A 56,348-nucleotide genomic window follows, 5' to 3' on the forward strand; every position below is an offset into this window, starting at 1 on the left:
GCGAGATCGAAGTGGCGCCGCTTGCCTTTATGCGTGGCCGGACGCTCGCTAATTCTTACATCATTCTGGACGAGGCGCAGAACACCACGCCGACCCAGATGAAGATGTTTCTGACCCGGCTCGGTGAAAACTCGCGGATGGCGATCACTGGCGATCCGTCGCAGGTCGACCTGCCTTTTGGGGCAAAATCGGGCCTGACGGATGCGATGCATGTGCTTCGCAGGATTCCCGATGTCAGCCTCATCGAGTTCACAGCCAGAGATGTTGTGCGCCATCCGCTGGTAACGAAAATCGTGAATGCGTACAGTGAACGTGAATCAGCCCGTCTCGATGACGGGTCCAAATAGAGAAAACAATGGAGTGTCCGCGCGTGCCCGACGAACCGGAGCCGAGTAGTAGTAGCCGCAACGAGTTTGCGGCGCAGGATCCGCAGGAAGAGCCGGAGCAACCGGACTCTACTATCGACATTGCTGTCGCCATCTCCGACCCTGCCTGGAAGTCGGTGGTGCCTGACGCGGAGCGACTCTGTGTCGAGAGCGCCAATGCCGTGCTCGGGGCGGTGGTTAAGCCAACCGAGCTCAGCATAGTTTTGAGCTCCGACGCCGAAGTCCGCGTTCTGAACCGCGATTACCGCGGTAAGGACAAAGCGACCAATGTGCTGTCCTTCCCGTCGGGTCTTTCATCGGATCTGTCGGGAACTGATATGCTCGGCGATGTGATCCTCGCCTTCGAAACCGTTTCCATGGAAGCGGACCGAGACGGAAAATTTTTGCAGTCCCATCTCAGGCACTTGGTGGTGCACGGCATCCTTCATCTGCTCGGATACGATCACGAGACGGAAGAAGAAGCTTCTGAAATGGAACAGCGGGAAATCGAAATTCTCGCCGGGTTTGGTATTTCAGATCCCTACAGTCCCGTGTTGGAGCCGCTCCAATGAATTCAGGTCCGGAGAGCAGGCCGGCAACTGTCGATATCGCTGGTGTGACGGATGGTGACGGCTTTGAGTCCGAAGGTCGGCGTGAGCCGTCGTGGAAACGCTTACGGCAATTTTTTAAGGCGCTGAAGCTCAAGCGCAATGGCGGGGCATCCGCCCGCGATGCGTTGGAGGAGTTGATTGAGGACGATGGCAACGGGACGACCGACGAGGATCTTGCCATCGACCCTCATGAGCGGGCGCTGATCCGTAATATCCTTGGCTTGCGCGATATCACAGCGGAAGACGTGATGGTGCCGAGGGCGGATATCACCGGTGTTGCGGTCGATACCAGCCTCGATGCGCTGGTAATGGACATGGTGAAGGATGCCCACAGCCGAGTGCCCGTCTACCGGGAGACGCTCGACGATGTGGTTGGCATGATCCACATGAAGGATGTGCTGGCGCATGTTCATGCCGGCAAGGATGTGCCACTCAGTTCTCTGTTGCGGGAAGTGTTGTTCGTTTCGCCATCGATACGAGCAATGGATCTGTTGCAGGAGATGCGCCTGACACGCCGCCATCTCGCGCTTGTCGTGGATGAATTTGGTGGGGTTGATGGGCTGATCACCATTGAGGATCTGGTCGAGGAAATCGTCGGCGACATCGTTGATGAGCATGATGTCGAGGAAGGTCCGAAGATCGCGATGGTTGGGCCGGATATGGGCATAGCTGATGCCCGCGCCGAGATCGAGGAATTCGAGACTCTGTTCGGGACTGTGCTCAATGACGAAGAGCGTGAGGAAATCGATACGCTCGGCGGTCTCGTCTTCTCGCTTGCGGGCCGTGTTGCGGCTCGGGGGGAGCTTTTGACCCACCCGGCCGGCGTCGAATTTGAAGTGCTTGAAAGCGACTCACGCAGGATCAAGAGGATCCGTATCCGGCGTGTGTCGACGGACGAGCCTGAGCCGGAGGCCAGTCTGTGAGTGCATGGGCGTCTGTCGCCCGGTGGGGTGAGGGCGTCCGTACTGGCATCAACCGGCTTGCAGGGCTGACCGGTTTCCGCAGTGTGGCCATGATGGCACTGGTCGGCGCGCTTACCGCATTGGCTCTGCCGCCGCTTGACGTCCTGCCGGCTCTGTTTGCCTTCACCCTTATGCTGCTGACGCTTGATCGCCGCCGGACCTTCATCGGGGCGTTCGCGACCGGTTGGGCTTTTGCCTTCGGCTATCACGTCGCAGGCCTTTACTGGATTTCCAACGCGCTTTTGGTCGATGGCGACCGGTTTGCCTGGCTGGTGCCGTTTGCCGCAGCGGGCCTGCCGGCCGTTCTCGGAGTGTTTGGCGGTCTGGCGACCCTGCTCTATGGCTGGCTCCGGCCGCGCGGATGGGTAAGGGCACCTGCGTTGGCGGGCGTCTGGACTCTCTCGGAAATGCTGCGGGGGCATGTCGCCACGGGGTTTCCCTGGAACTTGCTGGCCTCTGCCTGGTCTTTTTCCGACGCGCTGCTACAGCCCTTGTCCTTGATCGGTGCCTATGGGTACGGCTTCTTCGTGGTTCTCTTTGCGCTGTCGCCGCTCATGCTGTTACGGCGCACCGGGCGCTGGGAGCGTGGTTTCGGTGCTGTCTGTTTGCTTTTGCCGGTGATTTTTGCCGGATATGGCGCAGTACGGCTTGCCAGCGCCGCGGATCCCGACATCAGTCGTCCCACAGTCCGTATCGTCCAGGGGAACGTGGCCCAGACGGAAAAGTGGAAGCCGCAGCTCTTGCAGGGGCATTTGGCTAAATACGCCACGCTGACGCGGGCAGCACGCGCCACTGTCACGCCCGCCGGGATCGGTGATCTCGCCCTGCCCAGTCTTGTGGTCTGGCCGGAAACTGCTGTTCCCTATGCGCTCAATCGCGAGCCGCGGCTGGCGGCTTATCTGGGCTCCCTGCTCCAGCCGGGGGGGCTGCTGATGACCGGAGTGCCGCTGCGCGATCAGGTTTCCGATGATCCGGCGGAATCTCTGAGTTTCAATGCCGTTGTCGCTCTCAATGAGCGTGGCGAAATGATCGCCAGGCTGCACAAGTTTCACCTGGTCCCGTTCGGTGAATATGTGCCTCTCAGGCAATGGTTGCCTGTCGAGACGATCGCGAAGACCGGTCGTGGATTTACGGCAGGGCCCGGGCCCAGCAGTTTCGCTCATGCCGGGTTGCCGCGCATCGGCGCATTGATCTGCTACGAGATCATTTTCCCCGGCGCTGTGACGGAAGTCGGCGGACCGCGGCCCGGGCTGCTGGTAAATGTAACCAATGATGCGTGGTTTGGAGTGAGTTCCGGGCCTTATCAGCATCTGGTTGCGGCGAGGATGCGGGCTATCGAGGAAGGCTTGCCGGTTTTACGGGCCGCGAATACCGGAATTTCAGCACTGATCGATTCCTATGGGCGTGTCTTGGCGTCCCTGCCGCTGGAGCGCACAGGGACAATCGACAGTCCTCTTCCAACGTCTCTGGAAAATAAAACACTTTATGCGCGTGGCGGAGAGCTTTGGGCAATCTTGCTCGTGATCGCATCCTCTGGTGCTGCATTCTTTCTGCGCCGGAAATAAGCGGCCTTTTTCTTTTTTTTGCTACGGCTTTTATATTGACTGCATACGTTTGTATGGGTAACTGAATTTAGCGCAATTTGAGACTATTGGTTTGTAATATGGAGCAGCCCTCAAGCAAACGCCGCCCGGGAGGCCGGATGGCGAGCCTTGGAAAGCCAAATCCGGTTGATGTCCACGTCGGATCGCGTGTGCGAATGCGACGGACGTTGCTTGGGATTAGCCAGGAAAAGCTTGGTCAGGCGCTTGGACTTACATTCCAGCAAGTTCAGAAATATGAGCGCGGTGCAAACCGTATTGGCGCAAGCAGGCTATTTGATCTCAGCCGCATTCTCGAGGTGCCGGTTAACTTCTTTTTCGAGGACATGGCGGAGGAAGTTCAGGAGCAATCGCCCGGCCGGCTTTTCGAAAAAGAACAGGAGCCGGAAGCCTATCAGATCCCCGATGATCCGATGAACCGGCGTGAGACTCTTGAGCTTGTCAGGGCTTATTACAGGATCGCTGATCCGGAATCGCGCCGGCGCCTTTTTGATCTCATGCGCTCCATCGCCAACGCCTTCGATGGCGAGGATCCAGAATAATCTGCGCACGCTTTCCTCTTGACCATGAATCTCAAAACCGGCAGGAAGTCCTACCTCTCGGTGCCTTCATTAGATTCACCGGATAGAGATTCATGTCGAGCTGCTTCGTAATGAAGCGGGGCGTTCACGGGTACGTCTTCGAGCAGACATGAGTGCAACTCATATTCTAGGAGAGCCCCCGTTGACTCAATCCGACTACGAATTCACCAGCGAATCCGTCTCCGAAGGTCATCCGGACAAGGTCTGTGACCGGATTTCCGATACGGTCGTTGATATGTTCCTCGCCGCCGATCCGATGAGCCGGGTCGCTTGCGAGACTCTGGCGACGACCGACAAAGTCGTTCTAGCCGGCGAAGTACGCGGACCTGCATCCGTGACCAAGGATGCGATCATCGAGTCCGCCCGCGAAGCGATCAAGGATATCGGGTACGATCAGGAAGGCTTTAGTTGGAAGACGGCCGATATCGATGTTCTTCTGCATGAGCAGTCGACCGATATTGCTGTCGGGGTCGACGCAGCCGGCAATAAGGACGAAGGTGCGGGCGACCAGGGCATCATGTTCGGTTTTGCCTGTCGTGAGACCGAGCCGCTTATGCCGGCGCCGATCCATTACTCGCACCAGATTCTGAAATCCATGGCCGATGCACGGAAGTCCGGCGCGGACAAGGGTTTCGGCCCTGACTCCAAGAGCCAGGTGACCTTGCAATATGCAAACGGCAAGCCGGTTCGGGCGACCTCGGTTGTGGTTTCGACGCAGCATGATGAAGACCTTGAGCAGGACGAAATCCGCGAGATGGTACGCCGTCATGTCGAGCAGGTTCTGCCCGAAGGTTGGATGTGCCCGGAAGATCATTTCTATGTTAACCCGACCGGTCGGTTTGTGATCGGTGGTCCGGTCGGTGACGCTGGGCTTACCGGCCGGAAGATCATTGTCGATACCTATGGCGGCGCGGCTCCTCATGGGGGTGGCGCTTTCTCCGGCAAGGATCCGACGAAGGTCGACCGTTCGGCTGCCTATGCAGCCCGCTGGGTGGCGAAGAATGTGGTAGCCGCTGGTCTCGCCGATCGCTGCACCATTCAGGTTTCCTACGCTATCGGCGTCTCGCATCCGCTGTCGGTGTATTTCAACACTTACGGTACCGGTCAGGTCGATGAAGCGAAGCTGGCCTCCGTTGTCCGGGAGATGGTCGATCTGTCTCCCCGCGGCATCCGTGAGCGTCTTGCGCTGAGCAACCCGATCTATAGTCCGACGTCTGCCTATGGCCATTTTGGCCGCGAGGACGGTGGCAAGGGTTACTTCACCTGGGAACAGCTTGATCTGGCGGATGAGCTCAAGGGCGCGTTCGCCTGAGGCCTTAGAAAACGGGACTGAGCCGTGCCCACGGGCAAGGAAGATCTAAAAAACATCGTACAGCGTGACCGCGTCTTCTATGGCAGAAGGCGCGGTCGCCGCTTGCGCGCAGGGATGGAAACGCTGCTCGAGGAGCGGCTTCCAGAACTTATTGTCACCCTTCCGACGGAACCGGGTGCAAGGCTGGACCCGGCTTCGCTGTTTCCGGATACAATCAAAGAAATCTGGCTGGAAATCGGCTTCGGCGGCGGTGAGCATCTGGCAGCCCAGGCCGCTGCAAGGCCGGATGTAGGGTTTATCGGCTCCGAACCCTTCATGAACGGCGTGGCCAGCCTGATCCGGCATTGTGAGGATCTGGAGCTTTCGAATGTACGGATCTATCCGGACGATGTGCGTGATTTGCTGCCATTGCTGCCGGATACCTCACTTGCACGGATTGCCGTGCTCTTCGCTGACCCTTGGCCGAAGAAGCGCCATCACTCTCGCCGCATCATCCAGCATGAAAGCATTGCCGAGTTTCATCGGCTGATTGCGCCTGGCGGAGAGCTGCGGCTGGCGACGGATGATATGGGGTATTTGCAGTGGATGCTGGCGCGGGCGACTGCGCACCGGGGTTTCCGCTGGCTGGCTCGTAGCCCCTCGGATTGGCGGGTGCGGCCGGAGGATTGGCCCGGGACCAGATATGAGGCCAAGGCGCGCGATCAGGGCCGCCGCCCGGCGTTCCTTCGCTTCGAGCGTCTCAAAACGTCTGATTGAGCGAATCTTCTTGAAGCAGGCGTGCGTTCCGCTATAGTGCCGTTTCAATTAAAAGACCCAATCGGTAACGCTGATAGGGTGGGCCAACGGCCCACTTTTTTTTTGTGCTTTGCCAGGGTGGTTTCCGGTTCATTCCGGGACGAGACTTAGAGGATACGGGTGACGCAGCAACTGAACGAGAAGATCGCCGCGATGATCGGCCCGTCAATTGAATCGATGGGCTACGATCTCGTGAGGGTGATGTTCACCGGCGGGAAAAAAGCGGTTCTCCAGATTATGGCGGAACGCACCGATCGGGCTCAGATGACCGTTGAGGATTGCGCAAGCATTAGCCGAGCGGTCTCTCTCATTGTTGATGTCGAGGATCCGATTTCCGGAGAGTATAATCTGGAAGTCAGCTCTCCAGGCATCGACCGACCGCTGGTTCGCCCAGATGACTATGATCGGTTCGCTGGCTTTGAAGCGAAGATTGAGCTTGAGGTTGCGGTGAACGGACAAAAGCGGTTCCGGGGCGAAGTGCGCGGGGCCGAAAACGGTGATACCGTTGTGATCGATAAGGAGGGGGAGCGCTTGAGCTTTCCTTTTGCGTCGATCCGGACGGCAAAATTGGTTTTGACCGATGATTTGATCGCCGCTGCCGAACGCGGCGAGATCTGACTCCGGTTTCAGTAAAAACAGACCTTAACGGCAAGAAGACGCGATCCATGGAAACGGCAACCCAACCCAAGCTTGAACTGATTCAAGTCGCTGACGTTGTTGCGCGCGAAAAAGGTATCGAGCGCGACGAGGTGCTTGAGGCGATGGAGCAGGCAATCCAAAAGGCCGGTCGCTCCAAATACGGCCATGATCACGATATTCGGGCGAATATTGATCGGCAGACCGGCGCCATCGAGCTGATGCGTGTCACGGAAGTTGTCGACGAGGTTGAGGATGAGATGACGCAGATCCCGGTCGGCGTCGCTCAGAAGCGGGACCCGGAACTCAAGGTCGGTGATCTGATCGTTGATCCGCTGCCGCCGATCGATTTCGGCCGCATTGCCGCGCAAACCGCCAAGCAGGTGATTGTGCAGAAGGTCCGTGAGGCCGAGCGCACCCGTCAGTTTGCCGAGTTCAAGGATCGGGTCGGCGAAGTCGTCAACGGGATCGTCAAACGGGTCGAGTTCGGGAATGTCACAATCGACCTCGGCCGGGCCGAGGCGGTGTTGCGCCGCGACGAGCTGTTGCCGCGCGAGAGCTTCCGCAACGGTGACCGGGTTCGTGCCTATATCTACGATGTCCGCGAAGAGCAGCGTGGCCCGCAGATCTTCCTGTCCCGTACTCATCCGCAGTTCATGGCCAACCTGTTCAAGCAGGAAGTGCCTGAAATCTACGACGGTATCATCGAGATCAAGTCGGTCGCCCGTGATCCGGGCAGCCGTGCGAAGATTGCGGTCATCTCCTATGATGGCAGCATCGATCCGGTTGGCGCCTGCGTCGGCATGCGCGGCTCGCGCGTGCAGGCCGTGGTCGGCGAATTGCAGGGCGAGAAGATCGATATCATTCCGTGGTCCGAGGATCCGGCGACCTTCGTCGTCAACGGTCTGGCCCCGGCTGAAGTCAGCAAGGTTGTTTTGGACGAAGAACAGCGCCGCATCGAAGTCGTGGTGCCGGACGATCAGCTCAGCCTGGCCATCGGCCGTCGCGGACAGAATGTGCGTCTCGCTTCGATCCTGACCGGCTGGGATATCGATATCCTGACCGAGGCCGAGGAATCCGAGCGTCGCCAGGAAGAGTTCAAGACCCGGTCGCGGACATTCATCGACTCCCTCGATATCGATGACGTGATCGCGCACCTGCTGGTCGCCGAAGGCTTCAGCACGGTTGACGAGATTGCCTACTCGCCGCTTGAAGATTTGGTCGGTATTGAAGGTTTCGACGCGGATATCGCAGAAGAGCTGCAGAACCGGGCACTTGTGTTTGCCGAGGCGGAGCGTACCCGCCTGCAGGACCAGACCAAGGAGCTCGGCGTTGCCGAGGATCTGCTCGCTTTTGAAGGCCTGACACTGGCGCATGTCGCCAAGCTGGCCGAGCAGGGTGTGAAGACGCTGGACGATCTGGCCGATCTGGCAGGCGACGAGTTGATAGAAATGTTGCCCGATGCCGGTTTTGACCAGGATGCCGCAAATGGCGTCATCATGGCGGCCAGGGCCCATTGGTTTGAAGACGAAGAGGACGAAGCGTCCGACGCTGGCGCCGAAGACGCTGCTGGGGAGGCTCATGACGAGACCCCAGCAACATGAGCGCCTCGCATTAGCTGAGGGCGATGATCTAGGCCGTAATCTGCGGCGCTGCATCGCCACCGGCGAAAGCGGCGAAACGGAGCGGATGATCAGGTTCGTTATTGCGCCTGATGATACGGTCGTCCCGGATCTTTCCGAAAAACTCCCGGGTCGTGGCCTGTGGGTAACGGCGAACCGTGATGCGCTCACCGAAGCCAGCAAGAAGCGGGCGTTTTCGCGGGCGGCGAAGCAGAAAGTCGCGGTTCGTGAAGATCTTGTCGAGGCGGTGGAAGCAATGCTTGTCGCCTCGACCCAGTCTCTTATCGGTCTGGCCCGCCGGGCCGGTGCGGCCATTGCAGGTCACGCCAAGGTGGAAGACGCCTTGCGCCATAGAAAGGCTTCGCTTCTTATTGAAGCGTCTGATGGCGCCGTCGATGCTCGGGAGCGCATGACGCGCCTCGGAGACGGGGTCCCGGCTGAAGCCCTTCTGACGCGCTCCGAGCTTGGAGCGGCGTTCGATCGGGAGCAAACCGTTCACGCAGCCATCCTGGCGGCGGGAGACCATTCGAAGGGCCTTACGGTCCGATTGACACGAGAATTTGCAAGACTCTCAGGATTCCGGGGCGATATTTCGCGACTCGGGTTGGAAAACATCGGCTAGGGGTGTATTGAGGCCCCAGCCCGGTATTACGGAAAAGACGCGCGACCTAGAATGACAACAAGCAACGAGACTGATCGCAAGAAATTGAGCCTGTCCGGTAAGAAGCTTTCCCTCGGAAAGTCTGCCGACACGGATCAAGTTAAGCAGAGCTTTTCCCACGGGCGCTCCAAGACTGTTCAGGTCGAGCGGCGTAAGAAGCGTACCGGTGGTCCCGGTGGTTTCGGAGGCGACGCGGGTGGCTTGAGCGCTGAGGAGCGGGAACGCCGGACGCGGGCGCTGAAAGAGGGCTTGCGTCAGCAGGAGGAGGCCGCGACGGCCGCCGCCGCTGCGGCTCCGGCAGTAACTGAGGCTGCTGTTGAAGCTGCCGCTGAGCCGGCACCGGCACCCGAGCCTATTGACCGGCGTCAGGCTGAACTTGAAGAAATGCGCAAGATCGCGGATGCCGAAGGTAAGGTCCGCGACGAGGAAGCCGCGCGGCTCGCCGAAGAGGCTGCAGCACGCGAGGCCAAGCTCAAGGCTGAACAGGCCGCGGCACGGCCTGCGGAATCCCGGAATGCTCCAGCAGCACGCGCGGTGGATCCGGCGCAACCTGCACCGGCTGCCGATGATGATGATGGCCGGCGCGTCAAGCGCCGCACCTCCGGTGCTCCTGGCCGCCCGTCCGGTGCCCCGGCTACTCCGGATCGGCGCCCGGCGCCGACCCCGAACCGGCGTGGCGAACAGCGTCGCCGGTCCGGTAAACTTACCGTTTCCCAGGCGCTGGATGATCGTGGTGGCGAACGCTCCCGTAGTCTTGCGTCCGTGCGCCGTGCCCGCGAACGCGAAAAGCAGCGGCTGCGGGAAGAGGGTGGCGAGCAGGCCAAGCAGATCCGTGATGTGGTCATTCCGGACGCAATTACCGTCCAGGAACTCGCGAACCGTATGGCCGAACGTGCTGGCGACGTGATCAAATCGCTCATGAAAATGGGCATGATGGCGACCATCACGCAGTCTATCGACAGCGACACGGCCGAACTGGTTGTTGCCGAGTTCGGGCACCGTTCCAAGCGCGTGTCCGAGTCCGACGTTGAACTTCAGCTCCAGGGCAAGGACGATGCTCCTGAGGACATGCAGCCCCGTGCGCCGATTGTCACGGTCATGGGCCATGTCGACCACGGCAAGACCTCGCTGCTCGACGCTCTCCGGCGCTCCGATGTGGCTGGTGGTGAAGCTGGCGGCATCACCCAGCATATCGGCGCCTATCAGGTGACCGTGCCGTCCGGCGCGAAGATCACTTTCCTCGACACGCCGGGCCATGAAGCTTTCACTGAGATGCGGGCCCGTGGTGCCAATGTCACGGACATCGTTGTCCTGGTTGTAGCGGCCGATGACGGCATTATGGCGCAGACTGTTGAAGCCATCCGGCATGCGAAAGCGGCTGGTTGTCCGATCATCGTCGCTGTCAACAAGTGCGACCTTCCGGACTCCGACCCGAGCCGCGTGCGTCAGGAACTCCTGCAGCACGAGATCGTGGTCGAAGAAATGGGTGGCGATGTTCTGGCCGTGGATGTTTCCGCGAAGACCAAGGCTGGTCTCGATAAGCTTGAGGAAGCCATCCTTCTGCAGTCCGAGGTTCTTGAAGTCAAAGCCAACCCGGATCGCCGCGCCGAGGGTGCCGTGATCGAGGCTAAGATGGAAAAGGGGCGCGGCAGCGTCGCGACCGTCCTCGTTACCAAGGGTACGCTCAATGTTGGCGATATCTTCGTTGCCGGTGCCGAATGGGGTCGGGTGCGAGCGCTCCTGGACGATCGCGGCCAGCGTACGGACAATGCCGGTCCGAGTATTCCGGTTGAGGTTCTTGGCCTGCAGGGTACGCCGGTCGCCGGCGATGAATTTGCGGTGGTCGAGACTGAAGCCCAGGCACGCGAGATTGCCGAATACCGGCAGCGTGTGATGCGCGAGAAGTCGGCTGTTGCCGGCGCGCGTGGCTCCGTCGAGCAGATGCTTTCGGCCATCGCGGCCGGTCAGGCCGAGGAATTGCCGGTGGTCATCAAGACCGACGTGCATGGCTCCCTCGAGGCAATCCGGTCGACGCTTGAGAATATCTCCAACGATCATGTTGCCGTGCGCATTCTGCATGGCGCTGTTGGTGGCATCAGCGAGTCCGATGTGGCTCTGGCGAAAGCCTCCGGTGCACTGATCATTGGCTTCAATGTCCGGGCCAACCCGCAGGCGCGGGACATGGCGCAGCAGGAAAATCTCGAGATCCGTTACTATTCGATCATCTATGAGCTGATCGACGACATCAAAGCGGCACTCACGGGCATGCTGTCTCCGGATCTCAAGGAAGAGTTCCTTGGAAATGCGGAAATCCGCGAGGTCTTCAACATCACGAAGGTCGGCAAGGTCGGCGGCTGTATGGTCACCGAGGGCATGCTCCGGCGTGCGGCCAAGGTCCGTCTGCTGCGCGACAGCGTGGTGATCCACGAGGGCACACTGAAAACTCTCAAGCGCTTCAAGGACGAGGTCAAGGAAGTCCGCGAGGGTTACGAGTGCGGTACCGCCTTCGAGAATTACAACGATATTCAGGCTGGCGATCTCATCGAGTGTTTCGAGGTGAAGGAAGTCGCACGGAGCCTGGAATCAGTCCAGCGGGCCAGCACCTCGTCCTAAATGGCGGGGTTTGACTGTCATTCAGTCTGACGGGAGCTAAAAATGGTTGGATCGCACCCTGATAAGGCGGCGCGGCGTGGACGAGCGCCGTCGCAACGTCAATTGCGCATCGGCGAAGAAGTACGCCATGTGTTGGCTGGCGTATTTCAACGCGGTGATTTACACGACCCTGAACTCGAAGGCACGTCGATCACGGTGAGCGAGGTTTCGGTAAGCCCGGACCTGCGCAACGCCAATGTGTTCGTCATGCCTCTCGGCGGCAGCAACGTGGACGATGTGCTTGGCGGGCTAAAGCGCGCGGCACCGTTCTTACGGACCATGCTGGCAAAACAAATGTCGCTGCGTACCGTGCCGCGCCTCCGCTTTATCATCGATAACGCGTTTGATACTGCCAATCGGATCAACGAGGTTTTTCAGAACCCGGTGGTCCGCGCAGATCTTGAGAAGAATGACGACGAGACGGACGAGGGTGGCAATGGCGCGTAGGAAACGCGGCAACCTGGTCAATGGCTGGGTCATCCTGGATAAGCCGTCTGGTGTGACTTCGACTCAAGCGGTGGCCGCTGTTCGGCGCGTTTTCGACGCCCAGAAGGCGGGACACGCCGGAACCCTCGATCCGCTGGCGACCGGGATTCTGCCAATCGCTCTTGGCGAAGCGACGAAAACCGTGCCTTTTGTGATGGATGCCTCGAAGGAATATACCTTCGAAGTGACCTGGGGCGAAGAACGGACCACGGATGACCTTGAAGGCACCGTGTGCGGTAGCTCGGATGTTCGTCCGGGTGTCGACGAGATCAATGCCGTGTTGCCCCAGTTCCAGGGTGTCATTACTCAGGTTCCGCCGATATTTTCCGCCGTCAAGATACAGGGCCAGCGGGCTTATGATCTGGCGCGTAAGGAAGTGCCGGTCGAAATCTCACCACGTGAAGTGCGGATTGATTTCTTTGATCTGGTCGAGGCGCTTGACGCAGACCATGCGTTGTTCCGTGTCGGCTCTGGCAAAGGCGCTTATATGCGAAGCCTTGCGCGGGATGTTGCCCGTGCTGCTGGGACTGTCGGGCACATTTCGATGCTGCGTCGGCACCGTGTCGGCCCGTTCCTCGAAGCGGATGCGATTTCGCTGGATTCCTTGAAGGCTTTGGAGCATAGTCCCGCCGCTTTCGAGCACCTATTACCGGTAGAAACAGCGCTAGACGGCATCCCGGCGCTGACTCTTGCCGGTGCAGAGGCAAATAAACTCAGATGCGGTCAGTCCGTCCCGGTCTTCCGGGCCATGGATCTTGATCGTTTCGGAGATCTTCGGGAAGGCGACATAATGTACGCTGTTTCCGGGGGCAGTCCCGTTGCGATCGGACGGATCGACGGCGGCTGTATTTGTCCGATGCGCGTACTCAACCTTTGACCTAGGAGTATTCGATGTCGATTACGCAAGAGCGCAAAACTGCGCTGATCGAACAGTATGGCCGCAAAGAAGGTGATACCGGTTCCCCCGAAGTTCAGGTTTCGATCCTGACCGAACGGATTGTGAACCTTACCGAACACCTGAAGACCCACAAGAAGGACTTCCATTCCCGTCGTGGGCTCCTGATTATGGTTGGCCAGCGCCGCCGTCTGCTCGATTATCTGAAGAGCAAAAATGTCGAGCGCTATCAGGTCATCATCAAGGAACTGGGCCTGCGCCGCTAATCCATGCAGCACTGCCAAAAACAGTAACGCGTCCGCCCTGCGATTTCCGTGGGGCGGTTTGCGTTTCTGAAGGGCTTTCTGGATCGCCATATTGGGTTTGACGCCCTTGGCGATCCATGCGATTGAAGGCCCGCTCAATAGAGGAAAAAACCGAAGAACCGTACCGATGAGACACCGATAAATATGAGCCGTGTGTCACCTCGTTCGACCCTATGTTCGGTAACCATGGGCCCTTGGCCATTTCTCCCGCGCTCCGTTGAGGCGACGCGTTCGAAGAACTGGACCGGATTGCTCCATTCCGCACCAAACACAGGACAGAATGAGGATCGGATCCGAGCGGTTCGGCTTTGAAGGAAAGCTGAATGTTTCAGATACATAAAAAAGAGATCGACTGGGGCGGGCGCAAGCTGACGCTCGAGACCGGTAAAGTTGCGCGTCAGGCCGACGGCGCCGTCATGGCGACGATGGGCGAGACGACTGTTCTATGTACCGCTGTGTACGCGCGGCAGCCGAAGCCGGGGATCGATTTCTTCCCGCTGACCGTGAACTACCAGGAAAAGACCTTTGCCGCTGGCAAGATCCCAGGCGGCTTCTTCAAGCGCGAAGGTCGTCCGACTGAGAAAGAGGTACTGACCTCCCGCCTCATCGACCGTCCGATCCGCCCGCTGTTCGTCAAGGGTTTCAAGAACGAAACGCAGGTTGTCTGCACCGTTCTGTCCCATGACCTTGAAAATGATCCGGACGTTGTCGCCATGATCGGCGCCTCCGCCGCGCTGACGATTTCCGGTGTGCCGTTCCTCGGCCCGATTGCGGCTTGCCGCGTCGGTTATAAGGATGGCGAATACATCCTGAACCCGCGCCAGAGCGATCTGCCGGATTCCGATCTCGACCTGATGCTCGCCGGTACCCAGGAAGGCGTGCTCATGGTTGAGTCCATGGCTTCCGAGCTGTCCGAAGAGATCATGCTCGGCGCCGTCAGTTTCGGACACAAGGCGTTCCAGCCTGTCATCGATGCGATCATCGATCTGGCTGAAGAGTGTGCCAAGGAGCCGATGGATCTGCCGGCCGAAAGCGAAGATCTCGGCCGCGTGCGCGATGCACTGAAAGCCGGTATCTCGGCTGACATGACCAAGGCCTATGCAGAGCCGAACAAGACCCAGCGCCAGCAGAACGTTTCTGTGGTTCGGGAAAAGGGCCTGGCCCTGTTCGAGGACGCCGCAGACAAGGATCTGGCCAAGGGCCTGATGAAGGGCATTGAAGCCGATGTCGTCCGTGGTGCGATCCTGAAGACCGGACAGCGGATCGACGGTCGCGACACCAAGACGGTGCGCCCAATTGTCTCCGAAGTTGGTATTCTGCCGCGTGCCCATGGTTCTGCTCTGTTCACCCGTGGTGAAACCCAGGCTCTGGCAGTCGCCACCCTCGGCACCGGTCAGGACGAGCAGATCATCGATGCGCTCGAAGGCGAATATCGCGAGAACTTCATGCTGCATTACAACTTCCCGCCCTATTCGGTCGGTGAAGCGGGCCGCATGGGGTCCCCGGGGCGCCGTGAAATCGGTCACGGCAAGCTAGCGTGGCGCGCGGTGCGTCCGCTGCTTCCCTCCAAGGAAGCATTCCCCTACACCATCCGCGTGGTCTCCGAGGTTACGGAATCGAACGGTTCCTCCTCGATGGCGACGGTCTGTGGCACCTCCCTCTCTCTGATGGATGCGGGTGTTCCGCTGTCTTCGCCGGTTGCCGGTATTGCCATGGGCCTGATCAAGGAAGGCGATGACTACGCCGTCCTGTCAGACATCCTCGGTGACGAAGACCATCTCGGCGACATGGACTTCAAGGTCGCAGGTACCGAGAACGGCATCACGTCTCTGCAGATGGATATCAAGATCACCTCGATTACCGAGGAAATCATGAAGATCGCACTGGATCAGGCGAAAGACGGCCGGGTCCACATCCTGGGTGAAATGTCCAAGGCTCTGACATCTTCCCGTGAAGGTGTTTCCGAGAATGCGCCGCGGATCACCACGATCAGCGTCCCGACCGACAAGATCCGTGAAATTATCGGCCCAGGCGGGAAGATGATCCGTGAAATCTGCGAGACCACGGGCGCCAAGATCGACATCGATGACGACGGTACAGTGAAGGTTGCGGCGGTCGATACCGCTTCCACCGAAGCTGCTCTGGAGCGGATCCGTTACATCGTCGCGGAGCCGGAAGTCGGTGTGATCTATAAAGGTAAGGTCGTGAAGACCGTCGATTTCGGCGCCTTCGTGAACTTCCTCGGTGCCAAGGACGGCCTTGTTCATATCAGCGAGCTGAAGAGTGAGCGGGTTGGCAAGACCACAGACGTGGTCAATGTCGGCGATGAGGTGAAGGTGAAGGTTCTCGGCTTCGACGATCGTGGCAAGGTCAAGCTGTCCATGAAGGTCGTGGATCAGGAAACCGGTGCCGACCTTTCCGAAGCAGAAGCGTAAGAGCTTTTACTGATGAGCCTCCGGCTGTCCCGCTTTGTCGGACATCGCGGGATTGCCGCGGAGGCTCCTGAAAACACATTGACCGGCTTCCGCCTTGCGGCGGAGGCCGGTTTTTCGTGGGTTGAGTTCGATGTGATGTTGAGTGCGGACGACGTGCCCGTACTGCACCATGACGAGGAGCTTGGCCGCACGAATGACGGCGCAGGGCCAGTAACGGCTCAACCGCTGACAGGGCTTAGGGCCCTCGATGCTGGCGCCTGGTTCGACCTTGGCTTTGCGGGTGAGCGTATCCCGACTTTCGAGGAGGCGATCTCCTGCTGCCGAGCTCTGGAGCTGTCCATGAATGTGGAAATCAAGCCGACTAAGGGTCGCGAAGTGCGTACTGCCGAGCTGGTCTCGGAAATGCTCAACGATCTTTGTCCGGACCTGACAGACCGGATCATCGTTTCCAGTTTTGTGCCGGATTGTTTGCGGATCGCACAAGAAAAAGCCCCGGACTTTCTCCGAGGCTATCTGTCAGATAATATGGCAAAGGGTTGGCAAGAAGAAGCTAAGGGTCTTGGGTGTTACTCTGTCCACCCGAACCATGCCTGCCTGGATGCTGCGCTAGTTACGGCTATCCATGACGCGGGCTTCCGCATTCTCACCTACACGGTGAACGACCCGGAGCGGGCTGCGACCCTCATTGGCTGGGGTGTGGATGCGGTCATTACCGATGAACCCTTGGATGCCGCTGTGCTGGCTTGAGTTGCTCGGCCAGCATTCATCCGCGCCAGATCCCGCCAATATCCCAGCATGAATACCCGCATGGCTGAAGGAACGGAACTGGAGCCACGCGTCCGGTCAATTTCGTTGATCAGCGCCTTGGCATTATAGCCCAGTCTTTTCGAGACAAGATCGAACATCGACCATTCCTCAGGATGGAGGCAGATGCTGGTACGTCTGCTTTCCAGACGGAAGTGTCGGCGCACCATACGGCTGGCGTCGCGATCACCTTCTTCAACCGTCTTCAGGGCGGATCCGAGTATGTCTTTACCCTGTTCAGACGATTTCAAGCTATCTGCCATGAGGTGTCTCCAAGTAGTAGGGTCTTTACAATTGTCACTATTCCCAGAAAATTGGGAAAGCGCAAGCGTAAATTGTTCGATATGCTCGCCTAGCGTGTCCATATTGCATACAATCATGCACGATAATCATTTAATATACTGAAAAAAAACAATAAATTTTTTTCGTAAAATTTGATTAAGACTAAATAAGTGAAAATGGATTCCCAGAAATTTGGAAATTGCTTTCCCAGTGAAATGGGAATAAGGTTTTAGGTATGGGCCGATTCAAACAAGCGATATCGAAGCTCGAGGCGGAATTGCGGTACCGCTGTCACCGCTATTACGTCGAGACAGGAATCCGGAAATACAAACTCGCCTCTGCAGCGGGTATATCCGACACTTTGCTCAAAGGCATTGATCGCCCCGATTTCGAGGCGTCGATGAAAACCTTGCAGCGCCTTGACGAGGTTATCCCGGAAGATTGGGAGCCAGCGGGTGCCGGCAGTAGCGGGAAAATCCTGGTACCAGGGCAGGTCGATCCGGTTATCGGATATAAGGTGTGGGAGAGCGATCTCAGCCGCAGCCGCAAGATTTATGTGCGCGACGAACTCCTGCACGGGCTCGATCCGGACCAGATGGAACGCTGTGCTTTCTATATAGAGAAGGCGCGGGACCAGGAAGGGCGCCTGATCGAAGGAAAATTCAAGATTGAGGTTCTGCGGGCTATTGCCCCACAATGCGCAATCCACGTTTTTGACGTGGGCGAGGAAGATCCCGATAAATATTTATTGAGCACTGGGACGCCGGCACCGGCTTCTGGAAGGGTGCGGATATGACCGGGATGAAGTTCGCGGAGCTTGATGACGAGGCGTTGCGGCGCTGTCAGCTTGAAGACTACCTAGTGTGCCGCGAAACCAAGTGGCCGAATCTTTCGATTGTGCACCGTAACTATGCGCATGGAGAAGAGCGGAACTTCCTTCGGCTGCTATTCCCGTTCGAAGCCAGTGACGGATCGCCGAAAATCCTCAGCATCACGCGTCCGCAATCCTCTGGCCTGGCCGTTGACCTGCTGAAGAAAAAGCTTCCGGGATACGACCTTAAAAGCGGCGACGGTGTTGTCGACTTGCGCAGCCGGCGTACCTGAGGCTCTGTAAAAACCCGTCTCTTCGCGGATCAGTCCGCGTCGCGTTCCGGCTTCGGGATTGCGACGGTATGGAATCCGCCATCCACATAGTGAATTTCCCCGGTCACGCCTGCCGACAGGTCACTCAGTAGATAGAGGCCTGCCTGCCCGACTTCGGTGAGGCTTGCGTTGCGCTTGAGCGGTGCGTTGGCCTCGGCGAAGCGGAATGTATGGCGGGCATCGGCGATGGCCGAGCCGGCGAGGGTCTTCATCGGGCCGGCTGAGATCGCGTTCACGCGTATTCCGTGCTCGCCGAGGTCGGCGGCCAGATAGCGGACGCTCGCTTCCAGGGCAGCCTTGGCCACTCCCATGACGTTGTAGTTCGGCGTCGTGCGGTTGGCACCGAGATAGGACAAGGTCAGCATGCTGCCGCCGTCCTTCATCAGAGGCCAGGCGCGTCGGGCGATATTCGTGAAGGAGAAGCAGGAGATATCCAGCGTGTTGAGGAAATTATCCCGCGAGGTATCTGCGTAGCGACCCTTCAGCTCACCCTTGTCTGAATAGGCGATGGCGTGCAGCACGAAGTCCAGGCCGCCCCAGGCGGTACCGATTTCATCGAATGCTCGGTCAAGCGCGTCGTCATCGGAGACGTCGCACATCACTGCCAGCGGTGAGCCGACGCTCTCCGCCAGAGGATGAACCCGCTTTTTAAGGGACTCGTTCTGGTATGTGAACGCCAGTTGAGCGCCTTGCGAGGCTGCGGCTGCGGCGATGCCCCAGGCGATCGAGCGGTCGTTGGCGACCCCCATGATCAGGCCACGCTTGCCTGCCATCAGGCCTTTGTAAGGTGCCGATTCCGCGTCACGCTGATCGGCTGTATCGTCAATCAGGTCGGTCATCCCGGTCGCTCCGCTATCAGGCGTCGTATTTCTGGAAAGCTAGGACTGCGTTGGTGCCGCCGAATCCGAAGCTGTTCGACATGGCAACACGTAGACCGGCATTGTCCACGCGTTCCCGCACGATCGGCATATCCTCAACCTCGGGGTCGACGGTTTCGATATTGGCCGAGGCTGCGATGAAATCGTTCTTCATCATCAGAAGTGTGTAAATTGCCTCGTGAACGCCAGTCGCGCCTTGTGAGTGACCGCTCAGGGATTTTGTTGAGCTGATCGGCGGGATTTCATTCCGATTCTTGAAGACCTCGCGGATGCCTTCCAGCTCGATCGTGTCGCCGACCGGCGTACTGGTGCCGTGGGCGTTGATGTAATCGACCGGTCCCTCGACGTTTTTCAGGGCCATCTGCATGCAACGCACGCCACCTTCGCCGGAGGGCGCAACCATGTCTGCACCGTCGGATGTGGCGCCGTAACCAACGATCTCGCCATAAATCTTGGCCCCGCGTGCTTTCGCATGCTCAAGCTCTTCAAGAATGAGGACTCCGCCACCGCCGGAGATAACGAATCCGTCGCGGTTGGCATCGTATGCGCGCGATGCTTTGTCGGGGGTATCGTTGTACTTCGAGGAAAGAGCGCCCATTGCGTCAAACAGGACGGAGAGCGTCCAGTGCAGCTCTTCGCCGCCGCCGGCCAGCATCACGTCCTGCTTGCCCATCTGGACCATTTCAAACGCGTTGCCGACGCAGTGCGAGCTGGTCGAGCAGGCGGAAGAAATGGAATAGCTCAGACCCTTGATCTTGAAGGCCGTCGAGAGCGTAGCGGAGTTGGTGCTGCACATGACCCGAGGCACCATGTAGGGGCCAACCCGTTTCGGACCTTTTTCGCGTGCGGTATCGAATGCCTGCATCATGTTGGAGGTCGACGGGCCGCCGGAGCCCATGACCATGCCGGTCATCGGGTTGCTGACGTCGCCAGGCTCCAGGCCCGCATCTTCTATCGCCTGCTGGGCTGCGATGTAATTGTAGGCGGCGCCGTTGCCCATGAAGCGCATCAGCTTCCGGTCGATATGCTCCGACGGGTCCAGCTTGATCGAGCCATGGACGTGGGAGCGGAAACCGAGATCGGCATAGTCCGGCGCGAATTCTATGCCGGATTTGCCGGCACGCAGAGAGGCGGTGACTTCATCAGCATTGTTGCCAATGCTTGAGACGATTCCGAGACCGGTGACGACGACGCGACGCATATCAATTTGCCCCTTCGGTTGCCGTGTTCTGGAATAGCCCGACGCGGATGTCTTTGGCTTCGAAGACTGTGACGCCATCGCAATCCACGCGACCGTCGGCGATCCCCATATAAAGCTTGCGCATGATCACGCGCTTGAGATCCAGCGTGTAGGTCAGCTTTTTTGCGGACGGCAGCACCTGGCCGGAGAATTTAACTTCGCCGACGGAGATCGCACGGCCAGAACCGGGCCCGCCCATCCAACCGAGCGTGAAGCCGAGCAGCTGCCAGAGAGCATCCATGCCGAGGCAACCCGGCATCACCGGGTCGCCGACGAAATGGCAATCGAAGAACCAGAGGTTCGGCTTGATGTCATATTCGGCCGTGACTGAGCCCTTGTCATAGGCGCCGCCGCTGGTCGAGAGGTTGGTGATACGGTCGAACATCAGCATCGGCGGCATCGGAAGCTGCGCGTTCCCGGGGCCGAAAAGCTCTCCCTTGGCGCATTTGATCAGGTCTTCGTAACCGAAGCTGTTCTTTTCCTTGAAGTCCAACAATGCCATTCCTTCCCGTACGCCAGCGCTTATTGTCAGGCGGGACCTTGTTCGGCCCCATAATAGACTGCAACCGCGCGACCGCGCCATCTCTCACATTTCATGCACCGCCTACCCTAAATATGGTAGTGAGCGCAAGCAATCACGTGGCGTAAGATGCCCGATGACTTGACATATGGGATGGATTAACGCTCTGTCTTAAGATTGTGGTGCCTGAGTGGTGAGACCCCGAGAGACCGAATGGGATACCGGGAATGAGTAGTGCTGAAACCCATAGCGAAACGCAGAGCCTGTCCGGGCGCCTGACCAAGGCCGGATTGCGCCCGACGCGTCAGCGTCTTGCACTTGCGGATCTGCTCTATGCGGCAGGCGACCGACACGTGACGGCGGAGCAGCTTCATAAGGAAGCCGGCGAAGCCGGGATCACGGTTTCGCTCGCCACGGTTTACAACACTTTGCATCAGTTCACCGGATCCGGCCTGCTTCGGGAAGTCGTGGTCGAGTCAGGTCGTTCCTATTTCGATACGAACACCACCGACCATCACCATTTCTTCGTTGAGGACGAGTTGCGCCTGACGGATATTCCTGCGGAGAGAGTTGGCTTCGTCAATCTTCCCGATGCGCCGGAAGGCACCGAAATCGAGCGGGTCGATTTGATCATTCGTCTGAAGGCGAAAGAACTTTAGGCTGGGGCAGGTCAGGCGCGCCTAGCGCAGTGACTCGTCTACCCGAATTCCCCAGATCGCCGATCTGTGCACCCAGCCGCTGAGGCCGGATACTTCGATCTCGCACCATTCCCGTGCGCAACTTTCCAGCCAGGCGATGACGCCGGGTTCCAGATGGGCCACTGCCGGTGCGCTGTTCGCGGATTCGCGCCGGAGAGTCCGGTTGCGGCCAATCACCAGAACAGAGCGTCGTCCAGACAGCATGCTCTGATGCACCCAACCCTCGGTGCCTTCAAAATCCCGTACCTTCCGCCAGTTTTCGAACTCGGAAACAATCTCGACCGGCATATTCTCCCGGACGAATACCCAGTCCACCGGATACCGTACCCCGGGCCCGGTCCTGACATTGACCTCTTCGGCCTGGAGCGTGACATAGCGGGGGATCGGCAGGCCTGTGACGCTGCCAACGGTCTCCGCCCGAACGGCACTGTTCTGGCCGGCCAGCAGCAAGGTAGGCACGATCAACAGGCCGATGATCAGCGATAGTGGTTTCAGAAACATAGTGCGTACCCCGGATTGACGGCTCATCTTATCACTACAACTGGAGTGGTAGTAAGAGGGGCGAGGCTAAATAGCCTAGATACTTGCCGCTTTGTGGACAATTCACCGGACGCCTGATATTTCCCGGAAGAACAGGGTATCGGGGCGAAGGATAAATCCCATGACAACCAGCAAGCCGCTTGTCATCGTCACGCGGAAGCTACCGGATCCGGTGGAGACCCGGATGATGGAGCTATTCGATACGCGGCTGAACATGTCGGATGAGCCATTCTCGCGCGAACAGCTGAAAGCGGCCATGGCGGAAGCGGACATCCTTGTCCCGACCGTGACCGACAAACTTGATGCGAAACTGATCGAGGCGGCGGGTCCAAGCCTGAAGCTGATCGCCTCCTTCGGCACCGGGGTCGACCATATCGATGTGCCAGCTGCCAAGAAGAAGGGCATCATCGTCACCAACACCCCCGGCGTGCTGACCGAGGATACGGCGGACATGACCATGGCGTTGATCCTTTCGGTGCCGCGCCGCCTCGTTGAGGGCGAAAAACTCGTGCGTTCCGGGAAATGGGAAGGCTGGGGGCCGACGGTTATGCTTGGCCACCGGATTCACGGCAAGCGCCTCGGCATTATCGGAATGGGTCGGATCGGTCAGGCGGTGGCGAAACGGGCCCGCGGGTTCGGATTGTCGATCCATTATCACAACAGACGTCGCCTGCACCCGGAGGCGGAGCAGGAGCTGGAAGCGACCTATTGGGACAATCTGGACCAGATGCTGTCCCGGATGGATATCATTTCGGTGAATTGTCCGCGCACGCCGGCCACCTATCACATGCTGAATGCGCGGCGGCTCTCGCTGCTGCAGCCGCACGCCTATCTGGTCAACACCTCGCGTGGCGAAGTGGTGGACGAGGAGGCGTTGGTGCAGGCGTTATCGAACCGGGATTTCGCGGGCGCGGGTCTGGATGTTTTCGAGCACGAGCCGCAGGTCGACCCGAAGCTGCTGCAGCTCTCCAACGTGGTGCTGCTGCCGCATATGGGCTCGGCGACGATCGAGGGGCGGATCGATATGGGTGAAAAGGTGATTGTGAACGTGAAGACGTTCGTCGACGGTCATCGGCCGCCGGACAGGGTGTTAGAGCTCGAGTTCTAAGCGCCTCGGCTTACTGTTAACCTACTGGCCGAAAAACGCGCTGGCGTCGCCGGAGCCGACCATTACGCCAATCAGAACCAGACTCAGAACCAGTGTGATTCCGAGAAGGGGCGGCCCCCAAGACCCGCTGGCCTGGAGATCGGCTTCGCTCGGCACAACGCCGTTGCTGCCGGTTCTGTTTTCTGTTTGATGCCCGTTCATGACTTTCTTCTCCTAGCCGACCCGCATTCCGCCCTATTGCGGAATCAGTCGTGTCCTGATCATTCTCAATTGGTAAGATAAAGATATGGTAACCGACCGGATTATTTCCAATCCGTTATCGATCATCGACGTGGCATATAACACATGCTGAACAGGACCGAATTAAGGCGGTGATCAGGCGATTTCGCGGATTGTCGGGTCAGTACCGCAGAGTGCGCAGTCCGGATTGCGGGTGGCTTTCATCTTGCGGAAAGTCGGACCGAGCGCGTCATAGATCAGCAGGTGGCCGGACAGGCTGCTTCCGAGATCGAGCAGTTCTTTCAGAACTTCGGTGGCCTGCAGTGTGCCGATAACACCGGCGACCGCGCCGAGAATGCCAGCCTCCTCGCAGCGGGGGATCATCCCGGCCGGCGGTTCGGTCGGGAACAGGCAGCGATAGCAGGGCTCGCCCGCATGACCCGGCACGCCTCCCCGGAAGGTCGCCAGTTGACCCTCGAAGCGCAGCAGGGAGCCCGAGACCAGCGGCTTACCGGCAAAATAGGCGGCATCGTTGACGAGATAACGGGTGGCGAAATTGTCACTGCCGTCGGCGATCAGATCGTAATCGGCGAAAAGCGTGGCAGCATTCTCGGCGGTCAGTCGCTCCTCGTGCCGGTTTACCTGAATACCGGGATTGATCCGGGCGACCGACTCCGCCGCTGACGCGACCTTGGAGATACCGACCGAGGCGGTGCCGTGAGCGATCTGGCGTTGCAGGTTGGTCAGGTCGACTTCATCGTCATCGACCACGCCGAGGGTGCCGACCCCGGCTGCGGCGAGATAGAGCAGCAACGGCGAGCCGAGTCCGCCCGCGCCGATCACCAGGACGCGGGAGGTGAGAAGGCGCTCCTGCCCCTCCTCGCCGACCTCGTCCAGGATCAGATGGCGGGCATAGCGATGGAACTGTTCGTCGTTCAGTTCCATATCGCTTATTCCCCGAGGCCCTCGAACAGGGCGGTCGAGAGGTAGCGTTCGGCAAAGCTCGGGATAATAACGACGATCCGCTTGCCTTCCATTTCCGGGCGCTTGCCGACTTCGAAGGCGGCGGCAAGGGCGGCTCCGGAGGAAATGCCAGCCGGGAGACCCTCAATGCGAGCCGCCTCGCGGCTCGTCTCGATCGCGGCCTCGTTGCTGACCTTGATGATCTCGTCATAGATCTTTGTGTCGAGGATTTCCGGCACGAAACCGGCACCGATCCCCTGGATTTTGTGCGGCGCCGGGCTGCCACCGGACAGCACCGGGCTGGCTTCCGGCTCGACCGCGACGACCTGGAGCTTCGGATTCCGCTGCTTCAGGACGCCGCCGGCGCCCGTGATGGTACCGCCGGTGCCAATACCTGAGACGAAAGCGTCGATGTCGCCATCGGTATCCGTCCAGATTTCCTCCGCTGTGGTGCGGACGTGGATATCCGGGTTAGCCGGGTTCGCAAACTGCTGCGGCATGTAGGAATTCGGAGTCTGCGCCGCCAGTTCTTCTGCCTTCGCGATGGCTCCTTTCATGCCGAGAGGCGCTTCTGTCAGCACGATTTCGGCGCCGAGGAACGCCAGCATCTTGCGGCGCTCGATCGACATGGATTCCGGCATGGTCAGGATGAGCTTGTAGCCCTTGGCAGCCGCCACGAAGGCAAGACCGATGCCTGTATTGCCGCTTGTCGGCTCGATAATGGTGGCGCCGGGTTTCAGCTCTCCGGAGGCTTCGGCCGCCTCGATCATCGCCTTGCCGATCCGGTCCTTTACCGAGGCCAGCGGATTGAAGAATTCGAGCTTGGCAAGGATGTCCGCCTTGACGCCCTTGGCCGCTGCCAGCTTGGACACGCGGACGAGAGGTGTGCCGCCAATCGTATCGAGAATGCTGTCGTAGATTTTTCCGCGGAATTCGGTTGCGCTCATCTGATGGTCCTCCCTCGGGGATGTCCTGTCCTGCTCAAGCTGGTCAATCCCGCCCGGCTCTTAAACGGTCGGTAAGGAACAAGTGTGTGCGTGTTCGCGCGCCAGCGCCCGTTTAGTCGCGCCTAACCGGTACCGGTGGAGCCGAAGCCGCCGCTTCCGCGCGCCGTCTCGTCCAGCTCTTCGACTTCCTGCCAGCGCGCCTGGATCACCGGGGCGACCAGCATCTGGGCGATGCGCATGCCACGGGTCACGGTGAAAGGTACCTGGCCGTGATTGATCAGGATAACGCCGATCTCACCACGATAATCCGCATCGATCGTGCCGGGTGTGTTCACCTGGGTCACGCCGTTGCGCAGGGCGAGGCCGGAGCGTGGCCGCACCTGAGCCTCGAAACCCGGCGGCAGGGCAATGGACAGGCCGGTCGGAATCAGTGCGCGCTCGCCCGGCGCAAGAATGACATCCTCGGAAATCGCGGCCATCAGATCCATGCCGGCGCTGTCGGGCGTCTGGTATTCCGGCAGCGGAAGATCGGCGCCGTGCGGCAGGTGGCGGACGCGGACGTCAACAGTGGCGGTAGTCATGCCGTGAAATGCTCCGTGATGCGGGCGGCGAGCTTTGTCGCCACCTCTTTCTTGGTCAGGGTGGGCCAATCCTCGGCGCCGTCCCCGGTGATCAGGTGAATGGTGTTGGCATCCCCGCCGAAGGTGCCCGTCGCCGGGCTGACATCGTTGGCCAGGATCCAGTCGCAGCCCTTGCGGGCACGTTTCTCGGTGGCGTGCGGGATGACGTTTTCCGTTTCGGCAGCGAAACCAATGACCAGCGCGGGCCGTTTGCCGTCGAGCCCAGAAACCGTCTTCAGGATGTCTGGGTTTTCCGTCATGGAGAGCGCCGGTATATCCCCGCTGCCATTCTTCTTCAGCTTCTGTGTCGCTTCCTCGGCCATCCGCCAGTCGGCGACGGCGGCGGCGAAGACGGCAATATCGGCGGGCAGGGCGGCTTCAACCCCGGCCAGCATCTGCCGCGCTGTCTCGATATGCCGGACGGTGACGCCTGCCGGATCGGGCTCGCGCGTCGGGCCCGTCACCAGCGTCACCTCTGCACCTGCCGCTGCAAGCGCTGCCGCAATGGCATGGCCCTGCTTGCCGGAAGACCGGTTGGCGATATAGCGCACCGGGTCGATCGGCTCATATGTCGGCCCGCTGGTGACAACGGCGCGTTTGCCCGCCAGAGGTTTTGCCGCCGGGTCGAGCTGCGCCGCGACGGCCTCGGCAATTGCCGCCGGTTCGGCCATGCGCCCCGGCCCGAATTCACCGCAGGCCATGTCGCCCTCGTCAGGCCCGATGAAGGAAATGCCTCGCTCGGCCAATACGTCTACGTTCTCCTGCGTCGCCGCATGGGTCCACATCCGGACATTCATCGCCGGGGCGGCCAGCACGGGCGTGTCGGTCGCCAGCAGCAGGGTGGAGGCCAGATCGCCCGCCAGCCCGGCCCGCATCTTAGCCAGCAGGTCGGCCGTGGCAGGTGCAACGACGATCAGGTCGGCGGAACGGGAAAGCTGGATATGCCCCATCTCCGCCTCGTCTGTGAGGGAGAAGAGATCTTTATAGACCTTGTCTTCGGTCAGCGCCGACAGGCTGAGCGGCGTGACGAATTCCTCGCCCGCCTTGGTCAGCACCGCGCGCACGGCAATACCGCGCTTGCGCAGCAACCGCACCAGCTCCAGCGCCTTATAGGCGGCAATGCCGCCGCCGACGATCAGCAGAACCCGTTTGCCGGAGGCCATAAGCCTATCCTCTTGAAATCAGTTGTCGCGGCGGACTCTAGGTCCGGTCTGGGGCGGTGGCAAGATGTCGGCACGCTAATGCCTTGCTCTCATCCTGACTTAATCAGCCGAAGAGCAGTGCCGCGACAGCGATTGCGAGCGCCAGCCAGACCGGCCAGAAGGAGCGGCGGCGCTTCGCGCTCTCCTCGGCGAAGCGGGCAACGGTATCGGGGTGGAGCTTAACCCCGCCCTCGGTCAGCGAGCCCATGACCTTGTCGGCGGTCTCGACCATCTGCGGCAACCGTTCGGCAAGGGCGATGGCGTGGGAGGCGGCTTCCCTGATCCGAGCCTGGGGACCGCGATGCTCCAGCATCCAGTCCTGGATCATCGGCCGGGGTAGCTCCCACATATTAACCTCGGGATTAAGCGTCCGGCCGACGCCTTCCGCCACAACCATGGTCTTCTGCAACAGCAGAAGCTGGGGTTGGGTTTCCATCTCGAACTGCTCGGTGATCCGGAACAGCTGGGCCAGCAGGCGGGCGACGGAAATCTCGTGCAGTGGCCGGCCGAGCAGTGGCTCGCCGATGGAGCGGCAGGCCTGGGTGAAGGCGTCGATACTCTTGTGTGCGGGCACGTAACCGGCCCGGAAATGCACCTCGGCGACCTTGCGGTAATCGCCGGTAATAAAGCCGGTCAGCATATCGGCGAGGAAATAGCGGGTCTTCTGGTCCAGCCGTCCCATGATGCCGAAATCGACGGGCACGACGCGGCCCTCGGCGTCCACGAAAGCGTTGCCCGGATGCATGTCGGCATGGAAGAAGCCGTCGCGGAACACCTGATTGAAGAAGGCGGTGGCGGCTCGGCGCAGGATCTCGGTCGGCTCCAGACCCTGTTCTATCAGTGTCTCCAGATCGTCGATCCGCGTGCCGTGCACCCGTTCTATGGTCATCACCCTAGCGGTGGTCCGGCTCCAGTTGACCAGAGGTACCCGGAAGCCCGGATCATCGGCGAAATTCTCGGCGAGCTCGGACGCGGCGGCGGCCTCCATGCGGAGATCCATCTCCATCTCGACGGATTCGGCGAAAAGTTCGATGACCTCGACCGGCTTCAGGCGGCGGATCCAGGGCCAGTGCTCTTCCAGCAGCTCTGCGATCCAGTGAAACAGATCAAGGTCGCGGGCGAACCGTTTCTCGATATCGGGCCGGAGGATCTTGACCGCGACTTCCTCGCCGTCGGTGGTGACAGCGAAATGCACCTGGGCGATGGACGCGGCGGCGACCGGTTTCTCGTCGAAGCTGCTGAACACCTCGTCGATGGGACGGCCGAGCTCTTCCTCAAGTGTCTGTTTGGCGACGGCGACCGGGAAGGGCTTCAGGCGGTCCTGCAGGCGGGAAAGGTCGTGCGCCTGCTCCTCGCCGATCAGATCGGACCGTGTGGCAAGGGACTGACCGAATTTGATAAAGCTGGGGCCGAGGGCGCTGAGGGCTGCCGCCAGTCGCTCCCCTGGGCGCAGCCGGTCATAGCGCCGGTCCCGAAACAGCAGCACGAAGCGCGCGGCAAAGGCGAGCGCTGGTGCTTGCGGAATGTTGGCGAGCGGCTCCAGGGCCCCGTACCGGGAGAGAATCCAGGCCGAACGGCAAAGACGGACGAGGTTACGAAGAGCGCGCCACATATCTAATCAGATCTTCCAGGCGGAGTGGATGGCTGCGATACCGCCGGAGAGGTTGCGGTACCGGATGCGTCCGAAGCCGGCGGCCTCGATCCGGTCAACGAAGCGCTCCTGATCGGGGAATTTCCGGATGCTCTCGGCGAGATATAGATAGGCGTCGCGGTCGTCAGCGACACGGGCGCCGATTTCTGGGAGCACCTTGAAGGAATAGAAATCATAAACCGGGTCGAGCGCCGGCAGGGCGAGGCGGCTGAATTCGAGACACAGGAAGCGCCCGCCCGGCTTCAGCACGCGCCGCGCGTCGCGCAGGGCGGCGTCGATATCGGTGACGTTCCGAAGGCCGAAGGCGATGGTATAAAGATCGACCGAATTGCTTTCGATCGGCAGCATCTCGGCATTGCCGACGGCCCAAGTCAGATCCTCGATGCCGTTTTCCGCCGCCCGCTCGCGGCCGACGGTGAGCATCGCTTCATTGATATCGCAGACAATGACCGGTCCGCCGCCGCGCTTCCGGTAGCGGAAGGCGATATCGCCGGTGCCGCCGGCGACGTCCAGCAGGGTGAGATCCGGGCGCGGTGCCACCCAGTCCATCAGCGCGGCCTTCCAGAGCCGGTGGATGCCGAGGCTCATCAGGTCGTTCATCAGGTCGTAGCGTCCGGCGACCGAGTCGAAAACCTCGCGGACAAGCCCGGCTTTCTCGCCGACAGGCACATCCTTGAAGCCGAAATGAGTGGTGGCGTTCTCAGTCATCGCGCAAATCCCGCTGCCGGTCAGGGGCGATCCCAAGAAACGCCCCACCCGTGATCTAGCCCAGAGTGAGCGGCAATCCAACAGGAGAAGCAATGGTCGTCCGGTGTCATCCGGTCGCGCTTGCCGATACCTGCCCGCTCCCGTACAGAGAAACAAGATACGGAAACGAAGGAGTATGGCGTGCCGGAACTGCCCGAGGTGGAAACCGTGATGCGCGGCCTGCAGCCCTTCATGGAGGGTAAGCGGCTGGCGCGTGTGGAGCAGCGTCGGCCGGATCTGCGCTGGCCGTTTCCAGAGGATTTCGTTGCCCGGCTCGAAGGTCGGCGGGTCGCAAGCATGTCGCGGCGGGCAAAATACATGCTCGTCCATATGGAAGACGGCACGGTGCTGATCTGGCATCTCGGCATGTCGGGCCGGGTCACGATCGAAGAGACCCGCCCTGCTGAGTTTGACCGGCACGACCATGTCGTTTTTACCACAGAGGACGGCACCGTGATCCGGTTCAACGATCAGCGCCGGTTCGGCTCGATGGATCTCGCAGCGGAGGCCGAACTTCCGGCTCATAAGCACTTCGCCGGGATGGGGCCGGAGCCGCTTTCGAATGCCTTTAACGGCCCGTCGCTGGCCGCCGCCCTGAAAGGCAAGCAGACGCCGATCAAGGCAGCTTTGCTGGATCAGAAGGTCGTCGCGGGGCTCGGCAATATCTATGTTTCCGAAGCGCTTTTTCGTTCCGGGATCTCCCCCTTGCGCAAGGCCACCAACGTGCAGGGTGCGCGGGCCGAACGGCTGGCGGGGGATATCCGGGAAGTGTTGCTGGCTGCGATCCGTGCTGGTGGCTCCACGCTTCGGGATCATGCCCGGCCGGACGGGGAGCTTGGCTATTTCCAGCATGAATTCGCCGTCTATGACCGCGAGGGGGCGACATGCCCGGTGGAGCCCGGTCACGGGCCGATCCGCCGTATTGTCCAGTCCGGCCGATCCACTTTCTATTGTCCACGCTGCCAGCGGTGAGGTAGAAGCTGCCATTATGTCTATCCGGCAAAACAACAAGCGCGGGTCCGTACTCCGGGCGCTTCGGCTCCTAGTCAGAGTGTTTGTCTTGGTTCTGCTGCTGGCATCTGGACGGGCAGGATTGGCGGCGGACGGCTTTGTGGAGGGCTTTGCCGACCTGCCCCTGATGCCCGGACTTGAGCAGATACCAGACGCCTCGCTGGCATTCGATGCCGCCAGCGGACGGATCGTGGTTGCCTTCGCTCGCGGTCCTGTGCCCGTTGCCGGGATTCAGTCTTTTTATGCGGAGACCCTCGGCCAGCTCGGCTGGACCAGGGCGGACGAGAATACCTACCAGCGCGAGGGGGAGAGCCTGACGCTGGACTTCACACCGGACGGCGAGGATACGCTGGTCCGGTATTCCTTATTGCCTAGATGACCGGCGGGCTTGTCCCGCCGGCGCGCAACGGATGAATAGGAGCGATCCGATGGCATATGAAAACATTCTGGTTGAGAAGAAGGGGGCCGTCGGCCTCATTACCCTGAACCGGCCTAAGGCGCTGAATGCCCTGTCCAGTCCGCTGATGGCGGAGCTGAGCAAGGCGCTCGCCGATTTCGAGGCGGATGACGAGGTCGGCTGCATGGTGCTGACTGGCAGCGAGAAGGCTTTCGCCGCTGGCGCCGACATCAAGGAGATGCAGAGCAAGAGCTTCACCGATGTGTTCAGCCAGGATTTCATCACCAGCGGCTGGGAAGACCTGACCGATTGCCGCAAGCCGGTGATCGCCGCGGTTTCCGGTTACGCGCTTGGAGGTGGCTGCGAGGTGGCGATGATGTGCGATTTCATCCTCGCAGCCGACACGGCGAAGTTCGGCCAGCCGGAAATCACCATCGGAACGATCCCGGGTGCCGGCGGCACGCAACGTCTGACCCGTTTCGTCGGCAAGTCCAAGGCCATGGAAATGTGCCTGACCGGTCGCATGATGGACGCAGAGGAAGCGGAGCGTGCGGGACTTGTGAGCCGCGTCGTTCCGGCTGCTGATCTGCTGGACGAAGCCCTCAAGGTGGCGGGCAAGATTGCCTCTCTCTCGCGTCCGTCGGTGTTTATGGCGAAAGAGGCGGTCAACCGATCCTACGAGACCACACTGGCCGAAGGTATCAACTTCGAACGGCGGCTGTTCCATGCCACCTTCGCGACCGAAGACCAGAAAGAAGGGATGTCGGCATTTGCGGAAAAGCGGCAGCCTAGTTTCAAGAACCGCTGATTCTCAAATCAGTCGGATTTACGCGGTTGACGCGACGAGGGACTCTCGTCTATAAGCCGCCCTCTTGAATTTCCGCGCATCGAGCTGGGATTAGAAGCAAATGGCGCAACATCAGTCTGCCAAAAAACGTATTCGCCGTAATGACCGGCGTCGGGTTATGAACCACGCCCGGATCAGCCGTATTCGTACCTTCGTCAAGAAGGTCGAGCTGGCGATCGACAGTGGGGACAAGGAAGTCGCTCAGGCCGCGTTCAAAGCAGCGCAGCCGGAAATGCAGCGTGGGGTGACCAAGGGTGTACTTCATCGGAACACCGTGTCGCGCAAGCTGTCGCGTCTCTCTGCCCGGATCAAGGCGATCTCCGCCTAACAACGGACGTCCTGACGAATATTTTAAGTGGAAGCCGCACCTTCTGGGTTGCGGCTTTTGCTTGTTTCGGCCTTCGGTACGGCGTTGGTACGCGTGAAACCCTCGTCATTCTTTGGTTACATTTTTATTGAAATTTTGCAGCAAAAAGACCGTCTAAATTTTGTGGTGAGAGCGATCTGAGCGACTGGGATTTATGAAAATTACAATAAATTCAGTAGATTAGGGGTGTCTTTCCGATAGGTGGAATGCAAAGGCAATGTCATCTTTGAAGGACGGAATTCAAGGCGTTGATTCAAAGTAGAGATTGATTCTGTCAAGGAAAAGATCAGCGGTTTAGGCGAAAAAAAATCGTCATTTTGGATAGAGTCACGGTTGCGCACCGAAATGCACTTGGGTAGTTTGACTTCCTACTGCCGAGCCGGAGTTTAAGAAAAAATGAAAACGATTATTGAAAACTTCAGGCTTGGTATTCGATTAACGCTGCGGTTCGACAGGGCTTTCGGAAAGAGAGCCAAGTAAAACCTTAAGCGTTTCTAAAGATTTATTTCGCACAGCCCGAAGAGTGCAAGAAATCGCGGGGCGATTTCCTCTGGGGAAGCTGTGTCCGGAACGTGAATTTTCCGGCCGGCTGGTCGTTACATCGGATGGGGCTCTGAGATGACCAGAATCGTGCAGGAGAAGGGGTCGAGAAGAGGTTTGAATGTGTGGGGTGAATCCGGGCCGCAACGAACGGTCGCCGGGGGTCAGGACATGACAGCCGGTATTTCGAGCGATCACGAGCTGTGTTGGGCGCGTGTGCGAGGCAGACTCCGGACAGAACTGGGTGATGCGGTTTTCCGGAACTGGCTGAAGCCACTGACCTTCGAAGGTATCGATGAAGGCACGGCGATCATGCGGGCGCCGAGCCCCTTTGTTCGCGACCGTGTCCGCTCGCAATATTCCGATCGGCTGCGGGCCATCTGGTCGGTCGAACATCCCGATGTTCAATCCATCGCTATCTTTGCATCGAGTCGCGGCAGGTCTGAGAGCAGCCGCGACGAGTCTGCGGATGCCGCGTTGGAGGCCGGTGTGGCCGAGCCGGTGCGGAGCACCGCCGCGCTCAAAGCACCCGCTGTTCACGGATTCTCCGGGTCGGAGGAGCGTCCGGACTTCGAGGCGCCTCTGGATCCCCGCTTTACGTTCGATAATTTCGTTGTCGGCAAACCGAACGAATTGGCTTTTGCCGCAGCGCGCCGGGTCGCCGAGAGCGAGACCGTGCCGTTCAATCCGCTGTTCCTTTATGGCGGGGTCGGTCTTGGTAAGACCCACCTCATGCATGCCATCGCCTGGCATGTCCGGCAGAGGCACCCGAACCGGCGTGTGATCTATCTGTCCGCCGAAAAATTCATGTACCAGTTCATCCGCGCGTTGCGTTTCCGCGACACGGTTGCTTTCAAGGAGCAGTTCCGTTCGGTTGATCTGCTGATGATCGACGATGTGCAGTTCATCAGCGGCAAGGACTCAACCCAGGAAGAGTTCTTCCACACCTTCAACGCGCTGGTGGACCAGAACCGTCAGGTGGTGATCTCCGCGGACAAGTCGCCGACCGATCTCGAAGGCATGGAAGAGCGGCTGCGGTCGCGCCTCGGCTGGGGTTTGGTAGCGGATATCCATCCGACCAACTACGAGCTGCGTCTTGGCATCATGCAGTCCAAGGCCGAGCGCCTCGGTGTCGAGATGCCGGAGAAGGTGCTTGAGTTTCTGTCTCACAAAATTTCTTCCAACGTTCGCGAGCTTGAAGGTGCGTTGAACAGGATTGTTGCCCATTCGACGCTGGTCGGTCGGGAGATCTCGCTGGAGATGACCCAGGAAGTTCTGGTCGATTTGCTGCGGGCCAATGATCGCCGGGTCACGGTCGAGGAGATCCAGCGCCAGGTCGCGAACCATTTCCAGATTCGGCTTTCCGAAATGCACTCGGCCCGCCGGTCCCGCGCGATTGCCCGGCCTCGGCAGGTCGCCATGTATCTGTCTAAGCAGCTGACCTCCCAGTCACTGCCGGATATAGGCCGGAAATTCGGCGGACGCGACCACACGACGGTGCTGCATGCCGTGCGAAAAATCGAGGAGCTGCGCGGCCTGGACAAGCAGTTCAACGACGATGTCGATCTGCTTCGGCGCATGCTTGAATCGTGATCTTTCGGGCCCCGCGCGAGTGTCGATCATAAAGGGTCAGCAGCGCGAACTTTTTTGCCCTTGAAACTACCGCAACCGCCATGCACTTGTGCTATAGTTTCATGCGCTTGTCTTACGCGGAGGCGCTCGCTCGCCGCTGGGTCGGCGATTGGGGGATCAACTTTCCAGGCGATAAGTAGAAGAATATGAAAATCGTTATTGATCGCGCGGCTTTGCTTAAGCCTCTCGGACATGTCCAAAGTGTTGTGGAACGTCGGAATACAATCCCGATCCTGTCAAACGTGCTGTTAAAGGCCGTTGACGGTCGGCTCAGTCTGAGCACGACCGATATGGATATGGATATTGTCGAATCCGTGGCCTGCGACGTGTCGGAACCTGGTGTCGTAACGGTGCCAGCCCATACCCTTTACGACATTGTGCGCAAGCTGCCCGATGGATCGGATGTAGAGCTCGCCGCGTCCGGCGATGTCAGTCGGGTTACGATCCGTGCCGGCCGCTCCAATTTCTCGCTGCCCGCCCTGATGCCGGAGGAGTTTCCTGCGCTCAGCGGCGATGCACTGCCGAACAGTTTTCTCGTCAGCGCGGCAGATGCCTGCATGCTGATCGACCGGACCCGGTTCGCGATCTCCACCGAGGAGACCCGCTATTACCTGAACGGTATCTTCCTGCATGCGGCGGAAGCCGACGGCGTCAAGGTGCTGCGCGCTGTGGCGACAGACGGTCACCGTCTCGCCCGGGTGCAGATGCCGCTGCCCGAAGGCGCGGCGGAAATGCCCGGTGTCATCGTGCCGCGCAAGGCGGTGAATGAGGTCCGCAAGCTGATCGATGGCGCTGACGGTGACGTCACCATCTCGCTTTCCGATACCAAGCTGCGGGTTTCCTTTGAGGACACGGTGGTTACCACCAAATTGATCGATGGTACGTTCCCGGATTATGAGCGGGTGATCCCGAGCGGAAACGACAAGATGCTTCATGTCGACCGGCAGCGCTTCTCCGAAGCGGTGGATCGAGTGGCAACGATTTCGACCGAAAAGTCGCGGTCGGTGAAGCTTGCGGTCACAAGTGGTCAGCTGACCCTTTCCGCCAGCAGTCCCGATAATGGTACCGCTCAGGAAGAGGTCGAGGTCGATTACAGCGCAAGTGATATCGAGATCGGCTTCAATTCCAAATATCTCCTGGATATCACCGGTCAGATTGAGGGTGAGAAAGCGATCTTTCAACTTGCCGATCAGGCTTCGCCGACGATCATCCTAGACCAGGATGATGAAAGCGCGCTTTACGTGCTGATGCCGATGCGCGTCTGAGGACGGCTCTGTCCCGGGTCACGAGGCCAGCACGAACGGAAATGTTGAACGCATTGCGAAACACGGACATGTCCCGAACGACGCCCGCACCGGTGCCGACCAGCACCGGACGGGCCTCGCCGCGCGTCAACCGCTTGTCCGTGACCGCGTTCCGCAATTATACCTCGGCCCGAATGGATGTTTCGTCTTCGGCGATCGTGCTGACCGGGCCGAATGGTGCCGGCAAGACCAACCTGCTTGAAGCGGTCTCTTTTCTGACGCCGGGCCGTGGTTTGCGGCGGGCCAGGATTTCAGAAGTTGGACGGGTCGCTGCCGATGGAAATAACGCTGCCTGGGCCGTTTCGGCTGAGGTCGGCGGGATGATTGGGTACGTGCAGATCGGCACCGGGCGCGATCCGGGGCCTGAAGGCACCGGCCGTGACGGTGGCGAGAAACGTCTGGTTCGGATCGACGGTGTTCCGGCGAAGAGCCAGACCGTACTGGCCGAGCATCTGGCTGTTTCCTGGCTGACGCCACAGATGGACCGGTTGTTTATCGAGGGTTCTTCGAACCGCCGGCGTTTTCTGGACCGGCTGGTTTATGCCTTTGATCCTGATCATGCGACGCGGGTGAATGCCTATACCCACGCTCTGCGCGAACGGGCGAGGTTGCTGCGGAACGGGACACGGGATCCTGCCTGGTTCGCGGCACTTGAAGAATCAATTGCCGAAAAGGCGGTCGCCATCGCGGCTGCCCGTTCGGGGCTGGTGGCGCGGCTGAATGCGGTGACGATGACAGACTCAGGCCCGTTTCCGGGTGCTGAACTCTCGCTTGACGGTTATGTGGAGACGGAGATCGCCAGCCGTCCGGCGCTAGCGGTCGAGGACGAGCTGAAGGCGCGGCTGGAAGCTGCCCGGCGCCTTGATGGCAGCGAGCCGGCTCCCGTTCCTGGCCCGCATCGTAGCGACCTCGAGGTCCGGCATATGATCAAGGGCATGATGGCGCCGCACTGCTCCACAGGTGAGCAGAAAGCGCTGTTGATTGCCATTGTGCTCGGCCATGCAAGGTTGGGTGCTGATGAAACCGGTGCGGTTCCCGTGCTTCTGCTGGACGAGGTGGCAGCCCATCTCGACAGCGGGCGGCGGGCTGCGCTTTACGATATTCTCCTCGCGCTCGGCGGGCAGGTCTGGATGACCGGCACTGACCGTGCGCTATTCGCGTCCCTTGAGGGCGCTGGCCAGTTCTTTGCCGTTGAAGACGGTGAAGTGCGGGCCGATTGATCACCTGAAGGACTAGGAGCCGACATGGCACAAGATGATCTTCCGGAACAGAACGGCGTGACAGGCGAAGACGCTGAATACGGCGCCGAGTCGATCAAAGTCCTGCGCGGTCTCGATGCGGTCCGGAAGCGGCCGGGCATGTATATCGGAGACACCGATGATGGCTCTGGTTTGCATCATATGGTTTACGAGGTGGTCGATAACGCCATCGATGAAGCGCTCGCCGGGCATTGCGATCTGGTGACGGTTACCCTGAATGCTGACGGATCGGCGACGGTCACCGATAACGGGCGCGGTATCCCGGTCGATATCCATGCCGAGGAAGGTGTCTCCGCCGCTGAGGTCATCATGACCCAGCTCCATGCCGGCGGTAAGTTCGACCAGAACTCCTACAAGGTCTCCGGCGGCCTGCACGGGGTCGGTGTCTCGGTCGTGAACGCACTTTCTGAAAGCCTTGAGCTCCGGATCTGGCGTAACGACACAGAATATGTGGTCCGCTTCCGCCACGGCGAAGTCGAGGCGCCGCTGGCCGTGGTTGGTCCGGCGAACGGCAAGAAGGGCACGGAGATAACATTCCTGCCCTCCAGCGAGACCTTCACCAAGACAGTGTTCGACTTCAAGACCCTGGAGCACCGGCTGCGCGAACTGGCCTTCCTGAATTCCGGCGTGCACGTGCTGCTGAGCGACAAACGCGAGGCGGAAGAGGTTGCCGTTGACCTGTTCTACGAGGGTGGCCTAAAGGCCTTCGTCGATTATCTCGACCGCAACCACAGCCCGCTGCACGAGTCGATCGTGGTCTCCGGCGAGCGCGATGGGATCACTGTCGAAGTCGCGATGCAGTGGACCGATAGCTACCACGAGAACACGCTCTGCTTTACCAACAACATCCCGCAGCGCGATGGCGGTACGCACCTTGCCGGTTTCCGTGGGGCCATGACCCGGACGATCAATGCTTACGCGCAAGAAAGTGGGATCGCGAAAAAGGAAAAGACGCAGCTCAGCGGTGACGATGCCCGCGAGGGTCTCACCTGCGTCTTGTCAGTGAAGGTTCCGGACCCGAAGTTCTCATCCCAGACCAAGGACAAACTGGTTTCCTCCGAGGTCCGGCCGGTGGTCGAGTCGATCCTGGGCGAGCGGTTGCAGCAATGGTTCGAGGAACATCCGCAGGACGGCAAGAAGATCGTCTCAAAGGCATACGAAGCCGCAGCGGCGCGGGAAGCCGCCCGTAAGGCACGTGAGTTGACCCGCCGCAAGGGCGCGCTGGATATCGCCAACCTGCCGGGTAAGCTGGCTGATTGTCAGGAGCGAGATCCGTCGCTCTGCGAAGTCTTCCTCGTTGAGGGTGACAGCGCCGGCGGCTCCGCCAAACAGGCGCGTGACCGCAAGACACAGGCCATCCTGCCGTTGCGCGGCAAGATCCTGAACGTGGAGCGCGCCCGCTTCGACAAGATGCTGTCCAGCCAGGAAATCGGAACGATCATCGCCGCGCTTGGCACCAGCATCGGCTCGGAAGAATTCAACGCCGACAAACTGCGTTATCACAAAATCATCATCATGACTGACGCCGACGTGGATGGCAGTCACATCCGGACCCTGCTTCTCACATTCTTCTTCCGGCAAATGCCGGAACTGGTTGAACGCGGCCATCTCTATATCGCCCAGCCGCCTCTATACCGTGCCAAGAAGGGCAGTTCAGAGACCTATCTGAAGGACGATCGGGAGTTGGAAGCGTACCTGATCAACAATGGCATTGACGGGGTTACCCTGAAGCTCGCCGACGGAGCCCAGATTCTCGGCCCGGATCTGGAGCGGATGGCGGAACAGGCACGGGACGCAAAGACCCTGATCGAGCCGCTGGTGCGCCGCATCGGTTCCGCCTTCGTGGTCGAGCAATGTGCGATTGCCGGTGCACTGAGTCCGGAATTACTGGCCGATTCCGAGCGTGCCAGTAAAACAGCTGCCAGCATAGCCGAGCGGCTTGATGCGCTTTCCGAGGATATCGAGCGCGGCTGGACGGGCCATTTCGATGCGGACAATATCGAGCTGGTGTTCGAGCGCACCCTGCGAGGCGTGACCGAGCGGTACCGGATCGATCAGATGCAGGTCCGGACCCCTGAGGCCCGCCGCCTTAGCGGCCTGGCCGACGAGTTGGCCGGGACCTTCGGCAACGGCGCAACTTTGCTGATGAAAGATGCGGAACGGCCAATCCATGGCCCGATCGCATTGATCGAAGCGATCCAGGAAAGCGGCCGCAAGGGCCTCACCGTGAACCGCTATAAAGGTCTCGGCGAGATGAACCCGGATCAGCTTTGGGAAACCACCCTCGATGTCAATCAGCGCACCTTGCTACAGGTCCGGGTCGACCATCTGGACGAGGCGCAGGAAATCTTCTCCACCCTGATGGGCGATGTGGTCGAGCCACGCCGCTTGTTCATCCAGGAGAATGCGCTGAAGGTGGCTAATCTCGATATCTGACCGGCGGCCCTGGAGACCGTCTAACGCGAGAGGCTTTCTCAGCTATTGCCCGTGATTATTGTCGCGGCTAGGCTTGTGACTGACTCGTGTTGGGGGACGTTGGGGAAACCTATGTTGCATCGAAGTGCCGTGGCTTTGTGCCTCGCGCTATCTCTGTCGGCCTGCGCCGGTAGGGAAGCTGTCACTGTTGCCGAATTTACCCGGCAGGACGATCAATTGACCTGTTCCGAGCTTGATCGGGAAATAGGGCGGAACAACGATGCAATGCGTTCGCGTGTTGTCGAAGGGCATGATCGACAGGGCCGCAACTTCATGGTTGGCGCGGTTGGAATCCTGCTTTTCTGGCCGGCGTTGGCCGCGCTGGATTTAAAAGATGCTCCTGGCAAGGAGCTTGCCGCTCTGGAGATCCGCAATAAGGCGTTGGTTCGCTATGCGGATCAAAGGGCATGCAGAGTGCAGACGGCGCTCGATATTCCGGCCGTTGAGGCTGAATATAAGGCAAAGTTTGACAGTGAGGGCAATCCGGTCGAATCAAAACTTGTCGACAATGGTAGGGTCGCACCTGTCACTCACACCGTCGCACCTCTTGTTTCCTCGACCGCAGCATCGCAATCCGTTGATCCCGTTGCACGGGATGGGCTGAAGGGATTGATGGACTTGTTTCTGCGCGGTGACATCGACCAGATGGAATACGAACAACGCCGTGTTGCCCTTGGGCTCTGATGGTGAAGCTGCGCACCGACGCTCAGAACTGGTTGAGCGGCAGTTTCAGATAGCGCACGCCGTTTTCTTCCGGCTCTGGCAAATGTCCGGCCCGGACATTTACCTGGATCGCGGGAAGGATGAGCTTCGGCATGTCTAGGGTTTTGTCCCGGGCCTCGCGCATGGCAACAAAGCTATCCTCGTCGGCACCGTCCTTGAAGTGGATACTCCGGGCTTTTTCCTCTGCGACAGTTGTCTCAAAGGCAATCTCGCGGCCGCCCGGCTGGTAATCATGCCCGACGAAAATGCGGTAATCGTCTGGCAGTGACAGGATGCGCTGGACCGAATGATAGAGGGTACGGGCATCACCGCCTGGAAAATCGCAGCGGGCACTGCCGAAATCCGGCATGAAGATCGTATCGCCGACAAAGAGCGCATCGCCGATCCGGTAGGTCAGACAAGCCGGTGTATGACCCGGCGTGTGCATCACTTCGCAGTCCAGATGACCAATTGTAAAAGTCTCGCCATCCTGCCAGAGATGCTGGAACTCGTTCGGCTCATCGCTCAGGTTTTGCAGATTGAAGACCGGTTTGAAGACGTCCCGGACGTCCTTGATGTGCGAACCGATGGCAATGCCAACCCCGAGTTCGCGGCGCATATAGGGTGCGCCCGACAGGTGGTCGGCATGGGCATGGGTCTCGAGCAGCCAGCTCACCTGCAGGCCCTTGTCCCGGATATAGCCGAGCACCTTGTCCGTGCTCTCGGTGAAGGTCCGGCCCGAGGCGGAGTCGAAATCAAGCACTGAATCGATGATGACCGCCTGTTTGGTGTCCGGGCAGCTCACGACATAGGTGATGGTCGATGTTCGCTCGTCGAAAAACCCTTCGACCAGAGGTTTCGTCACGTTGTCCATGGCACTTCTCCCGGAAAAGGCTTGTTTCCGCTTTGTTGATTCAATATATAAGCAATTACTTATATATGTAAACCGGATCGCTCAGGATTTTGCGAATGGCAGGACTATCCCTTGAGATCATGGAGCAGAAGGCGTCCGGCGTTGCAGACTTTCTGATGGCCGCCGCGAACAAGAACCGGCTCATGGTGCTGTGTCATCTCGCCGATGCAGGCGAACTCACTGTGAACGAACTCGCGGCGCGGCTGGACCTCTCGCAGCCTGCGCTGTCGCAGCATCTGGCGCGCATGGCGGAGGAGAAATTGGTCGCGGCTCGCTCCGAAGGGCGCAGCCGGTTTTACGCCCTGACACCAGGGCCGGTCAGCGATCTGCTCGCCGTTTTACAGAAACATTTCTGTCCGCCTGAAGAGGCGGATGTTGCGGCCGAATAGAAGCGGCCGAAGGAAAGGAAAACCCATGCAGACCAATCACCATGAACTCCTGGGCATCGATGCCCAGAGCGCCGCGCCACAGATCGAAGGCGGCAAGCTTGTCCTGATCGATATCCGCGAGCCGGACGAGCGGGCGCGTGAATGGATCCCCGGATCTGTTGCCATCCCGCTTTCCGCATGGAAATCCGCGGATCTCGCCCCCTATCGCGGTAAAGGCGTCGTGCTCCATTGCCGTTCCGGTAATCGGACCATGATCAATGCGCCGCTTTTTGTAGAAGCCGGATTTGCCTCCGCTGCTTTTCTTGAAGGCGGCATTGAGGCCTGGAAGGATGCTGGCCTGCCGGTCACGCGAAACAAGAAGGCGCCGCTGGAGATCATGCGCCAGGTGCAGATTATCGCGGGATCTTTTGCCTGTGCCGGCGGCCTCGCGGGCTACCTGGTTGATCCGATCTATGCGCTGATCCCTGCCTTTGTCGGTGCCGGCCTGCTGATGGCCGGTGTGACCGGCTGGTGCGGTATGGCTCGGCTGCTTGGCCACATGCCCTGGAACAAGCCTGCATCTGCCTGACATCATCCATGCAAGGCGATGGCCTGGGCTTCGGCCTCCGTCGCCCGTGTATGATCGCCGCGACCGCGATGGGCACGGGCGGCGAACCGCCAGTTCATCGGGCTCGTCGGCTTCAGCGCGGTACGTTCTGAGGCCAGTGCGAGGGCAAGGTCGTTTCGCCCTCCCCTGAGGGCGGCTTCCAGCAGGGTCATACCAATAATGTCGCGCTGAGCATGGCTGCCGCCGAGATAGCGGGTGCGATACCGGATCGGCAGCAGGATATCGACGGCCTCTCCATATTGCTCCTCGGCAAAGGCCTTCAAGGCCTTGCAGAAGGGTTGGCCGACCGTTCGTGTCATGGCCGCGTTCGCGTCGTTGGCGGCGGTGGTATAGCGCTCATGCGCATTCAGCACCTGCTCCGCCACCTCCCAGCGGCCGTCGGCGACAAAGGTCATCATCGCGTGCACATCATTGAAGGCATAGAGCGTGTCCGTCGCGCTCGGCTCCCATTTGTCAGCCAGCGTCTTCCAGCGATCACCGACATCAACACCAAGCAGCTCCAGCCGCCAGAGCAGCGCGGCCGCGTCCAGTTCCTCGTACCTGTCGCCGCTTGAATCGGTGCTGCGCAGGCAGCGGTCATAGATGTCGAGCACCTGATCGTTCTGGGCAAGGTCGAGATGGTAGAGCGAGAGATGCCACCAGAGATGGTTGGCGAAATTGCTGTAGGCCCAGTCCTGCTCGCGTGATCGCATCCAGTTGATACCGCCCGATTGCCGGCCCTGACTCTCCATCACGTGACCGACCGCGTGAATGGCGTAGGCGTCCTTCGGGTTCATGGCCACGGCGCGGCGCCCGCACTCCTCGGCGATGTCGAAATCCCGATTCTCCTCAAGCCCGAAGGCATAGAGGCCGAGCACATAACCATATCCCGGGACACTTTCATCCCAGGCATGGAGGATGCGGGCCACCCGGTCCCGCTGGTTGTCCGTGTCGCCGAGCAGCACGTCGGAGAGATGGGCGAGCTGCAATGCCAACAAATCACGCGGGAACTGCACCAGCAACGCGTCCCAGAGATCGACGGCGCCATGGAAATCGCCATCGGCCCAGGCCCGGATTGCCTCGATATGCCGGCGCTCCCGTTCATTGGCGCGTGGCGCCAGGGCTTCGGCGGTCTTGAGTGTGCTGACAAGCTCTGGATAGATCCGGGTTTCCATCGCCTGCGTCAGGAGCGCCGCCTTGAAGATCTGGCCCATGACGAAATCCGGCTCGGCATCGAGCACCTCGGTGATCTCGCCGAGCGGGTCCCCGGAATAGGTGAGGAACATTTCGTGAGCATTTTCCAATGCCGAGACGAGGGCGTTGTCGGCATTAGAGACGGCGAGGTCCCTGCAGTCCGTGATGGTCATGGCGGATCTCCGGCCGGTGATGTAGTCACTGTCGCATAGCTACGCGCCTGGACGATCACGGACAATGCGAGAGCGCGTGATCGGATCGAGAGGATTAATAAAAACAAGCTTTTACGGTCTATTTTTGATTGCATTTATGAAGATAGCATCAAAAATTAACAATATGTTTAAGAAAATCTGCTAATTAGATGTTCTTAAACAATTTAAATCTTCCTGATACGAAAAGTGATGCGATTTTTCGAGTTAATCCAATATATTAAGTAAGTTAAAAATATTTGATTAAATCAAATGCTTATGAGTTAATCCTAACATTAAACTTTGGGTGCGGTTCCTGATGGCACGGACTCCGGCAAAAAAGCCTGCGGCGACAACGGGCCGCTCATCTTCCAGTGCGCGAAAGACCGCCGCTCAGAAAGATGCTGCGCGCAAACCGACAGCCAAGCCGCAACCGAAAAAAACCGCGTCAAAAAAACCAGTCAGAAATAGAACCGCTACGGGATCGCGAAAGTCACCAACGTCCCGCCGCCGTAAATCAACTGTGGTTCGAAAACGTACCGGAATCGTAACGAAGCTTATCAAGGTTGGTTTTGTTGCTGCTATCTGGGCTGTTGTGCTGGTTGGCGGTGTGCTCGCCTATCACGCTTACCAATTGCCGGATATCACCGATCTTGATCGCTATGAGAGGGCGGGCGCAACCCGGCTGCTCGATCGCGATGGCGCCATGTTCGTGTCCTATGGGGCCCTGCATGGTCGCCCTGTCACAGCGGTTAATCTTCCCGGCCCACTGATAAATGCCCTGGTCGCGACCGAGGATCGGCGGTTCTTTTCTCATTATGGTATCGATCCGATCTCGATCCTGCGCGCGGCAATGGTCAATCTGAAGGCAGGGCGGACGGTGCAGGGCGGCAGCACTCTGACCCAGCAGCTCGCCAAGAACGTCTTTCTCAGCGCGGACCGCTCCTACTCACGAAAAATCCAGGAACTGTTGCTGGCTTTCTGGCTGGAGCACCGCTTCAGCAAGCAGGAGATCCTCGCCATCTATCTTAACCGGGTCTATTTCGGCGCCGGTGCTTATGGAGTGGATGCAGCGGCCCGCAAATATTTCCGCCGTCCGGTTGAGGATCTGACCGCTTACCAATCCGCCATGCTGGTCGGCTTGCTGAAGGCGCCGTCACGCTACAATCCGGCGGTCGATCGGGAGCGCTCGAAGGGGCGCACCCGGCAGGTTCTGCTGAACATGGCTGATGCGGGTTACCTCACCGAAAACGAGGCAGAGCGGATCGCTGCCCGTCCGTCCGCAATTCTGGGGGCCGCTGGGGTCAGCCGCAATCATCGCTATTTTGCTGACTGGGCGCGTGAACGTGCGAACGGTTATGCAGGTCCCGGTGGTGGCGACCGCTCGGTCCGCACGACCCTTGACCGGCGGCTTCAGAAAATCGCGGAACACGCTGTCAGCGAGGGTATGAAGCGTGGCGCCAAGAAAGGCGCCCGGCAGATTGCCATGGTGGTGATGTCGCCGGATGGCGCTGTCCGAGCGATGATCGGTGGCCGAGACTATTCCAAGTCCCAGTTCAACCGCGCCACCCAGGCGCTGCGTCAACCGGGCTCTGCTTTCAAGCCGTTCGTTTTCCTGGCCGCGCTCGAGGCGGGTTATGAGCCATCGACAAAGCTCCCGGACTCAGCAGTGACGCTGAACGGCTGGACGCCGCGCAATTTCGATGGCCGGTATCGCGGCGAGGTCACGCTCGAAGATGCACTGGCGCATTCGCTGAACGCTGCAACGGTCAATCTCTCCGAAGCGATAGGCCGGCGCCGGGCGCTTTCGGTGGCGCGCCGGCTCGGGGTTACGGCCAACCTGCCGAATCGGCCAAGTCTCGCGCTCGGTGCGGGCGAAGTAACGCTGCTCGAAATGACGGCGGCCTATGCGGCCTTTGCCAATCAGGGCCATTTTGTCTCGCCCTATGCGGTAGAGCGCGTTCAGACGTCCGCCGAAGGCGCGATCTATGCACATGATGCCCGGCCAGCCCCGCAGGTCGTGGAGGCGCGCACGATTGCCGCGTTGAACAGGATGTTGCAGGCGGTGGTGGAAAGCGGCACCGGCCGCAAGGCCCGGATCGGAAGGCCGGCTGCCGGCAAGACCGGAACTTCGCAGGATTTCCGCGATGCATGGTTCATTGGCTATACGGCGGATTTGGTCGCCGGGGTCTGGGTCGGCCGGGATGACGCATCGGCCATGGACGGTGTGACAGGCGGCAGCCTGCCCGCCGAGATCTGGGCCGCCTTCATGTCTAAAGCGGTGGACGGTCCGCCGCGCCCGCTCGCGGCGCTCGATCAGAACAAAGCAAACAGACTCTGAGATTCGTTTCTAGAAGCGCGGCATCTCGATATCGACGATCAGCGGCAAGTGGTCGGATCCGACATGCGGGCCGAGCGCCGTGCGCGTGACATTGAGCGTCGGTGTTGCCAAAACGTGATCGATCGGAAGTGCCATCGCGGAACCGAGCCAGTTTTCTCCCCAGGTATAGGAGCGGCGGAGGCCGGGAAGGACCTTGGTGCCTGAATTGCGGGCCACTTCCTGAACGGCATGGCTCCAGGGTGCAGCGTTGAAATCTCCAGTGAGGACGAGCGGTGTGCCGAGTTTCGACCAGGCTGCCGATAACGCCGATATCTGCGCCGCCTGCGGAGACGGAAACGGCCATCTCAGATGAAGCGACGCAACGGTCACTTGCCGGTCGTTCCGTTCCACCGCGGCCCAGGCGAGACGGTGATCGTTCAGGCAACCGGTCGTGGTGAAGGGGGTGCGAGAGAGGACGGCGATCGCGGAGGAGCGTCGATAGGGGCAGATCAGCTGATGCGGATATTCCTTCTGCAGCCGCCTGATGACCTCGGGCGGCTCCAGCGACACTTCCTGCAACGTGATGACATCCGGTGCGGCTTCGGTGATGAAGTCCGCCACCCGCTCCGCGTCTGCATAGATGTGATGTAAATTGAGGGAGACGACGCGGATATCCCGCCCACCTTTGCGCATGTCGGCCGCCGCGCCGCTGCCTCCGAACAATTGCCCGAGCAAGCCGACGCTGACCACGACGGTCACGGTGAGAGCGAGCCCGTTGACCCAGGCGCCGGTGAGGAAGAGCAACGGAATGAAGGGTACGGCCAGGACAACAAGATGCAGGCGGAAATGGGAGAAGCTGTCGGCTATTGGATGCACGGCGCCGAACATCCCGGCGATCAGGGCGGCGGCGATGCCCCAGGAACAATAAATCGCAAATTGCTGAAGAGAATCCATACGGCAAGAACCCGGCACGTAATCAATGAAACGAAAGACGGTGCCGACTTTCACCCAGAATTTTGACAAGAAAATGAAGGCTTTTAGGCTTAGTGCTCAGCCATAGCGATGGAGTGTGGCGCCGTGTCGTTTCAGCCAGGCACGGGACATGTCCATATTCTCGACCAGCCCGTCGCAAAGTGCCCAGAAGCGGCCGGAATGGTTCATTTCGACCAGATGTGCGGCTTCATGGGCGCAGACATAATCCAGCACATGCTCCGGCGCCAGGATCAGGCGCCAGGAGAAGGAAAGCGCGCCGGTGGAGGAGCAGCTTCCCCAGCGGCTGCGTGTGTCGCGCACGGAAATCCGTGTCGGTTTGCGCCCCAATTGCCCGGCATGGAAGCGGGCACGCTCCGAGAGCTCGCGCCGGGCTTCCCGTTTCAGCCAGTCCGTCAGGCGCCGGGCCAGATGGTCGGCGCCTCCGGACACTTCCAGATGTGGCTGGTCATCGTCAGGGCTTTCCGATCGACGGACTGCGCCCCGCAGCTCCGGTGCATGGCGTATCCGGTGATCGACACCGAGCAAGGGGATGGTTGTCCCGTCTTCAAACGGGATGGCATCCGGCAGGCGGGCCAGCCTGTTCTCAAGCCAGACGACGTTCCGGGCGACGAAGCTCTCTGCCTGGGAGAGAGAAATCCCCGGTGGCAGTACCAGCTCCGGCTCCCCGCGGGCCGGATCGACCTTTAGTGACAGCCGCCGGGCGCGCGCGGATATCCGCACAGGCACTTCGATTGAAGCACCGTCACGTCCTCTCACGATCAGCGGGCTGGAAGCATTCATGGGCCGGTTTCGCAAAGTCTTGTGGCTCAAAGCCTGGAGACTACCAGATATTAGTGCCGTTATGGATCTGTAAGGTCAATCCCAGCTCAGTCTTTCGATTCTCCCGGGCGCGGAATCAGCATCACCGAAACCACGCCGAGCACACCAGCGACCGCGAAGAGGTCAGGCATCACCATCGGGTGCAGGTTCTGCAGACTGCTGATGAAAAGCGAGCCAACCGCACCGGCTCCCATCTGCAGGAAACCGAGTAGGGCGGAGGCAACACCGGCAATATGCGGAAAGTGCTGCAGGGCACCGGCCATGGAATTCGGCACGGTGATACCAAGGGCAACGAGAAGCAGCACACTTGGGCCAATGATCGCGACCGCCGAAACATGACCGAGTTGAGCCGGGATGAACATCGCTATACCGGAGATCAAACCCAGAATGCCGCCGATCCGGACCATGTTGTAGATCCCGATCTGGCGACCAAATCTGTTGGAGAAGATGGTGCCTGTCAGAAAACCGGCGACATTGAACAGAATCAGCAGCCCGTAAGCTTGCGGCGAGTAGCCAAGCTGCATCATCAAAATATAGGGCGAGCCGGTTTGGTAGGCGAACAGCATGCCGAAGATGCAGCTGTTCAGGGCGGCGTAACCGGCAAACCGTCGATCGACAATCAGCGAGCGGTACGCGCTCAACATGCCACCCAGCCTCATGGCATCTAGATTTTTCTGGGGAATCGTCTCTGGCAGCCGTAGCAGGCAAAACAGGAACATCATTCCTGCGATGGCCGCCATAAAGATGAACGCCGCTTGCCACCCGAAAAAGCCTTCAAGCTGTCCGCCGATGGTCGGCGTCAGCGCTGGGGAGAGCGCCATGGCCATACCGATAAATGACATGATCCGGGCGGCGTCGGTGCCGTTTGTCTTATCCCGGATCACCGCGCGGGCAATCACGCCACCGGAGCCGACGCCAATGGCGAGGAGAACGCGCGAACCTATCAATGCCCAGATGGTGGTGGACAGCGCGCAGGCGAGCGCCCCGGCGACAGAGATGGCGAGACCGGTCAGGACGATCGGCCTTCGGCCAAAACGGTCCGACAGCGGTCCTGCGAGCAGTTGGAAGAATGCGAAAGCGGTAAAGTGTACCGTTAGTGTGAGCTGAACCGTGCCAATGTCAGTCTTGAAGTAATCCACCATGGACGGCAGGGACGGGATAACGAGGCCTACCGACATCTGGCCGAGGGCGACCAGGAGTGTGAGCGTCGCGATGCCGCTGGCCGAATCGACCCGGAAATCGGTTTTTTGCATGGGTGATCTTCGACATGGGAAAAAGGCCGCCACTGCTGACGGCCTTCCTTTCATAAAGCAATTTTGCGCAGCCGTAAAACTGGTTGGTTTACCCTGCTTCGGCGAGGCTCACTTCTCCATGACGCTGACGCTCTTCTTCCAGCAATTGGCGCTTGCGGGGCACGCCCCAGCGGTAGCCGGTCAGACTGCCGCCTGTCCCGACCGCCCGATGACAGGGAATGACAAGGGCGACGCGATTGCTCCCGCAGGCCCGCCCGACCGCCCGGGGCGCACCAGGCTTGCCGATGGCGTGTGCCAGCTCTCCATAGGTCCGCGTCTCGCCGTAGGGAACCTCCATCAGGGCTTCCCAGACCTGACGCTGGAACGCGGTCGCCTGGATGTCGAGCGGCAGTTTGATATCCGGCAGCCGTCCCTTCAGATGGGCGATCACGACCTCGGTGATCCTGCCGAGTGTGTCGTCGTCCCGCACGATTTCCGCTTTCGGGAATTCCTCACGAAGTTCCGCCTCAAGTTTTCCGGCATCCTCGCCGAGGGCAAGAAAGCAGATCCCGCTCTCCGTCGCGGCAATGAGAATTTGTCCGAGCGGGCTTGGGGCGAGTGTGAAGGCGATCACAGCGCCGCGCCCGCCCTTGCCATAGGTCGCAGGCGTCATGCCGAGTTGTCCGTGTGCTTTCTCGTAAAGTCTGCTTGAGGAACCATATCCCGCCCCGTAAAGCGCCGGGGAAACGGCCTCGCCCGATTTCAGGTTTTTACGCAGCCTGCCAACCCGACGGGCATCCCAGTACTGTCGCGGGGTCACGCCGGTCGCGGCCTTGAAAGTGCGTTGCAGGTGATAGGGGGAGAGACCAGTTGCGTCGGCCAGTTCGTCCAGGGTCGGCGCGGTTTCGTCGGCGGCGTCGAGCAGGGCGCATGCGGCTTCGACGGCTTCGCGGCGACGGGTTTCGGCTGCATCGGCGCCAAGGCATTTGCGGCAGGCCCGATAGCCGCCCGCCTCTGCTTCGGCGGCGCTGTCATAGAACTGGACGTTCTCGCGTTTCGGTCGTCGAGAGGAGCAACTTGGGCGGCAATAGATGCCTGTGGTTGTCACCGCATAGAAGAACGCGCCGTCTGCTGTTTTGTCGCGGGTCTCCACAGCATGCCAGCGCAACGCATCGTCAGTGAAACGGTTCGATTCAGGGGTTCCGATTGAACTCTTGTCCGGCATGGGTCCGGCCTCCTCGGTGACTTCGCCCATTTTATACTCTTTCGGCGCGGCTTCCGACTATCCGCGCCTTGCGCGGCAAGTCGGGTATTTCTGTCGCGGCAGGCTGACCGGAACAGAAAAAGCGAACAATTTATATTTTCAAATGAAAAGAAAAACTTAGCCGTGATTACTGCAACGAAAATGTCACGGTTCTTTCACCGTTCGGACCTTTGCCGGGAATAGGGTCGCCGCTCGTATTTCTTCCAATGGAGCCTCTTATGAAAGCGACCAAGACGATTTTCGCCGCTGCGGCCGGCCTCGCCATGCTCGGCGCCGGCGCCGCGAATGCGGCCACCGAAATCACCTTCTGGCATGCCATGGGGGGTGGTCTCGGTGAGACGGTCAACACCATCGCCAAGGACTTCAATGCGTCCCAGAGCGAGTACACGCTGACCCCGATCTACAAGGGCGGCTACGAAGAGACCATGACCGCCGGGATCGCGGCGTTCCGCGCCGGTGAAGCACCGAACATCATCCAGATCTTCGATGCCGGCTCCGCCACCATCATCAATGCCAAAGGCGCCGTTTATCCGGTCGCCAGCCTGCTGAACGAGAACGGCGTTCCGTTCCACGCCGAGGATTACATCTCCGGCGTCCGAAATTTCTACGCGGACAGCAAGGGCGACATGATCGGCATGCCGTTCAACAGCTCCACCCCGGTGCTTTATTACAACAAGGACGCGCTCGCCAAAGCCGGCGTGCAGCCGCCGAAGACCTGGGAAGATTTCGAGGAAATCGCGCCGAAGCTGAAGAAGGCCGGTTACATCGCCCTTTCCCAGTCCCACACCCCGTGGATCTTCTCCGAGAATTTCCACTCGCGGCACAACATCCCGCTGGCGAATGAAAATAACGGTTTCGATGGCGTTGCCACCAAGATCAACTACAACAACGAACACATGCGCATGCACTTCTCGAAGGCACGCGAGTGGCAGCAGGCCGGTTTGTTCGGATATTACGGCAGCAAGTGGGGCGACAACCAGAAGCCCTTCATCGACCAGGAAGTCGCCATGTGGCTCGGCTCCTCTGGCTCTTTCGGTGGTTTGAAGAGTGCTGCGAAATTCGACTTCGGCACCACCAACCTGCCGTACTGGAACAGCATCACCAAGGGTGAGGAATACACGACCTTCATCGGTGGCGCCGCGCTCTTTGCCTTCAGCGGCAAGGAAAAGGCCCAGAACGAAGGCGTTGCCAAGTTTTTTCAGTTCCTGACCAAGCCGGAAACCCAGTTCTTCTGGCACAAGGAAACCGGTTACGTGCCGATCACCAACGCCGCGTACACGCTGGCCAAGGAAACCGGTTACTACAAGGACGAGCCGGACGCCGAGGTCGGCATCCTGCAGCTGAGTCAGAAATCTGCGGAGAACAATAAGGGCTATCGCCTCGGCTACTACGTTCAGATCCGTGAAGTCATGAACCGCGAATATGACCAGGTCTTCGCCGGCAGCAAGTCTGTCGACGATGCCTTCGCGGCCATTGAGGACGGCGCCAACAAGCTTTTGGCCCGCTTCGCCAAGACGGTCCAGTAACGGGCATTTCTCATAAGAGCGGCGGCCGGTTTCGACCGTCCGCCGTTTTCCTGTTCCGGACAGTCAAGGGAAGTCGCCGATGAAACGGCAGCAATTCGACAGTCTTACACTGCCGTATCTGCTGATCGCGCCTCAGCTTGCGATCATCTTTGTTTTCTTCGTCTGGCCCGCGGCCCAGGCGATCTACCAGTCCTTCATGCTGGAAGACCCTTTCGGTCTGGCCAGCCAATTCGTCGGGTTCGACAATTTCACCGAGGTGATTTCGAACGAGCATTACGCCCGCTCGGCTCTCTTCACAGCGGTTTTTTCCGGGCTGGTGGCCTTTCTCTCCATGGCCGTCGCCCTGCTGCTCGCAGTCAAGGCGGACGGCATCCTGCATGGCCAGTCGGCCTACAAGATCATGCTGACCTGGGTCTATGCCGTGGCGCCCGCCGTTGCCGGCATGATGGGAACCTTCCTGTTCGACCGCAGTATCGGCCCACTCAATCATCTGTTCAATGCCACCGGCTGGCCCTTCAACCCGCAGCTTGATGTGTTCGACGCCTCAGTCACCGTCATCCTGGTTTCGGTCTGGAAGCAGATCAGCGTCAATTTCATCTATTTCCTTGCCGGCCTTCAGTCCATCCCGCGCGCCGTGCGCGAGGCGGCCCTAATCGACTGCCGCAACGGCTTCCGCCGGTTCTGGACCGTGACCCTGCCTCTCTTGGCACCGACCGGCTTCTTCGTGCTGGTGATCAACATTACCTATGCCTTCTTCGAGACCTTCGGTGTGATCGACACGATGACCCGCGGGGCTCCCGGCGGCGGCACGGCGACGCTGGTCTACAAGGTCTATCAGGACGGCTTTCTCGGCGCGGATATCGGCGGCAGTTCCGCCCAGTCCGTCATTCTCATGATCCTCGTGCTGGGGCTGACCATCGTGCAGTTCCGCGTGCTCGAGAAGCGCATCCATTACTGAGCCGGGGATCAAAATCATGCACCGCATCAAACTCACAGACCACTTGATCCTGATCCTCGGTGTGCTGTTTCTGCTGCTGCCGATCTGGGTGGTCTTCGCTTCCTCGACACACCGGCCAGAGACCCTTCTTGGACAGGGTTTGCAGTTCTGGGTAGGGGATTATTTCTGGGAAACCTACAGCGCGGTCCTGTTCGACAATACGGGCTTCACCCAGACCGTGAATGCCGTGCTGATGCTGAAGAACTCCCTGATCCTCGGCCTCGGATTCTCGGTTGGCAAGATCCTGATCTCGACCATCGCCGCCTATGCCATCGTCTATTTCCGGTTTCCGGCGGGCAGTTTCTTCTTCTGGATCATCTTCTCCTCCCTGCTGCTGCCGCTGGAGGTCCGGATCATCCCCTCCTACGAGGTGGTCTCCCAGCTTGGCATGCTGAATTCCTATACCGGCCTGATCCTGCCGCTGATCGCCTCGGCCACCGCGACCTTCTTCTTCCGCCAGTTCTACAAGTCCGTGCCGGAAGAGATCCTGGAAGCAGCAAGGATCGACGGTGCCGGACCATTCCGTTTCTTCGTCGATATCCTGCTGCCGCTGTCGAAAACCATGATCGCGGCGATCTTCATCATCATGTTCGTGGTCGGTTGGAACCAGTATCTCTGGCCCATCCTGATGACCACGGACGAGAGCTATTTCACGGTCGTCATGGGGATCAAGCAGATCCTGAACGATCTCGAAGGCAACCGTATCCCGCAATACAACAAGGCCCTCGCGCTTTCCTTCCTGGCGATGCTGCCCCCGGTCATGGTGGTGCTCATCTTCCAGCGGTGGTTCGTGAAGGGCCTCGTCGAATCCGAGAAATGAGGAACTGAGGATGGCCCAGGTCGCACTCAACACCGTCGAGAAAACCTATCCGAACGGCTTCAAGGCCATTCACGGGATCGATATCGACATTCAGGACGGAGAGTTCATCGCGCTTGTAGGCCCGTCAGGCTGCGGGAAATCGACCCTGCTCCGCATGGTGGCCGGGCTGGAAAGTATTTCCGGCGGGGATGTCTCCATCTCGGGCCGTCAGGTGAACATGCTGGAGCCGGCGGACCGGGACATCGCCATGGTGTTCCAGAACTACGCGCTCTACCCGCACATGACCGTTGAGGGCAACATGGCCTACGGGTTGAAGAACCGGGGCATGCCGAAGGACGAGATTGCCACGCGGGTGCGGAAGGCTGCCGAGATTCTGGAACTTTCACTGCTTCTCGACCGGCGCCCGCAGCAGCTTTCGGGCGGTCAGCGCCAGCGCGTCGCCATGGGTAGGGCCATCGTCCGTGAGCCCGCCGTCTTTCTGTTCGACGAGCCGCTCTCCAACCTGGATGCCAAGCTCCGCGTACAGATGCGGGTCGAAGTGAAGAAACTGCAACGCCAGCTCGGCACGACCAGCCTCTATGTCACCCATGATCAGGTCGAGGCCATGACGATGGCGGACCGGTTGGTGGTGATGAATGGAGGTATCGCCGAGCAGATAGGCACTCCGATCGAGGTTTATGACAGGCCGGCAAGCATGTTCGTCGCTGCTTTCATCGGCTCACCCTCGATGAACTTCATGCAAGGCACGGTCGAGAGCGGCGCGGCCGTGCTCGGCTCCGGTCAGCGCATCGGCCTTAACGGGCAGGCGAAGAACCTCACCGAGGGCCAGCCGGTGACGGTCGGCATCCGGCCGGAACATTTCCAGCTCTGCGGCGCAGGCGAGGGCGTTGAAGTGCGCGTCGATCTGGTCGAGCATCTGGGCGCGGAAACGCTGATGCATGGCACCGCACCCGGCAATGGCGACCTGACCACGGTCCGGCTTGCCGGACACCAGACGCTTTCGGGCGGTGACAGCATTCGGGTCAGAGTCGCACCGGAGCAGGTGCATCTGTTTGATACAGGGAGCGGCAAGCGGCTCTGATCTAGGCGCTGATTTTTGAAAGCAGGCGTTTCAGGTCTTCCCGCTCGGCTGTGTCGAGCGGCGCCAACAACTGTTCCTCGACCGTAAGATGGGACACGACGAGCGAGTCCGCCAGCGAGAAGCCGTCTTCGGTCAATGCGATCTTGAGGCTGCGTCTGTCTTTCGGGTCCGACCGGCGTTCGATCAGGCCGCGTTTTTCCAGACGGTCGAGCCGGTTGGTCATGGCCGAGGTTGATAGCATCATCTCGCCTGCCAGCTCGGACGGTGTGAGGGTTTCGCCTCTGCCCTGACGGCGCAGGGTTAGCAACACGTCGAATCCGGCACCATCCAGCCCGCCTTTCGCGGCAGTGCCTTCAATCGCTGTGCGGACCCTGTCATTCGCCCGCCGCAGCGCGCCGCAGACAGCCATAGGGGACGGATCCAGGTCGGGCCGTTCTCTCTTCCATTGCTGGAGGATCGTCTCCAGCGGAGCACCCTGCGTGGATTCCGCAGAAGATTTTACACGCGACTCTTGACTCATGGGTCTTCCGTCATCAAGTAATTCGATATCAAATTATCTGATGCCGTATAATCGTGCATCGAATGATGACAGCTTAAGACACCCGCTGCTGATTGTGAAGGACTTGCCCCATGAGTTATTTCCGTACAACGGACCATCCGATCGAACCGCTCTTTCTGGACAGATGGTCGCCGCGCAGTTTCGAGCCCGAAATCATGCCGGACGAAGACTTGCTGATCGTCCTCGAAGCGGCCCGGTGGGCGCCCTCCGCCTTCAATATTCAGCCGTGGCATTTCCTTTATGCGACCCGGAACGGCGCGCATTGGGACCGGTTCGTCGGCGTGCTGGACGATTTCAACAAGGCCTGGGCGCGCGACGCCTCCGTTCTGTTTGTCTTGCTCTCCGATACGCTCATGCAGGGGGACGGCACCAGGCCCGACCAGGTGTCTTCGGTAAACAGCTTCGATGCGGGGGCTGCCTGGGCCCATCTCGCGCTCCAGGCCACGGCGCGCGGCTACCACGCCCATGCAATGGCTGGGATTGACCGGGAGCAGGCCCGTGCGGCACTCGCCGTCCCGGACCGCTTCAAAATCGAAATCGCCATCGCGGTCGGCCGCAGGGGGGCGCCGGAGCGGCTGCCAGCTGCGCTGGCCGAGCGGGAGATGCCAAGCGACCGTAAGCCGCTGTCCCAGATTGCATCGCCGGGATCTTTCCCGCTGGCGGCAGCGCGCTAGGCCAGGAGGAGACCTTCAATGACGCAATCGCTTGACCATCCGGGAGAAGGCGCGCAACCAAGATCTATGTTTGCGAACCCGTCCCTGCTGCTGATCATGACCGGTGCCCTGATCGGGGTGAATTTCCCGCTTGGGAAAATCGCCGGGGATGCCGGTATCTCACCAATTCTCTGGGCCATGATCCCGTCGCTGGGGGTCGCGGCATTGATGCTGCCCGTGCTCGTCGTGCGGGGCGGGCTTCGGCGCCCGAATCGCGCGCTGGCGCGCTTTTCGATGATTGCGAGCCTGGTTTCGTACGTGATCCCGAATGTCATTCTCTTTGCCGTCATTCCGCATGCGGGTGCGGGCTATATGGGGCTGATGTTTGCCCAGTCGCCGGTTTTCACACTCGCTTTCTCGGCCCTGCTCGGTCTCAAGACACCGAACTGGCTCGGTCTTGCCGGAATCGCAGTCGGGCTGACAGGTGCGGCCATTGTCAGCCTGACCAGAGGCGCGGGTCCGGATGCACCGGATCTTTTCTGGATCCTGGCGGGCTTCGCTGTGCCGGCTGCGCTTGCTGTCGGCAATGTCTACCGAACCGTGGCCTGGCCGGAAAACACGTCGCCCGACGCGCTCGCCTTCTGGAGCCATGGGGCGGCGATTATCGCTTTTGTCGGGTTGCTGTTTCTGGTGGAGGGGGGGGTGCCGGTTGCCTCTCTGGCAGCCGTTCCCGAAGCGGCTCTGTTGCAGGCGGTGGCTGCTGCGGCGACTTTCCCGCTTTTCTTCCGGTTGCAGCATC

At 59.9% G+C, this 56,348-nt stretch carries 56 protein-coding genes (2 of these 56 cut by a window edge); 38 read left to right on the plus strand and 18 right to left on the minus strand.

Features of this window, described 5'->3' with window-relative positions; translation table 11 throughout:
• The 18 genes from ABJ076_RS03670 to ABJ076_RS03755 all read left to right on the plus strand — a co-directional run.
• A protein-coding gene (locus tag ABJ076_RS03670) for a PhoH family protein (protein WP_348186232.1) crosses the window boundary here: on the plus strand, positions 1 to 347 show its 3' end. 679 nt of this gene lie to the left of the window's left edge; only the last 347 of its 1,026 coding nucleotides appear in the window; its start codon lies off the left edge, out of view; its stop codon occupies positions 345 to 347.
• A 113-nt stretch (positions 348 to 460) separates the two neighbouring features.
• Entirely contained in the window at positions 461 to 937 is a 477-nt protein-coding gene (gene ybeY / locus ABJ076_RS03675; RefSeq protein WP_348186968.1) for an rRNA maturation RNase YbeY, read from the plus strand.
• Entirely contained in the window at positions 934 to 1,899 is a 966-nt protein-coding gene (locus ABJ076_RS03680) for a hemolysin family protein (protein ID WP_348186231.1), read from the plus strand. The genes ybeY and ABJ076_RS03680 overlap by 4 nt, the downstream gene beginning before the upstream one ends.
• Positions 1,896 to 3,503, plus strand: coding sequence for an apolipoprotein N-acyltransferase (lnt, locus tag ABJ076_RS03685; protein ID WP_348186230.1), 1,608 nt, complete (start codon positions 1,896 to 1,898; stop codon positions 3,501 to 3,503). The genes ABJ076_RS03680 and lnt overlap by 4 nt, the downstream gene beginning before the upstream one ends.
• A 137-nt stretch (positions 3,504 to 3,640) precedes the next feature.
• The gene (locus ABJ076_RS03690; protein WP_348186228.1) at positions 3,641 to 4,081 is read left to right on the plus strand and encodes a helix-turn-helix transcriptional regulator; all 441 of its coding nucleotides are present in this window, start codon (positions 3,641 to 3,643) and stop codon (positions 4,079 to 4,081) included.
• 181 nt (positions 4,082 to 4,262) lie between these two features.
• Complete coding sequence (metK, locus tag ABJ076_RS03695) at positions 4,263 to 5,432, plus strand: methionine adenosyltransferase (RefSeq protein WP_348186226.1); 1,170 nt, start codon at positions 4,263 to 4,265, stop codon at positions 5,430 to 5,432.
• A gap of 24 nt (positions 5,433 to 5,456) precedes the next feature.
• Positions 5,457 to 6,188, plus strand: a complete 732-nt coding sequence (gene trmB, locus ABJ076_RS03700) for a tRNA (guanosine(46)-N7)-methyltransferase TrmB (RefSeq protein WP_348186224.1) — start codon at positions 5,457 to 5,459, stop codon at positions 6,186 to 6,188.
• A 159-nt stretch (positions 6,189 to 6,347) separates the two neighbouring features.
• Entirely contained in the window at positions 6,348 to 6,845 is a 498-nt protein-coding gene (gene rimP, locus ABJ076_RS03705; protein WP_348186222.1) for a ribosome maturation factor RimP, read from the plus strand.
• 47 nt (positions 6,846 to 6,892) lie between these two features.
• Entirely contained in the window at positions 6,893 to 8,467 is a 1,575-nt protein-coding gene (gene nusA / locus ABJ076_RS03710; protein WP_348186220.1) for a transcription termination factor NusA, read from the plus strand.
• Positions 8,445 to 9,107 (plus strand): RNA-binding protein, encoded by a 663-nt coding sequence (locus ABJ076_RS03715; RefSeq protein WP_348186218.1) that lies wholly within the window; start codon positions 8,445 to 8,447, stop codon positions 9,105 to 9,107. The genes nusA and ABJ076_RS03715 overlap by 23 nt, the downstream gene beginning before the upstream one ends.
• A gap of 51 nt (positions 9,108 to 9,158) precedes the next feature.
• A complete protein-coding gene (gene infB / locus ABJ076_RS03720) occupies positions 9,159 to 11,759 on the plus strand; it encodes a translation initiation factor IF-2 (protein WP_348186216.1) in 2,601 nt (866 codons plus the stop codon).
• A 42-nt stretch (positions 11,760 to 11,801) separates the two neighbouring features.
• Entirely contained in the window at positions 11,802 to 12,245 is a 444-nt protein-coding gene (rbfA, locus tag ABJ076_RS03725; RefSeq protein WP_348186214.1) for a 30S ribosome-binding factor RbfA, read from the plus strand.
• Positions 12,235 to 13,161: a tRNA pseudouridine(55) synthase TruB gene (gene truB / locus ABJ076_RS03730; protein ID WP_348186212.1), complete on the plus strand. Its 927-nt coding sequence runs from the start codon at positions 12,235 to 12,237 to the stop codon at positions 13,159 to 13,161. The genes rbfA and truB overlap by 11 nt, the downstream gene beginning before the upstream one ends.
• Before the next feature lie 14 nt (positions 13,162 to 13,175).
• Positions 13,176 to 13,445 carry a 30S ribosomal protein S15 gene (gene rpsO, locus ABJ076_RS03735; RefSeq protein ID WP_028466284.1) on the plus strand — a complete coding sequence of 90 codons (270 nt, stop codon included), beginning with the start codon at positions 13,176 to 13,178 and terminating at the stop codon, positions 13,443 to 13,445.
• Positions 13,446 to 13,807: 362 nt separating this feature from the next.
• Positions 13,808 to 15,919 carry a polyribonucleotide nucleotidyltransferase gene (pnp, locus tag ABJ076_RS03740; protein ID WP_348186209.1) on the plus strand — a complete coding sequence of 704 codons (2,112 nt, stop codon included), beginning with the start codon at positions 13,808 to 13,810 and terminating at the stop codon, positions 15,917 to 15,919.
• Positions 15,920 to 15,931: 12 nt separating this feature from the next.
• Positions 15,932 to 16,666 (plus strand): glycerophosphoryl diester phosphodiesterase, encoded by a 735-nt coding sequence (locus ABJ076_RS03745; RefSeq protein ID WP_348186207.1) that lies wholly within the window; start codon positions 15,932 to 15,934, stop codon positions 16,664 to 16,666.
• Between the two features lie 574 nt (positions 16,667 to 17,240).
• The gene (locus ABJ076_RS03750; RefSeq protein WP_348513291.1) at positions 17,241 to 17,801 is read left to right on the plus strand and encodes a hypothetical protein; all 561 of its coding nucleotides are present in this window, start codon (positions 17,241 to 17,243) and stop codon (positions 17,799 to 17,801) included.
• The gene (locus tag ABJ076_RS03755) at positions 17,798 to 18,109 is read left to right on the plus strand and encodes a hypothetical protein (RefSeq protein ID WP_348513292.1); all 312 of its coding nucleotides are present in this window, start codon (positions 17,798 to 17,800) and stop codon (positions 18,107 to 18,109) included. The genes ABJ076_RS03750 and ABJ076_RS03755 overlap by 4 nt, the downstream gene beginning before the upstream one ends.
• Before the next feature lie 29 nt (positions 18,110 to 18,138).
• Here the strand turns inward: ABJ076_RS03755 and ABJ076_RS03760 are convergent, their stop codons facing one another.
• The 3 genes from ABJ076_RS03760 to fabA are packed head-to-tail and all read right to left on the minus strand — an operon-like array spanning position 18,139 to position 20,768.
• On the minus strand, positions 18,139 to 18,987 hold the full coding sequence (locus ABJ076_RS03760) for an SDR family oxidoreductase (RefSeq protein ID WP_348186204.1): 849 nt from the start codon (positions 18,985 to 18,987) through the stop codon (positions 18,139 to 18,141).
• Between the two features lie 16 nt (positions 18,988 to 19,003).
• Positions 19,004 to 20,227, minus strand: coding sequence for a beta-ketoacyl-ACP synthase I (fabB, locus tag ABJ076_RS03765; protein ID WP_348186202.1), 1,224 nt, complete (start codon positions 20,225 to 20,227; stop codon positions 19,004 to 19,006).
• A 1-nt stretch (position 20,228) separates the two neighbouring features.
• Positions 20,229 to 20,768 (minus strand): 3-hydroxyacyl-[acyl-carrier-protein] dehydratase FabA, encoded by a 540-nt coding sequence (gene fabA, locus ABJ076_RS03770; protein WP_348186200.1) that lies wholly within the window; start codon positions 20,766 to 20,768, stop codon positions 20,229 to 20,231.
• Positions 20,769 to 21,013: 245 nt separating this feature from the next.
• Here fabA and irrA point away from each other — a divergent pair, with 245 nt between their 5' ends.
• Complete coding sequence (gene irrA, locus ABJ076_RS03775) at positions 21,014 to 21,445, plus strand: iron response transcriptional regulator IrrA (protein ID WP_193172451.1); 432 nt, start codon at positions 21,014 to 21,016, stop codon at positions 21,443 to 21,445.
• Between the two features lie 21 nt (positions 21,446 to 21,466).
• Here the strand turns inward: irrA and ABJ076_RS03780 are convergent, their stop codons facing one another.
• Complete coding sequence (locus ABJ076_RS03780; RefSeq protein ID WP_348186198.1) at positions 21,467 to 21,985, minus strand: SH3 domain-containing protein; 519 nt, start codon at positions 21,983 to 21,985, stop codon at positions 21,467 to 21,469.
• Between the two features lie 160 nt (positions 21,986 to 22,145).
• On the opposite strand from ABJ076_RS03780, the gene ABJ076_RS03785 reads away from it, so the two are divergent.
• Positions 22,146 to 23,132, plus strand: a complete 987-nt coding sequence (locus tag ABJ076_RS03785; RefSeq protein WP_348186196.1) for a D-glycerate dehydrogenase — start codon at positions 22,146 to 22,148, stop codon at positions 23,130 to 23,132.
• Between the two features lie 21 nt (positions 23,133 to 23,153).
• Here ABJ076_RS03785 and ABJ076_RS03790 read toward each other — a convergent pair whose 3' ends face one another.
• The 7 genes from ABJ076_RS03790 to ubiE all read right to left on the minus strand — a co-directional run bounded on the left by ABJ076_RS03790 (position 23,154) and on the right by ubiE (position 29,442).
• Complete coding sequence (locus ABJ076_RS03790) at positions 23,154 to 23,333, minus strand: hypothetical protein (protein ID WP_348186194.1); 180 nt, start codon at positions 23,331 to 23,333, stop codon at positions 23,154 to 23,156.
• Between the two features lie 174 nt (positions 23,334 to 23,507).
• A complete protein-coding gene (moeB, locus tag ABJ076_RS03795; protein ID WP_348186192.1) occupies positions 23,508 to 24,296 on the minus strand; it encodes a molybdopterin-synthase adenylyltransferase MoeB in 789 nt (262 codons plus the stop codon).
• Between the two features lie 5 nt (positions 24,297 to 24,301).
• Positions 24,302 to 25,261, minus strand: a complete 960-nt coding sequence (cysK, locus tag ABJ076_RS03800) for a cysteine synthase A (protein ID WP_348186190.1) — start codon at positions 25,259 to 25,261, stop codon at positions 24,302 to 24,304.
• 122 nt (positions 25,262 to 25,383) lie between these two features.
• Positions 25,384 to 25,842, minus strand: coding sequence for a dUTP diphosphatase (gene dut / locus ABJ076_RS03805; RefSeq protein WP_348186188.1), 459 nt, complete (start codon positions 25,840 to 25,842; stop codon positions 25,384 to 25,386).
• Complete coding sequence (coaBC, locus tag ABJ076_RS03810; protein ID WP_348186186.1) at positions 25,839 to 27,044, minus strand: bifunctional phosphopantothenoylcysteine decarboxylase/phosphopantothenate--cysteine ligase CoaBC; 1,206 nt, start codon at positions 27,042 to 27,044, stop codon at positions 25,839 to 25,841. The genes dut and coaBC overlap by 4 nt, the downstream gene beginning before the upstream one ends.
• Before the next feature lie 103 nt (positions 27,045 to 27,147).
• Positions 27,148 to 28,695, minus strand: a complete 1,548-nt coding sequence (ubiB, locus tag ABJ076_RS03815; RefSeq protein WP_348186184.1) for a 2-polyprenylphenol 6-hydroxylase — start codon at positions 28,693 to 28,695, stop codon at positions 27,148 to 27,150.
• A gap of 6 nt (positions 28,696 to 28,701) precedes the next feature.
• Entirely contained in the window at positions 28,702 to 29,442 is a 741-nt protein-coding gene (ubiE, locus tag ABJ076_RS03820) for a bifunctional demethylmenaquinone methyltransferase/2-methoxy-6-polyprenyl-1,4-benzoquinol methylase UbiE (protein ID WP_348186182.1), read from the minus strand.
• A gap of 180 nt (positions 29,443 to 29,622) precedes the next feature.
• On the opposite strand from ubiE, the gene mutM reads away from it, so the two are divergent.
• The 9 genes from mutM (at position 29,623) to ABJ076_RS03865 (ending at position 39,997) form a co-directional block, all read left to right on the plus strand.
• Positions 29,623 to 30,453, plus strand: a complete 831-nt coding sequence (gene mutM, locus ABJ076_RS03825) for a bifunctional DNA-formamidopyrimidine glycosylase/DNA-(apurinic or apyrimidinic site) lyase (RefSeq protein ID WP_348186180.1) — start codon at positions 29,623 to 29,625, stop codon at positions 30,451 to 30,453.
• A 16-nt stretch (positions 30,454 to 30,469) separates the two neighbouring features.
• Positions 30,470 to 30,871, plus strand: a complete 402-nt coding sequence (locus ABJ076_RS03830) for a hypothetical protein (protein WP_348186178.1) — start codon at positions 30,470 to 30,472, stop codon at positions 30,869 to 30,871.
• Between the two features lie 49 nt (positions 30,872 to 30,920).
• A complete protein-coding gene (locus ABJ076_RS03835) occupies positions 30,921 to 31,697 on the plus strand; it encodes an enoyl-CoA hydratase (protein ID WP_323797961.1) in 777 nt (258 codons plus the stop codon).
• Between the two features lie 100 nt (positions 31,698 to 31,797).
• Positions 31,798 to 32,064 carry a 30S ribosomal protein S20 gene (gene rpsT / locus ABJ076_RS03840; protein ID WP_323797962.1) on the plus strand — a complete coding sequence of 89 codons (267 nt, stop codon included), beginning with the start codon at positions 31,798 to 31,800 and terminating at the stop codon, positions 32,062 to 32,064.
• Between the two features lie 750 nt (positions 32,065 to 32,814).
• Positions 32,815 to 34,236, plus strand: coding sequence for a chromosomal replication initiator protein DnaA (dnaA, locus tag ABJ076_RS03845; protein WP_348186175.1), 1,422 nt, complete (start codon positions 32,815 to 32,817; stop codon positions 34,234 to 34,236).
• A gap of 185 nt (positions 34,237 to 34,421) precedes the next feature.
• Complete coding sequence (gene dnaN / locus ABJ076_RS03850) at positions 34,422 to 35,540, plus strand: DNA polymerase III subunit beta (protein WP_348186173.1); 1,119 nt, start codon at positions 34,422 to 34,424, stop codon at positions 35,538 to 35,540.
• A 68-nt stretch (positions 35,541 to 35,608) separates the two neighbouring features.
• Complete coding sequence (gene recF / locus ABJ076_RS03855; RefSeq protein ID WP_348186171.1) at positions 35,609 to 36,799, plus strand: DNA replication/repair protein RecF; 1,191 nt, start codon at positions 35,609 to 35,611, stop codon at positions 36,797 to 36,799.
• A 24-nt stretch (positions 36,800 to 36,823) separates the two neighbouring features.
• Positions 36,824 to 39,274: a DNA topoisomerase (ATP-hydrolyzing) subunit B gene (gene gyrB / locus ABJ076_RS03860; RefSeq protein ID WP_348186169.1), complete on the plus strand. Its 2,451-nt coding sequence runs from the start codon at positions 36,824 to 36,826 to the stop codon at positions 39,272 to 39,274.
• Between the two features lie 111 nt (positions 39,275 to 39,385).
• Positions 39,386 to 39,997, plus strand: a complete 612-nt coding sequence (locus ABJ076_RS03865) for a hypothetical protein (protein ID WP_348186167.1) — start codon at positions 39,386 to 39,388, stop codon at positions 39,995 to 39,997.
• Positions 39,998 to 40,019: 22 nt separating this feature from the next.
• On the opposite strand, the gene ABJ076_RS03870 is transcribed toward ABJ076_RS03865, so the two are convergent.
• A complete protein-coding gene (locus ABJ076_RS03870) occupies positions 40,020 to 40,889 on the minus strand; it encodes an MBL fold metallo-hydrolase (protein ID WP_348186165.1) in 870 nt (289 codons plus the stop codon).
• A 95-nt stretch (positions 40,890 to 40,984) separates the two neighbouring features.
• On the opposite strand from ABJ076_RS03870, the gene ABJ076_RS03875 reads away from it, so the two are divergent.
• Together ABJ076_RS03875 and ABJ076_RS03880 are read left to right on the plus strand one after the other, a co-directional pair.
• On the plus strand, positions 40,985 to 41,317 hold the full coding sequence (locus ABJ076_RS03875; RefSeq protein ID WP_348186163.1) for a metalloregulator ArsR/SmtB family transcription factor: 333 nt from the start codon (positions 40,985 to 40,987) through the stop codon (positions 41,315 to 41,317).
• 25 nt (positions 41,318 to 41,342) lie between these two features.
• On the plus strand, positions 41,343 to 41,885 hold the full coding sequence (locus ABJ076_RS03880) for a rhodanese family protein (RefSeq protein ID WP_348186161.1): 543 nt from the start codon (positions 41,343 to 41,345) through the stop codon (positions 41,883 to 41,885).
• Positions 41,886 to 41,887: 2 nt separating this feature from the next.
• Here the strand turns inward: ABJ076_RS03880 and ABJ076_RS03885 are convergent, their stop codons facing one another.
• Positions 41,888 to 43,270, minus strand: a complete 1,383-nt coding sequence (locus ABJ076_RS03885) for a tetratricopeptide repeat protein (protein WP_348186159.1) — start codon at positions 43,268 to 43,270, stop codon at positions 41,888 to 41,890.
• A gap of 538 nt (positions 43,271 to 43,808) precedes the next feature.
• Here ABJ076_RS03885 and ABJ076_RS03890 point away from each other — a divergent pair.
• On the plus strand, positions 43,809 to 45,626 hold the full coding sequence (locus tag ABJ076_RS03890) for a PBP1A family penicillin-binding protein (RefSeq protein WP_348186157.1): 1,818 nt from the start codon (positions 43,809 to 43,811) through the stop codon (positions 45,624 to 45,626).
• Positions 45,627 to 45,635: 9 nt separating this feature from the next.
• On the opposite strand, the gene ABJ076_RS03895 is transcribed toward ABJ076_RS03890, so the two are convergent.
• From ABJ076_RS03895 to ada, 4 genes are all read right to left on the minus strand, one after another.
• Positions 45,636 to 46,559 (minus strand): endonuclease/exonuclease/phosphatase family protein, encoded by a 924-nt coding sequence (locus tag ABJ076_RS03895; protein WP_348186155.1) that lies wholly within the window; start codon positions 46,557 to 46,559, stop codon positions 45,636 to 45,638.
• Positions 46,560 to 46,655: 96 nt separating this feature from the next.
• Complete coding sequence (locus tag ABJ076_RS03900) at positions 46,656 to 47,378, minus strand: SprT family zinc-dependent metalloprotease (protein ID WP_348186153.1); 723 nt, start codon at positions 47,376 to 47,378, stop codon at positions 46,656 to 46,658.
• Between the two features lie 86 nt (positions 47,379 to 47,464).
• A complete protein-coding gene (locus ABJ076_RS03905) occupies positions 47,465 to 48,670 on the minus strand; it encodes a multidrug effflux MFS transporter (protein ID WP_348186151.1) in 1,206 nt (401 codons plus the stop codon).
• Positions 48,671 to 48,758: 88 nt separating this feature from the next.
• Positions 48,759 to 49,904, minus strand: coding sequence for a bifunctional DNA-binding transcriptional regulator/O6-methylguanine-DNA methyltransferase Ada (ada, locus tag ABJ076_RS03910; RefSeq protein ID WP_348186149.1), 1,146 nt, complete (start codon positions 49,902 to 49,904; stop codon positions 48,759 to 48,761).
• 227 nt (positions 49,905 to 50,131) lie between these two features.
• Here ada and ABJ076_RS03915 point away from each other — a divergent pair, with 227 nt between their 5' ends.
• The 4 genes from ABJ076_RS03915 to ABJ076_RS03930 all read left to right on the plus strand — a co-directional run bounded on the left by ABJ076_RS03915 (position 50,132) and on the right by ABJ076_RS03930 (position 54,337).
• On the plus strand, positions 50,132 to 51,439 hold the full coding sequence (locus ABJ076_RS03915) for an extracellular solute-binding protein (protein ID WP_348186147.1): 1,308 nt from the start codon (positions 50,132 to 50,134) through the stop codon (positions 51,437 to 51,439).
• A gap of 79 nt (positions 51,440 to 51,518) precedes the next feature.
• Positions 51,519 to 52,397 (plus strand): sugar ABC transporter permease, encoded by an 879-nt coding sequence (locus tag ABJ076_RS03920; protein WP_348186145.1) that lies wholly within the window; start codon positions 51,519 to 51,521, stop codon positions 52,395 to 52,397.
• 16 nt (positions 52,398 to 52,413) lie between these two features.
• Positions 52,414 to 53,256, plus strand: a complete 843-nt coding sequence (gene ugpE, locus ABJ076_RS03925) for a sn-glycerol-3-phosphate ABC transporter permease UgpE (protein ID WP_348186143.1) — start codon at positions 52,414 to 52,416, stop codon at positions 53,254 to 53,256.
• Between the two features lie 10 nt (positions 53,257 to 53,266).
• Positions 53,267 to 54,337 carry a sn-glycerol-3-phosphate import ATP-binding protein UgpC gene (locus ABJ076_RS03930; protein WP_348186141.1) on the plus strand — a complete coding sequence of 357 codons (1,071 nt, stop codon included), beginning with the start codon at positions 53,267 to 53,269 and terminating at the stop codon, positions 54,335 to 54,337.
• Position 54,338: 1 nt separating this feature from the next.
• Here ABJ076_RS03930 and ABJ076_RS03935 read toward each other — a convergent pair whose 3' ends face one another.
• Positions 54,339 to 54,857, minus strand: coding sequence for a MarR family transcriptional regulator (locus ABJ076_RS03935; RefSeq protein ID WP_348186139.1), 519 nt, complete (start codon positions 54,855 to 54,857; stop codon positions 54,339 to 54,341).
• 110 nt (positions 54,858 to 54,967) lie between these two features.
• On the opposite strand from ABJ076_RS03935, the gene ABJ076_RS03940 reads away from it, so the two are divergent.
• Positions 54,968 to 55,570, plus strand: coding sequence for a nitroreductase family protein (locus tag ABJ076_RS03940; protein WP_348186137.1), 603 nt, complete (start codon positions 54,968 to 54,970; stop codon positions 55,568 to 55,570).
• A gap of 18 nt (positions 55,571 to 55,588) precedes the next feature.
• Positions 55,589 to 56,348 carry the 5' portion of a DMT family transporter gene (locus ABJ076_RS03945; protein ID WP_348186135.1) on the plus strand. 167 nt of this gene lie beyond the right edge of the window, so the window shows 760 of its 927 coding nt (coding positions 1-760); it begins with the start codon at positions 55,589 to 55,591; its stop codon lies beyond the right edge, outside the window.

The sequence above is a fragment of the Nisaea sp. genome (assembly GCF_039990255.1).
In the GTDB taxonomy this organism is placed as follows: Bacteria; Pseudomonadota; Alphaproteobacteria; order Thalassobaculales; family Thalassobaculaceae; genus Nisaea.

Bases quoted from the DNA above. Each gene is read 5' to 3' on its own strand.
- ABJ076_RS03760 (WP_348186204.1), bottom strand. From the start codon at position 18,987: ATGACCGACCTGATTGACGATACAGCCGATCAGCGTGACGCGGAATCG.
- ABJ076_RS03895 (WP_348186155.1), bottom strand. From the start codon at position 46,559: ATGGATTCTCTTCAGCAATTTGCGATTTATTGTTCCTGGGGCATCGCC.
- ABJ076_RS03780 (WP_348186198.1), bottom strand. From the start codon at position 21,985: ATGTTTCTGAAACCACTATCGCTGATCATCGGCCTGTTGATCGTGCCT.
- coaBC (WP_348186186.1), bottom strand. From the start codon at position 27,044: ATGGCCTCCGGCAAACGGGTTCTGCTGATCGTCGGCGGCGGCATTGCC.
- ABJ076_RS03930 (WP_348186141.1), top strand. From the start codon at position 53,267: ATGGCCCAGGTCGCACTCAACACCGTCGAGAAAACCTATCCGAACGGC.
- ABJ076_RS03790 (WP_348186194.1), bottom strand. From the start codon at position 23,333: ATGAACGGGCATCAAACAGAAAACAGAACCGGCAGCAACGGCGTTGTG.
- dut (WP_348186188.1), bottom strand. From the start codon at position 25,842: ATGACTACCGCCACTGTTGACGTCCGCGTCCGCCACCTGCCGCACGGC.
- dnaA (WP_348186175.1), top strand. From the start codon at position 32,815: ATGACAGCCGGTATTTCGAGCGATCACGAGCTGTGTTGGGCGCGTGTG.
- ABJ076_RS03715 (WP_348186218.1), top strand. From the start codon at position 8,445: ATGACGAGACCCCAGCAACATGAGCGCCTCGCATTAGCTGAGGGCGAT.
- ABJ076_RS03915 (WP_348186147.1), top strand. From the start codon at position 50,132: ATGAAAGCGACCAAGACGATTTTCGCCGCTGCGGCCGGCCTCGCCATG.
- gyrB (WP_348186169.1), top strand. From the start codon at position 36,824: ATGGCACAAGATGATCTTCCGGAACAGAACGGCGTGACAGGCGAAGAC.
- rpsT (WP_323797962.1), top strand. From the start codon at position 31,798: ATGGCGCAACATCAGTCTGCCAAAAAACGTATTCGCCGTAATGACCGG.
- ABJ076_RS03870 (WP_348186165.1), bottom strand. From the start codon at position 40,889: ATGGACAACGTGACGAAACCTCTGGTCGAAGGGTTTTTCGACGAGCGA.
- ABJ076_RS03920 (WP_348186145.1), top strand. From the start codon at position 51,519: ATGAAACGGCAGCAATTCGACAGTCTTACACTGCCGTATCTGCTGATC.
- irrA (WP_193172451.1), top strand. From the start codon at position 21,014: ATGAGTAGTGCTGAAACCCATAGCGAAACGCAGAGCCTGTCCGGGCGC.
- ABJ076_RS03900 (WP_348186153.1), bottom strand. From the start codon at position 47,378: ATGAATGCTTCCAGCCCGCTGATCGTGAGAGGACGTGACGGTGCTTCA.
- nusA (WP_348186220.1), top strand. From the start codon at position 6,893: ATGGAAACGGCAACCCAACCCAAGCTTGAACTGATTCAAGTCGCTGAC.
- ubiB (WP_348186184.1), bottom strand. From the start codon at position 28,695: ATGTGGCGCGCTCTTCGTAACCTCGTCCGTCTTTGCCGTTCGGCCTGG.
- ABJ076_RS03880 (WP_348186161.1), top strand. From the start codon at position 41,343: ATGCAGACCAATCACCATGAACTCCTGGGCATCGATGCCCAGAGCGCC.
- ABJ076_RS03785 (WP_348186196.1), top strand. From the start codon at position 22,146: ATGACAACCAGCAAGCCGCTTGTCATCGTCACGCGGAAGCTACCGGAT.
- ABJ076_RS03690 (WP_348186228.1), top strand. From the start codon at position 3,641: ATGGCGAGCCTTGGAAAGCCAAATCCGGTTGATGTCCACGTCGGATCG.
- ABJ076_RS03750 (WP_348513291.1), top strand. From the start codon at position 17,241: ATGGGCCGATTCAAACAAGCGATATCGAAGCTCGAGGCGGAATTGCGG.
- moeB (WP_348186192.1), bottom strand. From the start codon at position 24,296: ATGGAACTGAACGACGAACAGTTCCATCGCTATGCCCGCCATCTGATC.
- ABJ076_RS03935 (WP_348186139.1), bottom strand. From the start codon at position 54,857: ATGAGTCAAGAGTCGCGTGTAAAATCTTCTGCGGAATCCACGCAGGGT.
- cysK (WP_348186190.1), bottom strand. From the start codon at position 25,261: ATGAGCGCAACCGAATTCCGCGGAAAAATCTACGACAGCATTCTCGAT.
- ubiE (WP_348186182.1), bottom strand. From the start codon at position 29,442: ATGACTGAGAACGCCACCACTCATTTCGGCTTCAAGGATGTGCCTGTC.
- ABJ076_RS03865 (WP_348186167.1), top strand. From the start codon at position 39,386: ATGTTGCATCGAAGTGCCGTGGCTTTGTGCCTCGCGCTATCTCTGTCG.
- fabB (WP_348186202.1), bottom strand. From the start codon at position 20,227: ATGCGTCGCGTCGTCGTCACCGGTCTCGGAATCGTCTCAAGCATTGGC.
- ABJ076_RS03830 (WP_348186178.1), top strand. From the start codon at position 30,470: ATGTCTATCCGGCAAAACAACAAGCGCGGGTCCGTACTCCGGGCGCTT.
- ada (WP_348186149.1), bottom strand. From the start codon at position 49,904: ATGGGCGAAGTCACCGAGGAGGCCGGACCCATGCCGGACAAGAGTTCA.
- infB (WP_348186216.1), top strand. From the start codon at position 9,159: ATGACAACAAGCAACGAGACTGATCGCAAGAAATTGAGCCTGTCCGGT.
- ABJ076_RS03835 (WP_323797961.1), top strand. From the start codon at position 30,921: ATGGCATATGAAAACATTCTGGTTGAGAAGAAGGGGGCCGTCGGCCTC.
- rbfA (WP_348186214.1), top strand. From the start codon at position 11,802: ATGGTTGGATCGCACCCTGATAAGGCGGCGCGGCGTGGACGAGCGCCG.
- ABJ076_RS03745 (WP_348186207.1), top strand. From the start codon at position 15,932: ATGAGCCTCCGGCTGTCCCGCTTTGTCGGACATCGCGGGATTGCCGCG.
- ugpE (WP_348186143.1), top strand. From the start codon at position 52,414: ATGCACCGCATCAAACTCACAGACCACTTGATCCTGATCCTCGGTGTG.
- ABJ076_RS03905 (WP_348186151.1), bottom strand. From the start codon at position 48,670: ATGCAAAAAACCGATTTCCGGGTCGATTCGGCCAGCGGCATCGCGACG.
- ABJ076_RS03940 (WP_348186137.1), top strand. From the start codon at position 54,968: ATGAGTTATTTCCGTACAACGGACCATCCGATCGAACCGCTCTTTCTG.
- truB (WP_348186212.1), top strand. From the start codon at position 12,235: ATGGCGCGTAGGAAACGCGGCAACCTGGTCAATGGCTGGGTCATCCTG.
- ABJ076_RS03680 (WP_348186231.1), top strand. From the start codon at position 934: ATGAATTCAGGTCCGGAGAGCAGGCCGGCAACTGTCGATATCGCTGGT.
- dnaN (WP_348186173.1), top strand. From the start codon at position 34,422: ATGAAAATCGTTATTGATCGCGCGGCTTTGCTTAAGCCTCTCGGACAT.
- ABJ076_RS03755 (WP_348513292.1), top strand. From the start codon at position 17,798: ATGACCGGGATGAAGTTCGCGGAGCTTGATGACGAGGCGTTGCGGCGC.
- ABJ076_RS03885 (WP_348186159.1), bottom strand. From the start codon at position 43,270: ATGACCATCACGGACTGCAGGGACCTCGCCGTCTCTAATGCCGACAAC.
- ABJ076_RS03875 (WP_348186163.1), top strand. From the start codon at position 40,985: ATGGCAGGACTATCCCTTGAGATCATGGAGCAGAAGGCGTCCGGCGTT.
- fabA (WP_348186200.1), bottom strand. From the start codon at position 20,768: ATGGCATTGTTGGACTTCAAGGAAAAGAACAGCTTCGGTTACGAAGAC.
- rpsO (WP_028466284.1), top strand. From the start codon at position 13,176: ATGTCGATTACGCAAGAGCGCAAAACTGCGCTGATCGAACAGTATGGC.
- pnp (WP_348186209.1), top strand. From the start codon at position 13,808: ATGTTTCAGATACATAAAAAAGAGATCGACTGGGGCGGGCGCAAGCTG.
- recF (WP_348186171.1), top strand. From the start codon at position 35,609: ATGTCCCGAACGACGCCCGCACCGGTGCCGACCAGCACCGGACGGGCC.